This window comes from Segatella copri (genome assembly GCF_019249655.2).
In the GTDB taxonomy this organism is placed as follows: domain Bacteria; phylum Bacteroidota; class Bacteroidia; order Bacteroidales; family Bacteroidaceae; genus Prevotella.
The window spans coordinates 4,183,186-4,240,856 of the sequence record NZ_CP137557.1 but is presented as its reverse complement, the minus strand read 5'-3'; the positions used below and the strand labels follow the sequence as shown (position 1 = coordinate 4,240,856).

Annotated in this window: 54 protein-coding genes and 1 tRNA gene (2 of these 55 only partly in view); 26 read left to right on the top strand and 29 right to left on the bottom strand. The window is 48.6% G+C overall.

What is annotated here, in order from left to right; all coding sequences use genetic code 11:
- The 4 genes from KUA49_RS17155 to KUA49_RS17140 form a co-directional block, all read left to right on the top strand.
- Window positions 1-147 carry the 3' portion of a 5'-methylthioadenosine/adenosylhomocysteine nucleosidase gene (locus tag KUA49_RS17155; RefSeq protein WP_218411709.1) on the top strand. 552 nt of this gene lie to the left of the window's left edge, so only the last 147 of its 699 coding nucleotides appear in the window; its start codon lies off the left edge, out of view; its stop codon occupies window positions 145-147.
- A gap of 26 nt (window positions 148-173) precedes the next feature.
- The gene (locus KUA49_RS17150) at window positions 174-659 is read left to right on the top strand and encodes an S-ribosylhomocysteine lyase (RefSeq protein ID WP_217762633.1); all 486 of its coding nucleotides are present in this window, start codon (window positions 174-176) and stop codon (window positions 657-659) included.
- Window positions 660-915: 256 nt separating this feature from the next.
- On the top strand, window positions 916-2,433 hold the full coding sequence (locus KUA49_RS17145) for an alpha-L-fucosidase (RefSeq protein ID WP_218411708.1): 1,518 nt from the start codon (window positions 916-918) through the stop codon (window positions 2,431-2,433).
- Between the two features lie 22 nt (window positions 2,434-2,455).
- Window positions 2,456-3,364, top strand: coding sequence for a hypothetical protein (locus tag KUA49_RS17140; protein WP_147381962.1), 909 nt, complete (start codon window positions 2,456-2,458; stop codon window positions 3,362-3,364).
- Window positions 3,365-3,453: 89 nt separating this feature from the next.
- Here KUA49_RS17140 and KUA49_RS17135 read toward each other — a convergent pair whose 3' ends face one another.
- Together KUA49_RS17135 and typA are read right to left on the bottom strand one after the other, a co-directional pair.
- Window positions 3,454-4,416, bottom strand: a complete 963-nt coding sequence (locus KUA49_RS17135) for a bile acid:sodium symporter (protein WP_118313129.1) — start codon at window positions 4,414-4,416, stop codon at window positions 3,454-3,456.
- Window positions 4,417-4,514: 98 nt separating this feature from the next.
- On the bottom strand, window positions 4,515-6,317 hold the full coding sequence (gene typA, locus KUA49_RS17130; RefSeq protein WP_118313128.1) for a translational GTPase TypA: 1,803 nt from the start codon (window positions 6,315-6,317) through the stop codon (window positions 4,515-4,517).
- Between the two features lie 181 nt (window positions 6,318-6,498).
- Here typA and rpsO point away from each other — a divergent pair, with 181 nt between their 5' ends.
- On the top strand, window positions 6,499-6,768 hold the full coding sequence (gene rpsO / locus KUA49_RS17125; RefSeq protein WP_022122065.1) for a 30S ribosomal protein S15: 270 nt from the start codon (window positions 6,499-6,501) through the stop codon (window positions 6,766-6,768).
- Window positions 6,769-6,958: 190 nt separating this feature from the next.
- Here the strand turns inward: rpsO and KUA49_RS17120 are convergent, their stop codons facing one another.
- The 15 genes from KUA49_RS17120 to KUA49_RS17050 all read right to left on the bottom strand — a co-directional run bounded on the left by KUA49_RS17120 (window position 6,959) and on the right by KUA49_RS17050 (window position 24,178).
- Window positions 6,959-7,849 carry a hypothetical protein gene (locus KUA49_RS17120; RefSeq protein ID WP_218411707.1) on the bottom strand — a complete coding sequence of 297 codons (891 nt, stop codon included), beginning with the start codon at window positions 7,847-7,849 and terminating at the stop codon, window positions 6,959-6,961.
- A gap of 48 nt (window positions 7,850-7,897) precedes the next feature.
- Window positions 7,898-8,893, bottom strand: a complete 996-nt coding sequence (locus KUA49_RS17115; RefSeq protein ID WP_118313126.1) for a caspase family protein — start codon at window positions 8,891-8,893, stop codon at window positions 7,898-7,900.
- Window positions 8,894-8,907: 14 nt separating this feature from the next.
- The gene (locus KUA49_RS17110) at window positions 8,908-9,639 is read right to left on the bottom strand and encodes a DUF4468 domain-containing protein (protein ID WP_158577387.1); all 732 of its coding nucleotides are present in this window, start codon (window positions 9,637-9,639) and stop codon (window positions 8,908-8,910) included.
- A 305-nt stretch (window positions 9,640-9,944) separates the two neighbouring features.
- Complete coding sequence (locus tag KUA49_RS17105; RefSeq protein WP_158577363.1) at window positions 9,945-10,814, bottom strand: T9SS type A sorting domain-containing protein; 870 nt, start codon at window positions 10,812-10,814, stop codon at window positions 9,945-9,947.
- Window positions 10,815-10,899: 85 nt separating this feature from the next.
- Window positions 10,900-11,307, bottom strand: a complete 408-nt coding sequence (gene folK, locus KUA49_RS17100; RefSeq protein ID WP_118312659.1) for a 2-amino-4-hydroxy-6-hydroxymethyldihydropteridine diphosphokinase — start codon at window positions 11,305-11,307, stop codon at window positions 10,900-10,902.
- Window positions 11,308-11,326: 19 nt separating this feature from the next.
- Window positions 11,327-12,511 (bottom strand): tRNA preQ1(34) S-adenosylmethionine ribosyltransferase-isomerase QueA, encoded by a 1,185-nt coding sequence (gene queA, locus KUA49_RS17095; RefSeq protein WP_118312658.1) that lies wholly within the window; start codon window positions 12,509-12,511, stop codon window positions 11,327-11,329.
- A 27-nt stretch (window positions 12,512-12,538) separates the two neighbouring features.
- Entirely contained in the window at window positions 12,539-13,285 is a 747-nt protein-coding gene (gene truB / locus KUA49_RS17090) for a tRNA pseudouridine(55) synthase TruB (RefSeq protein WP_218411706.1), read from the bottom strand.
- A 3-nt stretch (window positions 13,286-13,288) separates the two neighbouring features.
- Entirely contained in the window at window positions 13,289-14,086 is a 798-nt protein-coding gene (locus tag KUA49_RS17085; protein ID WP_117661352.1) for an undecaprenyl-diphosphate phosphatase, read from the bottom strand.
- 83 nt (window positions 14,087-14,169) lie between these two features.
- Window positions 14,170-14,397 carry a DUF3098 domain-containing protein gene (locus KUA49_RS17080; RefSeq protein ID WP_117661353.1) on the bottom strand — a complete coding sequence of 76 codons (228 nt, stop codon included), beginning with the start codon at window positions 14,395-14,397 and terminating at the stop codon, window positions 14,170-14,172.
- Window positions 14,398-14,454: 57 nt separating this feature from the next.
- Window positions 14,455-15,333 carry a cell division protein FtsX gene (locus tag KUA49_RS17075; RefSeq protein WP_218411705.1) on the bottom strand — a complete coding sequence of 293 codons (879 nt, stop codon included), beginning with the start codon at window positions 15,331-15,333 and terminating at the stop codon, window positions 14,455-14,457.
- A 491-nt stretch (window positions 15,334-15,824) separates the two neighbouring features.
- Window positions 15,825-16,607 (bottom strand): acyl-ACP--UDP-N-acetylglucosamine O-acyltransferase, encoded by a 783-nt coding sequence (lpxA, locus tag KUA49_RS17070; protein ID WP_218411704.1) that lies wholly within the window; start codon window positions 16,605-16,607, stop codon window positions 15,825-15,827.
- A gap of 30 nt (window positions 16,608-16,637) precedes the next feature.
- Window positions 16,638-18,032: an efflux transporter outer membrane subunit gene (locus tag KUA49_RS17065; RefSeq protein WP_218411703.1), complete on the bottom strand. Its 1,395-nt coding sequence runs from the start codon at window positions 18,030-18,032 to the stop codon at window positions 16,638-16,640.
- A 27-nt stretch (window positions 18,033-18,059) separates the two neighbouring features.
- A complete protein-coding gene (locus tag KUA49_RS17060; protein ID WP_218411702.1) occupies window positions 18,060-21,326 on the bottom strand; it encodes an efflux RND transporter permease subunit in 3,267 nt (1,088 codons plus the stop codon).
- Between the two features lie 33 nt (window positions 21,327-21,359).
- Window positions 21,360-22,571 (bottom strand): efflux RND transporter periplasmic adaptor subunit, encoded by a 1,212-nt coding sequence (locus KUA49_RS17055; protein ID WP_218411701.1) that lies wholly within the window; start codon window positions 22,569-22,571, stop codon window positions 21,360-21,362.
- A 158-nt stretch (window positions 22,572-22,729) separates the two neighbouring features.
- The gene (locus KUA49_RS17050; RefSeq protein WP_203050084.1) at window positions 22,730-24,178 is read right to left on the bottom strand and encodes a CCA tRNA nucleotidyltransferase; all 1,449 of its coding nucleotides are present in this window, start codon (window positions 24,176-24,178) and stop codon (window positions 22,730-22,732) included.
- 111 nt (window positions 24,179-24,289) lie between these two features.
- Here KUA49_RS17050 and KUA49_RS17045 point away from each other — a divergent pair, with 111 nt between their 5' ends.
- From KUA49_RS17045 to KUA49_RS17025, 5 genes are all read left to right on the top strand, one after another.
- Complete coding sequence (locus KUA49_RS17045) at window positions 24,290-24,838, top strand: DUF1599 domain-containing protein (protein WP_238405277.1); 549 nt, start codon at window positions 24,290-24,292, stop codon at window positions 24,836-24,838.
- 39 nt (window positions 24,839-24,877) lie between these two features.
- Window positions 24,878-26,953, top strand: coding sequence for a BT_3928 family protein (locus KUA49_RS17040; protein WP_412178614.1), 2,076 nt, complete (start codon window positions 24,878-24,880; stop codon window positions 26,951-26,953).
- Between the two features lie 112 nt (window positions 26,954-27,065).
- Entirely contained in the window at window positions 27,066-27,776 is a 711-nt protein-coding gene (locus KUA49_RS17035; protein ID WP_203050088.1) for an SPOR domain-containing protein, read from the top strand.
- Window positions 27,777-27,889: 113 nt separating this feature from the next.
- The gene (gene folE / locus KUA49_RS17030) at window positions 27,890-28,483 is read left to right on the top strand and encodes a GTP cyclohydrolase I FolE (RefSeq protein WP_203040945.1); all 594 of its coding nucleotides are present in this window, start codon (window positions 27,890-27,892) and stop codon (window positions 28,481-28,483) included.
- Between the two features lie 90 nt (window positions 28,484-28,573).
- Window positions 28,574-29,326, top strand: coding sequence for an exodeoxyribonuclease III (locus KUA49_RS17025; RefSeq protein WP_203050090.1), 753 nt, complete (start codon window positions 28,574-28,576; stop codon window positions 29,324-29,326).
- 191 nt (window positions 29,327-29,517) lie between these two features.
- Here the strand turns inward: KUA49_RS17025 and KUA49_RS17020 are convergent, their stop codons facing one another.
- On the bottom strand, window positions 29,518-30,024 hold the full coding sequence (locus KUA49_RS17020; protein WP_218411699.1) for a hypothetical protein: 507 nt from the start codon (window positions 30,022-30,024) through the stop codon (window positions 29,518-29,520).
- A gap of 387 nt (window positions 30,025-30,411) precedes the next feature.
- Here KUA49_RS17020 and KUA49_RS17015 point away from each other — a divergent pair, with 387 nt between their 5' ends.
- Genes KUA49_RS17015 through KUA49_RS17000 form a run of 4 tightly spaced genes read left to right on the top strand, consistent with a single transcriptional unit; the run spans window position 30,412 to window position 36,087 of the window.
- Complete coding sequence (locus tag KUA49_RS17015; RefSeq protein WP_218411698.1) at window positions 30,412-31,656, top strand: 3-phosphoshikimate 1-carboxyvinyltransferase; 1,245 nt, start codon at window positions 30,412-30,414, stop codon at window positions 31,654-31,656.
- 20 nt (window positions 31,657-31,676) lie between these two features.
- A complete protein-coding gene (locus KUA49_RS17010; RefSeq protein WP_218411697.1) occupies window positions 31,677-32,063 on the top strand; it encodes a hypothetical protein in 387 nt (128 codons plus the stop codon).
- A gap of 9 nt (window positions 32,064-32,072) precedes the next feature.
- On the top strand, window positions 32,073-32,876 hold the full coding sequence (locus KUA49_RS17005; RefSeq protein WP_218411696.1) for a metal ABC transporter permease: 804 nt from the start codon (window positions 32,073-32,075) through the stop codon (window positions 32,874-32,876).
- 13 nt (window positions 32,877-32,889) lie between these two features.
- On the top strand, window positions 32,890-36,087 hold the full coding sequence (locus KUA49_RS17000; protein WP_218411695.1) for a tetratricopeptide repeat protein: 3,198 nt from the start codon (window positions 32,890-32,892) through the stop codon (window positions 36,085-36,087).
- Between the two features lie 105 nt (window positions 36,088-36,192).
- Here KUA49_RS17000 and KUA49_RS16995 read toward each other — a convergent pair whose 3' ends face one another.
- Window positions 36,193-36,795, bottom strand: coding sequence for a lysine exporter LysO family protein (locus KUA49_RS16995; protein ID WP_218411694.1), 603 nt, complete (start codon window positions 36,793-36,795; stop codon window positions 36,193-36,195).
- Window positions 36,792-37,103: a LysO family transporter gene (locus KUA49_RS16990; protein ID WP_218411693.1), complete on the bottom strand. Its 312-nt coding sequence runs from the start codon at window positions 37,101-37,103 to the stop codon at window positions 36,792-36,794. Before KUA49_RS16990 ends, KUA49_RS16995 begins: the two co-directional genes overlap by 4 nt.
- A gap of 272 nt (window positions 37,104-37,375) precedes the next feature.
- Between KUA49_RS16990 and KUA49_RS16985 the strand changes: the two genes are divergently transcribed.
- Window positions 37,376-38,944: a bifunctional response regulator/alkaline phosphatase family protein gene (locus KUA49_RS16985; protein ID WP_218411692.1), complete on the top strand. Its 1,569-nt coding sequence runs from the start codon at window positions 37,376-37,378 to the stop codon at window positions 38,942-38,944.
- A gap of 19 nt (window positions 38,945-38,963) precedes the next feature.
- On the top strand, window positions 38,964-39,374 hold the full coding sequence (tsaE, locus tag KUA49_RS16980) for a tRNA (adenosine(37)-N6)-threonylcarbamoyltransferase complex ATPase subunit type 1 TsaE (RefSeq protein WP_203040935.1): 411 nt from the start codon (window positions 38,964-38,966) through the stop codon (window positions 39,372-39,374).
- An 88-nt stretch (window positions 39,375-39,462) separates the two neighbouring features.
- On the opposite strand, the gene trxA is transcribed toward tsaE, so the two are convergent.
- Both trxA and dnaE read right to left on the bottom strand, forming a co-directional pair.
- Window positions 39,463-39,777 (bottom strand): thioredoxin, encoded by a 315-nt coding sequence (trxA, locus tag KUA49_RS16975; RefSeq protein ID WP_203040934.1) that lies wholly within the window; start codon window positions 39,775-39,777, stop codon window positions 39,463-39,465.
- A 27-nt stretch (window positions 39,778-39,804) separates the two neighbouring features.
- A complete protein-coding gene (gene dnaE / locus KUA49_RS16970) occupies window positions 39,805-43,515 on the bottom strand; it encodes a DNA polymerase III subunit alpha (protein WP_218411691.1) in 3,711 nt (1,236 codons plus the stop codon).
- Between the two features lie 135 nt (window positions 43,516-43,650).
- On the opposite strand from dnaE, the gene KUA49_RS16965 reads away from it, so the two are divergent.
- Both KUA49_RS16965 and pssA read left to right on the top strand, forming a co-directional pair.
- Entirely contained in the window at window positions 43,651-44,343 is a 693-nt protein-coding gene (locus tag KUA49_RS16965; protein ID WP_218411690.1) for a phosphatidylserine decarboxylase family protein, read from the top strand.
- 4 nt (window positions 44,344-44,347) lie between these two features.
- Window positions 44,348-45,076, top strand: a complete 729-nt coding sequence (gene pssA, locus KUA49_RS16960) for a CDP-diacylglycerol--serine O-phosphatidyltransferase (RefSeq protein ID WP_218411689.1) — start codon at window positions 44,348-44,350, stop codon at window positions 45,074-45,076.
- 89 nt (window positions 45,077-45,165) lie between these two features.
- Here pssA and pyrH read toward each other — a convergent pair whose 3' ends face one another.
- The 3 genes from pyrH to KUA49_RS16945 all read right to left on the bottom strand — a co-directional run bounded on the left by pyrH (window position 45,166) and on the right by KUA49_RS16945 (window position 47,176).
- Window positions 45,166-45,876, bottom strand: a complete 711-nt coding sequence (pyrH, locus tag KUA49_RS16955) for a UMP kinase (RefSeq protein ID WP_203040930.1) — start codon at window positions 45,874-45,876, stop codon at window positions 45,166-45,168.
- Between the two features lie 120 nt (window positions 45,877-45,996).
- The gene (locus tag KUA49_RS16950) at window positions 45,997-46,734 is read right to left on the bottom strand and encodes a biotin--[acetyl-CoA-carboxylase] ligase (RefSeq protein ID WP_218411688.1); all 738 of its coding nucleotides are present in this window, start codon (window positions 46,732-46,734) and stop codon (window positions 45,997-45,999) included.
- 64 nt (window positions 46,735-46,798) lie between these two features.
- Complete coding sequence (locus KUA49_RS16945) at window positions 46,799-47,176, bottom strand: YraN family protein (RefSeq protein WP_218411687.1); 378 nt, start codon at window positions 47,174-47,176, stop codon at window positions 46,799-46,801.
- Between the two features lie 152 nt (window positions 47,177-47,328).
- Here KUA49_RS16945 and KUA49_RS16940 point away from each other — a divergent pair, with 152 nt between their 5' ends.
- Window positions 47,329-47,775, top strand: coding sequence for a nucleoside deaminase (locus KUA49_RS16940; protein ID WP_218411686.1), 447 nt, complete (start codon window positions 47,329-47,331; stop codon window positions 47,773-47,775).
- A 44-nt stretch (window positions 47,776-47,819) separates the two neighbouring features.
- Here KUA49_RS16940 and KUA49_RS16935 read toward each other — a convergent pair whose 3' ends face one another.
- Window positions 47,820-48,668 carry a hypothetical protein gene (locus KUA49_RS16935; RefSeq protein ID WP_218411685.1) on the bottom strand — a complete coding sequence of 283 codons (849 nt, stop codon included), beginning with the start codon at window positions 48,666-48,668 and terminating at the stop codon, window positions 47,820-47,822.
- A gap of 62 nt (window positions 48,669-48,730) precedes the next feature.
- A complete protein-coding gene (rsmI, locus tag KUA49_RS16930) occupies window positions 48,731-49,474 on the bottom strand; it encodes a 16S rRNA (cytidine(1402)-2'-O)-methyltransferase (protein ID WP_203040925.1) in 744 nt (247 codons plus the stop codon).
- Between the two features lie 96 nt (window positions 49,475-49,570).
- Between rsmI and KUA49_RS16925 the strand changes: the two genes are divergently transcribed.
- The 3 genes from KUA49_RS16925 (at window position 49,571) to KUA49_RS16915 (ending at window position 51,444) form a co-directional block, all read left to right on the top strand.
- The gene (locus tag KUA49_RS16925; RefSeq protein ID WP_203050115.1) at window positions 49,571-50,152 is read left to right on the top strand and encodes a thymidine kinase; all 582 of its coding nucleotides are present in this window, start codon (window positions 49,571-49,573) and stop codon (window positions 50,150-50,152) included.
- Between the two features lie 13 nt (window positions 50,153-50,165).
- Window positions 50,166-51,305, top strand: coding sequence for an AI-2E family transporter (locus KUA49_RS16920; RefSeq protein WP_218411684.1), 1,140 nt, complete (start codon window positions 50,166-50,168; stop codon window positions 51,303-51,305).
- 66 nt (window positions 51,306-51,371) lie between these two features.
- Window positions 51,372-51,444, top strand: a tRNA-Lys gene (locus tag KUA49_RS16915).
- Between the two features lie 108 nt (window positions 51,445-51,552).
- On the opposite strand, the gene KUA49_RS16910 is transcribed toward KUA49_RS16915, so the two are convergent.
- The gene (locus KUA49_RS16910) at window positions 51,553-52,356 is read right to left on the bottom strand and encodes a DNA/RNA non-specific endonuclease (RefSeq protein WP_218411683.1); all 804 of its coding nucleotides are present in this window, start codon (window positions 52,354-52,356) and stop codon (window positions 51,553-51,555) included.
- Between the two features lie 299 nt (window positions 52,357-52,655).
- On the opposite strand from KUA49_RS16910, the gene KUA49_RS16905 reads away from it, so the two are divergent.
- On the top strand, window positions 52,656-53,321 hold the full coding sequence (locus KUA49_RS16905) for a DUF4840 domain-containing protein (protein WP_218411682.1): 666 nt from the start codon (window positions 52,656-52,658) through the stop codon (window positions 53,319-53,321).
- Between the two features lie 201 nt (window positions 53,322-53,522).
- On the opposite strand, the gene xylE is transcribed toward KUA49_RS16905, so the two are convergent.
- Entirely contained in the window at window positions 53,523-54,983 is a 1,461-nt protein-coding gene (gene xylE, locus KUA49_RS16900) for a D-xylose transporter XylE (protein ID WP_203040921.1), read from the bottom strand.
- Window positions 54,984-55,120: 137 nt separating this feature from the next.
- Here xylE and KUA49_RS16895 point away from each other — a divergent pair, with 137 nt between their 5' ends.
- The 3 genes in view from KUA49_RS16895 to ricT are tightly spaced (at most 56 nt apart) and all read left to right on the top strand, a layout consistent with a single transcriptional unit that may run on beyond the window.
- Window positions 55,121-56,077, top strand: coding sequence for a methylenetetrahydrofolate reductase (locus tag KUA49_RS16895; RefSeq protein WP_218411681.1), 957 nt, complete (start codon window positions 55,121-55,123; stop codon window positions 56,075-56,077).
- A gap of 15 nt (window positions 56,078-56,092) precedes the next feature.
- On the top strand, window positions 56,093-57,274 hold the full coding sequence (locus tag KUA49_RS16890; RefSeq protein ID WP_203040919.1) for an ATP-binding protein: 1,182 nt from the start codon (window positions 56,093-56,095) through the stop codon (window positions 57,272-57,274).
- Between the two features lie 56 nt (window positions 57,275-57,330).
- Window positions 57,331-57,671, top strand: partial view of a stage 0 sporulation family protein gene (ricT, locus tag KUA49_RS16885; protein WP_203040918.1) — the 5' end (the start) only. It continues 1,024 nt past the right edge of the window; 341 of the gene's 1,365 nt are visible here — the first part of the coding sequence; its start codon is at window positions 57,331-57,333; its stop codon lies beyond the right edge, outside the window.

Genomic DNA, 57,671 nt, shown 5'->3' with positions numbered 1-57,671 from the left:
CACATCTACAAGACGCCGTTCATCTCCTTCCGCATCATCAGCGATGTGCCGCTGAAGGACACCAAGGCGCAGATGTACTTCGATTTCTGGGCAAAAATGGCAGAAGGCTCGTTTAATGTCACCAAGGCTTTTCTCGAAAGTCTGTAAACTATAAATTATAAATTATAAACTATATGAATAAGATTCCAAGTTTCACAATCAATCATAACAAGTTGCTCCGCGGCATCTACGTAAGCCGCAAGGACGAAGTAGGCGGAGAAGTAGTCACCACCTTCGATATCCGCATGAAGGTGCCTAACCAGGAGCCTTGCCTCCACAACGGTGCCATCCATACCATCGAGCACCTGGCTGCCACCTACCTCAGAAACGACGAGGAGTGGAAAGACCGCATCATCTATTGGGGACCGATGGGATGCCTCACCGGCAACTACCTCCTCATCCGTGGCGACCTACAGAGCAAGGACATCGTGCCGCTGATGCAGCGCACCTTCCAGTTCATCGCCGACTTCGAAGGCGAAATTCCAGGACAGGCAGCCAAGGATTGCGGCAACTATCTGCTCCACGACCTGCCAATGGCCAAGTATGAATCCAAGAAGTATCTCGAAGAGGTACTCAACTGTATCACAGAACAGAATCTGATTTATCCTACACAGGATTAATCATCCATCGTCTTAGGATATCATCCATCGTCTTATGATATCACCCATATTATCACCAGCGCCCGCAAATGAGAATTTGCGGGCGTTTATATTTAATTAACCAGAAAAGTTTTGCAGCCATCCATAAAAACTATATCTTTGCAGCTGAAATTTATTATTAACAATCGCCAGTTTTGACAATATATAAAATAACTATAACAATATATCAACTTCTCTTATGATAAGAATAAAGTGTATCGATTTAAATACGACAACCATGAACATCAAAAAAGTTTTTGTCGGAGTGTCACTCATCATGTCTGCCATGGCGGGTCACTCCCAGAGTGCATTCCAAGTTAAGCAGCAGTCGTTGCCGAATCCCGACAACGAGCCTAACGCTGTTTTCCCTGTTCCAAGCGATCGCCAGATGAAGTGGCAGGAGACGGAGTTCTACGCCTTCTTCCATTACGGCATGAACACCTATACCAACCGCGAGTGGGGACTGGGAAGTGAAGACGTAACCCTCTTTGCGCCTACTGCAAAGCCTAATCCGGCTCAGTGGCTCAAGGCGGTGAAGGCAGCGGGCATGAAGGGCGGCATCGCCGTGGTGAAGCATCACGATGGCTTCTGCCTCTGGCCTACAGCCACCACCGACCACTCCATCGTCAATGCAGGAAACGAGAACGGAAAGAATACCAACATTCCGCGCGACTTCGCCCAGGCTGCACGCAAACTGAACATGAAATATGGTTTCTATGTCTCTCCATGGGATAGAAACAGCGTATACTATGGCACCGAGAAATATGTGAACGATGTCTTCCTCCGCCAGTGCGCAGAATTGGCTCAGTACGGAAAAGACCAGTTTGAAATGTGGTTCGATGGTGCCAACGGAGGCGACGGATACTACGGCGGACGCAACACCACTGTCAATGTAGACCGTTCCACCTATTATGATATCCCGAACCTCAGAGATTCCATCCACAAGGTTTGCCCCGATATTATCCTCTGGGGTGTGGGCGCCGAGTCAAGATGGATTGGCAACGAGGCAGGATGGGCTGGCGAAACCAACTGGCTCACCGACGAGAGAGGATATGCCCCTGAAAGCAACGGCATGTATGGCACTGAAGACGGATGGCAGTGGGACCCGGGAGAGAGCGATGCCAAGCTCACCGACAAGGGATGGTTCTGGCACGAAGGCGAGAAGCCTCTCTCTGTGGAGCGCCTCTTCCAGATGTATCTCGAAACCGTGGGTAGAAACGCCACCCTCATCCTGAACTGTCCTCCCGACAAGAGAGGTTTGCTGCCTGATATCGACGTGCGCGTGCTCAAGGATATGGGCAATATGATCCGCACCCGCCTGGGCAAGGACCTGGCTCAGAAGGCCAGGGTTTCCGTTAGCAACACCCGCCAGGCAGGAGCCAAGCGCAACTATGCCGCCAGGAACCTGACCGACAACAACAAGAATACCTATTGGGCCACCGACGACGGCGTAAAGCAGGCCACCATCACCTTCAGCTGGGATAAGCCACAAACCCTGCGCTATGTGGATATGATGGAGTACATCCGCAAGGGGCAGCGAGTAAGAAAGTTCCATATCGAAATCTCAGAAGATGGAAAGACATGGAAGCCTATCGCAGAAAAGTGCACCACTACCACCATCGGATACAAGCGCATCATCCCGCTGAACGGCAGCACATCAGACAGTTACGGCAAGGGCTATCAGGCGAAGGGTTTGAAGATTGTCATCGACGACAGCAAGGCTTGTCCGCTGCTGCATTCCATAAAAGTATTTTAAACTTTTTCTCTACACCAAGAACATGAAGAAATTACTCATAGCATTGTGCCTGTTGCCATTGGCAGTAATGGGACAGGAAATTAAGTTCGACACCCAGGATTACAAATCCGTGGGAGTTTACGATAGATGGGAGCATTCCCCATTCCGCACGGGAGAACTGGCTGGCAACTGCGCAGTAGTGGATAATCCCGACCTCACCAACAATCCCAACACGAAGGTGCTCGCCTTTCAGCGTTCACGCCTGGCATCCAACATCTTCGGTGCAAGAATAGATCTGAAGAAGCCGATAGCACTCGGCCCTGCAGGAAAAGTGGTTCACGTGCTCATCAACCGTCCGATGGAAGGCCGCGTGATGCTGGTTGGTCTCGGCAAGCGCAGAGACAGAGCCGGACAGTCGCAGGAAGTAGAGCAGTTCTGGATTAAATCCACCACTCCGGTTCCTGCCGGTCAGTGGGCTGATGCCGTTTTCCCTATCAAGAGTGCCGAGGGTGTGGATATCTACAGTCTGGTAGTGGTTCCTCACGCCGAGTCACCTCACGAGATGAAGCAGGATGCCGTGGTGTATATCGATGATATCAATATCCATCTGACCAACGCCCCTCGCATCACCCTGCTGAAGACAGAAGGTGCAGCGAAGAAGAAGTCTCACAGCGACTTCGTATCCGTTACCGAGGCCAACCGCAACGGTATGGTGACAGCCGCCGACGGAACCACCCTCAACAACCACAAGGTGGCATACGGCAAGGCATTCAAGGTAAAGATGGTACCTGCCCCAGGCTTCACCTACGGTGATTTCACCATCACCCACGGCGACAAGGTAGAATCGCTCAAGAAGACGGATATCGCCAAGGATGGCACCTTCACCATTCCAGCAAAATGGATGGATGGCAACGTAACCATCGAGTGCATCTTTATTTCTACGAGCAAATAAAATCCTTGATTTCTACAAGTAAATAAATAAAATCCTCTATATAAAAAGGGTGTGGTATCAGTTGATGCCACACCCTATTTTTTTTATTGCTACCATTTCAGTCTTCCGTATTTCTCTTTATACCATAGCTGCCAGCCATTCACCAGGTTCTGCCAAACCACATAGGCACCCGGTGCTACGGCGGCAAGAGGATTCAGAAAAGTAAGGGTGAGCCAGATGCCCACAATGGTATTCTTCTGTCCCAACGCCTGACCGGCACTGATGCTCGCATCATAATGTCTGCCCACCGCCTTGCCAATGGCAAACTGGATAAGACATACCAAAAGGGGTACCAGAAGCAGCAAGGCTAGAATCCATCCCGAAACCTCGGCATGGAGGATATTGCGAACCGTCTCGCCCATCAATATCGTCAGGTTGAAGCACCACATATAGAAACCCAAATCCTTCACGCTCTTCACCTTATCCACCCACTTGGGCAGGAACCTGCGGCTCAGCAAAGCCAGGAGCAAAGGTACCACCAGTACCGTGGTTACGTTTCTGAACACCATCGCACTCATAAAAAGAAAGGAAACATCCGCCCCCTTCTCCACCATCGGGAAGAGACTCGGAATAATCACCATCGTGAATACATTCGCTATCACCGTATAAGTAGTCAGCGAACCGATGCTTCCACCCAACTTCTCAGTCACCACCGCCACGGCAGCCGCCGTAGGACAAATAAAGCAGATAAAGGCTCCCTCCAGCACCAGCTTGGTTTCATAATCATCGCCGAATTCGAAAATCAGCACCACCATCGCCAATGCCAGACTGGTTCTAATCAGCTGCAATACAAAATGCCACGCCTTCGGCTTCATCTCCTTGATTTCTATCTTGCAGAAAGTAACATAGAGCAGGGCGAAGAGCACCACCGGCATCAGATCTACCAGTTTCGGTCCCACCGCATCGCCCAGAGGTTCCAGAAACGGAACATTGGCAAAAATCAGATAGCCCACAGCTCCCAATACCAGCGAGCAGGGCAACGAGAATTTCCTAAAGAATTTCCACAACAGCATACAAATACATTAAAATAAAGAATCCCCTGCAAGCAGACTGCCCAGGGCAATCGGCAAGAGGGGAATTCTTACGGATCCATTTATATATAAGCTATAACTTATTCCTTGTTACTGCGCTTGCGCTCCAAGTGATCGAGAATCACCTTGCGCATACGCATGCTCTTAGGGGTTACCTCTACGTACTCATCCTCGCGGATATACTCCAGGCACTCCTCAAGGCTCATCACGGTCTTTGGAATCACGCGAGCCTTATCATCAGAACCAGAAGCACGCACGTTGGTCAGCTGCTTTGCCTTGGTTACGTTAACCACCAGGTCGTTGTCGTGAACATGCTCACCAACTACCTCGCCACCGTAAACCTCCTCACCTGGGTCGATGAAGAACTTACCGCGATCCTGCAACTTATCGATGGCGTAAGCATAGGCAGTACCTGTTTCCAGCGCAATCATGCTACCGTTAGAACGGCGGGTAATCTCGCCCTTGTATGGCTGATACTCCTTGAAGCGGTGGGCCATGATAGCCTCGCCCTGAGAAGCAGTGAGCACATTGGTACGCAAACCGATGATACCACGTGAAGGAATATCAAACTCGATATCCACACGCTCGCCCATGTTCAGCATAGAAGTCATGTCACCCTTGCGGCGGGTAACCATATCAATCATCTTAGAAGCAAACTCCTCTGGCACGTTGATGGTCAACTCCTCGATAGGCTCGCACTTCACGCCGTCAATCTCCTTGTAGATTACCTGAGGCTGACCCACCTGCAGCTCGTAGCCCTCGCGGCGCATGGTCTCGATGAGCACAGAGAGATGGAGCACACCACGACCAGAAACAATCCACTTATCGGTGGTATCCTCGTAAGGCTGAACACGAAGAGCCAGGTTCTTCTCCAGCTCCTTGTTCAGGCGGTCCTGAATGTGGCGTGATGTACAGAACTTACCCTCCTTGCCGAAGAAAGGAGAATCGTTGATGGTGAAGAGCATACTCATGGTAGGCTCGTCTACAGCGATAGGAGGCAGTGGCTCCGGGTTCTCGTAGTCGCAGATGGTATCACCAATCTCGAACTTCTCAAGGCCGACAACGGCACAGATATCGCCAGAATCCACATGGTCTGTCTTCTTATGACCCATACCCTCGAAGGTATGCAGTTCCTTGATCTTGGTCTTCTCCTGGGTTCCGTCACGGTGGCAGATGGTAACGTTCATACCATCCTTCAGAGTACCACGGTGTACACGACCCACAGCGATACGACCGGTGTAAGAACTATAGTCAAGAGATGTGATCAAGAGCTGAGGAGTACCCTCCAGCTGCTTAGGAGCAGGGATAATCTCCACAATCTTGTCGAGCAGATAGTCAATGTTATCAGTTGGCTTGTTGTAGTCATCGCTCATCCAGCCGTTCTTAGCCGAACCGTAAACCACAGTAAAGTCAAGCTGTTCCTCTGTAGCATCGAGGTCGCACATCAAGTCGAACACCATTTCGTACACCTCTTCAGGGCGACAGTTAGGCTTATCCACCTTATTAACCACCACGATAGGCTTCAATCCGAGCTGCAAAGCCTTCTGCAGCACGAATCGGGTCTGAGGCATCGGACCCTCGAAAGCGTCGACGAGGAGGAGGCAACCGTCTGCCATGTTGAGCACGCGCTCCACCTCACCACCGAAGTCAGAGTGTCCAGGAGTATCGAGAATATTAATCTTAGTACCTTTCCAATTGATAGACACATTCTTTGAAAGAATGGTTATACCACGCTCTCGCTCCAAATCATTGGAATCGAGCACTTCGCCGCTGTTATCCTGGCCGTCACGGAACAGCTTACCGGCGAGCATCATCTTGTCAACCAGGGTAGTTTTACCATGGTCAACGTGTGCAATAACTGCAATGTTTCTAATGTCTTGCATTTCGTTTACCTTAAATACTTAATGAATTTGGGTGCAAAATTACAAAAAAATCCCGAAAAATTTGCATAATTCATGGAAAAGTTGTACCTTTGCACCGCATTTTTAAGGAAACCGCCGTGAGGAAGGTCCGAAATTGCATCATATTACATTTATAACAATTAAATTTTTAAGTATCACAGCTATGTATTTAGACAAAGCAAAAAAAGAAGAGATCTTTAGCAAGTACGGAAAGTCTAACTCTGATACTGGTTCAGCAGAGAGCCAGATAGCATTGTTCTCATACCGTATTGCTCATTTGACGGAGCACGTTAAGAAGAACCGTAAAGATTATACTACAACACGTGCGTTGACACAGCTTGTAGGAAAGCGTCGTGCATTGCTCGATTACTTGTATGATCGCGACATCAATCGCTATCGTGCTATCATCAAGGCCCTCGGTCTTCGTAAGTAATCAGCGAAAGCAGACACATTGCTTAACAGAATTAAAAATCCCATCACTCGCAAGAGCGATGGGATTTTTCTTTTTTGCCGAATCTACTTCACACTACACCACACTACACTCGGTGAGAGAAGAGAAAGCCGGAGTGATTGGAAGATGGCGAAAAAAGATGCCACACCCTCATATCACTCCAGGCGGAAGATTACTGAGCTGAAATCGCCTGATTGCGAATCTCGATGTAATAGCTGCCTGCCATATCACTGAACTCAAACTTCAGTATGCTGAACTGGGTGGCTGCATCGGATACGCCCGTAACCACAAACTTTGCCTTTACAGGAATGCCCTTCACCAGACGGATGTTGGAATACTGACCCCATGTGCCGTTGGCTACAGGCGACATGTCACAGTTCAGACGGCATGCCTCACCCTCGTTGTCATAAATGGTAACCGTGCCGGAAGTATCAAACTCCAAATCCTTGCCGCCCGTGTTCTTCAGCATCGCCGTGATAATCACATTGTCGCCCAAGCGCTTGCACTCCTTCAGGGTGAATGCCAACTGAGGCATGGTGCACACAATGTTGTCGGCACTGGTGTTTACCACTGCGGCAGGAGTCTTTGCGCCGATGTTCCAGGTAAACTGCTCGGACGAGTTATTGAACTTACCCTTGATGACGCACGATCTGATGCTTGCCACCGAGCGCTCCACATCCTTCACTACCACCGTGAGCTTCACAGGAACCTTTGAAGGGATGTTCTTGTTGCTGTAAGTGCCCATACGCTCGCCACCCACGATAAACTCGATGGTGTGCTTGGCACTCTTGCTGTCCACCGCATAGGTGTTGTTGCTGCCGGCATCAAACCACAACGGGGCATCCTTGCCCAACTGGCTTGTGAGCACATAGTTGATGTGCACATCATTGCCGTTGCGCTTGCAGTCGGTGTACTTCAGCGTACAGTCAGGAATGGTTCCGCTGACATCATCATCCAACAGCGTGCTTGCCACCTTGCCCAAAGTCTTGAGCCATTTCTGTGCCTGAATCTGCTGAACGCCTACGCAGGCAAACAGCAGGATAAATACGATCAGTTTTTTCATACGTATCTTGTTTTAAAAATGAATAATCTTGTATCTAAAATGAATCATCTAAAATAGCTTGGATTGCTTCCAGGTGGAGGTCAACTCGCCCGATGCATTCACCGATGGTGTCTGACTCTTCTCGTTGACGACGATGGATTTCTGTGCCACCTGCGTCCTTACGTAGTCGAAGAGTTCGCCGAAGGTGGTATTGCCCTTGGTTTCCTGCAACTTCTTGAGCAGGAAATAGGTGAAGAGTCCGTGGCGCTTCTCCCGATAAGGATAGGCCGTCTCGTTGCCCTGTGCCGCACTTATCACCAGCATGTTTCCCTTGGGAGCCTCAGCCTTCGACTTGATGGCCACGCCCCGGGCAGAAGCCAGCATGCCTTCGCCTCGCTTGGATCCGCTGAAGCAGGCATCCATCACCACCGTCACATTCTGGGAGCCCAGGGCATGGAGCTGGTCATAGAGCTTGCCGATGCTGTAGCCCGTGGCCAAGATGCTGCTCTTGCCGTCTACGGGCAGCAGATAGGCAGTGCCGTTGCTTTCGTCAGGCACGCCATGTCCGGCATAATAGAAGATAAACCTAGCCTCGTCGCCATAGGCCTTGGCGATGTTCTGCATCCAGCTGATTTCTGCCAGAATATTGTTGAGCGTGGCATCCTGGCGCACGTGCACATTCTCCTGAGGGATGCCCAGCGTCTTGGTGCAATACTGGCTGAAAGCCACTCCGTCGTTGAGGGCGAACTCCACGTTCACCTCCTCCTCGTAGTTCTCGTTGGCGATGATTACGGCAAAGGTCTTCTCCTGCTTCGCCTTGGAAACGGGGATGTCGATATCCACATCCGACCTCAGATTGCCTGCCAGTGCCTGGAGATGATTGGTTTTCCTGGCTCTGTTCATGCGGCTTCCGTCCTGGTTCACTATTTCCTGCGCACTGGTAGAATCGGTTCGCATCACCACCACGCGCCCCTTCTTGCCCACCGAGATTCTCTGAGCCTCGGCAGGCTGCGCCGCCATGCACAGCAGGGCGACAAGACTTGCGAGATATAGATAGATTTTCATAAGCTTCCTGTTATTTACCAATTATCATCAAAGCCTTCAGAAGAATCGGCGAGCAGAGCTTCCTTCATCACGTCGATGATGGAGTTCTGGAAGGCAGAAGCCATCACGAAAGCCTTGCTGGATGCCTTCTTGTGCTTGTCTTTCTGCACATAAGGATAGCACATGTTGATGTCCCATTCCTCGTCGGTGCCCTTGGTTTGCTCGGAGCTTTCCTCGGCTTCTTCGCCTGTGGCTACAGATGCCAGGGTGCTGGCTATGGCACTGGTCCATCCTCCGCCGGCGGTAACGGTAACCAGATAGGAACCCATATATACGCTGATGCGTGCCTTTTCTTCCTTTACGTCTACTCGGATGTAAGGGGCGATGTCTACCTGATAATGGTTCATTCCGGCATTCTGAATGGCCACTTTCTCGATGTAGGCACGTGCCACGATGAGTCCTTCTTCCTTGTTTTCCTCCTGTATCACGCCGTGGGTATCCTTGCTCTTGAAGGCTTTCTTAAACCAGGCCATCGCCTTACCGTAGATCTGGTCTTTCGTCTGTCCGGCGCAATCAATCACTTCCTGGTAGTTGAGTCGGTTCTTGTTGTCGAGAGCCACCTCCTGATGCAGGTTGTCAGCCGCCTTGGTCCAGTTGTCGCCATATTTATCCTTGGCGTATTTCTCAAGTTGGTCGGCGCTGAATGTCTGTGCGCTGGCAGTGAGTGCGAGTGCAAAGAGGATGATTGCTGTGAATATTTTCTTCATTTTCTTTATTATTTATAAGATGATTATTTTTTGTTCATGTTAAGTTCTCTATGAGTTCTTATGAAGTTCTCTACTGCAAAATTAAGAAATAATCTCGATTTTTCAAAGCTCTTAGCATTCATTTTTACCATTTGGTGCTTTTTTACGCTATTTTTTTACCATTTGACGCATGGCCGTAACAGAAATGAAGTTTTTTCAGCGGATTTATCAGCCATTTCAATTTCAGTTATTTCAGTTTTCAGGGAGCCATCATGGGGTACTTATAAAATGAGAAATATGGTATGGGTAAACAAAAAAGCTTCCTCTCAACGGAGAGAAGGCTTTCTTGTTATTGTAGCATGCGTATCCATCACGGATACTTTGATGATATATATACCTTGTGAAGAGGAAGAGGAAGAAGAAGACAAAGAGGAAACCGGGATGCTGACAGATGCTGCACCTTCAGCCTTTCTCGATGCCACCAGTCTTCCATCAAGGGTATAAACCTCCACCTTATTTAATAGAGGAGCCCCAATCTTGGATACGACAATCAATCCCCGGGCTGGAGAATAGATTTTCACGCTCTTCTCTCCCACCTCAGCATCTTCGATGCCCGTGGCATTGCGCGTCTGGGTAAGGAAGTATCTGCCGTGCTCGTTTGCCTGCACCTTCACTTCCTCGCCATCCTTTATCTCCTGATACTTCCGGGTGGCAGCATCATAGAGATAGAGAGGAGAAGAGAGGGAACCTGCTCCTTGAACATTTAAGCTCATCAGCTCAGACTTCTTAGCCACAACACCCAGCGGAACATAGTAGATTTCCGGCAGCGAGTTTACCATGACAGCCCGCGATGAAGCCACCGTATAAACAGCAGGTACATCCGACAACAAGTCATCTCCGAGCAATTCGGTATCCTCCCTACCATCGAACTCTTGCGACGCATCAGCATTCAATATCAGATACGAAGAGCTCGCAGTCCCCTTACCTACCTGCAATCTGATTCTGCTATTCTGCTCCTCACCCGCAATATCAACACCCTTGGTCACATCCTTATCCACCGTCATGTTTGTATCAAAGTGGATGGTAGGCTGAGCGGTTTCCGACTTGATGAAGAAAGCCTGCATAGGCGGTATTCTTCCATCCGTCTCACCATCCAATATAATTGTATTGAATCCATTGGCCTCATTGTCATTCACAACCCAATAAGACACATTGTCTTCTCCAAGAGCCGGATTGCCCATGAAAGTATATGATAACTGCTAAACAATTGCATAAACTTTTTTAATCTAATATCTCCTTCAGCGGTTTCATCACGAAATCACGTTCTTCCATCAAAGGATGGGGAACATGCAGATCGGGCTCATTGATTACCAAGTCATCAATCATCAGGATATCAATGTCGATAATGCGGTCGTGATATTCACCATCCACCGACTTCAGGGTTCTGCCCATCTCTCGCTCTATGCGCTGAGTTGCCTCCAGCACCTGGCGGGGTGCCATGGTGGTGAGAACCAGCACGCAGGAGTTGATGAAGTCGTTGGGCGAAGAATAGCCCCATGGCTTGGTTTCATAAAGAGCAGACTGGCGATCTACCACGCCAATCTGCTCTCCTATCTTTTCTATCGCCTCGCGAATGTTGCGCTTACGGTTGCCCAAATTCGTGCCGAGGCTTAAATATACATGATACATAAGGATGATTCAAAATGGTTTAGTCTGGAAGTATCAACAAAGAATCGCCGTAGCAACCAAACATATAACCATTCTTCACTGCCTTCTTGTATGCCTCATATACAAGGTCGTAACCGCCGAACGCTGCTGTACACATCATCAGGGTTGACTCCGGATGATAGAAATTGGCAACGGCACAGTCGGCAAGTCCGAATTCGTATGGAGGGAAGATGAACTTGTTGGTCCAGCCATCGAATGCCTTCATCATACCATCGGTGCCTACGGCTGTCTCTGTGGCCTTCATCACGCTGGTACCGACGGCACATACACGATGTCCCTCAGCCTTGGTTCTGTTCACCAGGTCGCAAGCCTCCTGAGAGATAATCATCTGCTCTGAATCCATCTTGTGCTTGGTCAAATCCTCCACCTCAATCTCGTGGAAGTTGCCCAATCCGCAGTGCAGGGTGATGTATGCTTCGTTGATTCCGTTGATTTCCATGCGCTTCATCAGCTCACGAGAGAAGTGAAGACCTGTGGCAGGAGCCGTTACGGCACCTTCCTTCTCGGCGAAAACGCACTGGAAGTCTTCCATATCCTCTTCTGTGGCATGGTGACTCTCGCGGGCATCAATCACATAGCGTGGCAATGGTGCCTCGCCCAGGGCGAAGAGCGAACGCTTGAACTCATCGTGCTTGCCATCCTCATCATAGAGGAAGCGGAGCGTACGGCCACGGCTGGTGGTGTTGTCGATTACCTCGGCAACCATCTCGTTTACATCGTCGAAGAAAAGCTTGTTGCCGATACGGATCTTGCGGGCTGGCTCTACCAGTACATCCCAGAGGCGCATCTCAGGATTGAGCTCACGGAGCAGGAATACCTCAATCTTGGCATCTGTCTTCTCCTTGGTTCCGTAGAGACGGGCTGGGAACACCTTGGTATCGTTGAAGATGAAGGTATCTCCCTCCTCGAAATAGTTCACAATGTCCTTGAACTGCAGGAATACCGGATTGCCATCGGCATCCTTCATTTCCTTGCCGTTCTCATCGGTCTTATACATCTCGATGGTTTCCGACTTCTTGTGGATGACCATCAGTCGAGCCTCGTCGCGGCGAGTAATCTCGAATACACGTTCACCACTAGCTGTCTTAACCACACGTTTTGCCTTATGTGGGTAAAGTGCCACCTGAGAAGCTGGCAACTTGAAGTTGAATTGCGATAATTTCATGTTATATCTTTTATCTCCTTTCTATGATTATTTACTAAGATTCTTTTTCTGGGATGCCTGCTGGCTTTCAGCAATGCTATCCTCCAACGGCTGGGCATCGAGCCATTCCTGGAAATGGTCAAAATCGATGCAGGTTTCAACGTTGAAACTGCCTGCCTTGGTACGACGCAGGGCGGTGAGGAAGGCTCCACTATCCAGGGCACGGCCGATGTCACGGGCGAGGGAACGGATGTAAGTACCCTTACCGCAAACCACACGGATGCTTGCCGTCTTCTCCTCATCGTTGTAATCGGTGAGTTCGATTTCATCCACACGCACGGTCTTAGGCTTCAGCTGCACCTCCTCGCCTGCTCTGCGCAGGGCATAAGAACGGTCACCATTCACCTTCACGGCACTATAGGTAGGTGGGACCTGCTGAATCTCGCCAACAAACTGCTTCAGCACCTCCTCTACCAGCTCACGGGTGATGTGCTTGGTAGGGTAAGTATGGTTCACACTGTGCTCCTTATCGTAGCTTGCCGTGGTAGCACCCAACTGAAGCGTTGCCGTATATTCCTTGGTATGTGTCTGTAATTGCTCTATCTGCTTGGTACATTTACCCGTGCAGAGCACCAACACACCCGTAGCAAGGGGATCGAGCGTACCGGCATGTCCTATCTTCACCTTGAAGCCGAGTTTCTTGCTGAGCAGATAGCGAACGTGCGCCAATGCTCCAAAGCTCGACATGCGATAAGGCTTGTCGATAGCTATAATTTCTCCTTTTCTGAAATCCATATATTAAATGATTGAACAGATGATGGTAACAGCACCTGCAATAGCACAATAGATACCGAAATATACCAACTTACCCTTCTTCACGATATTGATCATCCACTTACAAGCCAGGCAGCCAGACACAAATGCAGCCACGAAGCCCACAATCATAGGGAATGCATCGATGCCGCCAAGAGCCTCTTCTCCCTTCAGACCCTTCAAGAGGTCGAGCAATGCCTCACCCAAGATAGGCGGAATCACCATAAGGAATGAGAACTGAGCCATCTTCTCCTTCTTGTCACCCAGCAAAAGACCGGTAGCAATGGTAGTACCAGAGCGTGAAAGACCTGGCAATACAGCAAGTGCCTGACCGAGACCGATGATGAATGCATGTAGAGGAGAGATATTCTCCTTCTGGCGTGGCTTGGCGAAGTAAGAGAAGGTAAGAAGACATGCAGTTACGAGAAGCATGATGCCCACGATGAGCAAGCCAGAACCGAACACTTCCTCTACCTGGTCCTTGAAAAACAGACCTACTACTCCCACAGGAATCATAGAGATAACGATATTGAGGGCATACTTGGTTTCCTCATTCATCTGGAACTTGAAGAGACCCTTCAGAATCCAGTCGATTTCCTTCCAAAGAATTACCAATGTACTCAGCACGGTAGCTACATGTACCATGATGGTAAAAGTCAAGTTATCCTCACCATTGATGCCGAAAAGATGGGCACCGATAGCCAAGTGACCACTACTACTTACAGGCAAATACTCTGTGAGACCCTGGATGAGTCCCAACACTAAAGCTTCAAACCAATTCATTGATTACTGATTATTTTTTATACCTTTTATATATAGGGAATTGAAAAGCCTACTCCCTTGTTTATTTACTTGATTGTCTTACCCTATTCATCCTTAGGCTTACGTATAACCGCATAGATGATCGAGAGGAAACCAATCAGGGTAACGGTTGGTGCCACTACAATACGGCGAGTACTGAAAATATCAGCATCGAAAGAGTGCTCGTTAGAGCCAGCGCCGCTCATCAGGAGGAAACCGATGATGACAATTGCCATACCAATTGCCAACAAGATGAAGTTCATCTTGTCAAATGCTAAATTCTTCTTATCCATTATATATAATGTTTAATGTGTAATGTTAATGTTTATTTTACAGAAGTTTACTCCTGATCAAATCTTGTACAGGTCTCCCGCCTTCATCTTGAGGAACTTGTTCACCGAGATATTGGCACAGAGAGCCGTAATGATGATACCGAAGAGGAATACCGAACCGCCTGTGATGGCAAGTTCCTGCCAGCCGAGCACATTGACCAGTTCCGGCTCGTGAAGCGACCAGGCATAGAGGCATCCACCGAGGAAACCATCGGCAAGCAAAGCCGCAACTACACCCACCGATACAGCCCTCTTGATGAAAGGCTTGCGGATGAAGCCCCAGGATGCACCCACCAGCTTCATGGTATGGATGGAGAATCGGCGGGCATAGATGCCCAGTCTCACCGTATTGTTGATAAGCGAGAACGAGATAAAGGTAAGCAGGGCGGCTACGATAAGAAGGCCGATGCTTATCTTGGTGAGCGAATTGTTCACCTGTTCTATCAGGTCGTGCTGATAACTTACTTCCGTCACGCGCGAGTAGCTTTTCAGCTCCTTGGCTATCCACTTCAGGGAATCATTGTTGGCATAATCCGCCTGTGTCGTGATTTCGATAGATGGCTGGAAAGGGTTCACACCGGCAAATTCGCTAGGATTGGTACCCAGATCGCGGGTAGCCTCCTTCAAAGCCTGTTCCTTGGTGATATAGGTCAGACCTTTCACGTAAGGACGAGCCTTCAAGCGCTTACACATCTGCAAGCCCTCAGGATTGGTAACATCCTGCTCGAGCATCACCTGTACCACCAGGTTCTCCTTGACATAGGAAGAGAGGTTTCTTCCCATCAATACGGAAAAGATGACCAATCCCAACAAAACAAGCACCATGGCGGTGCTGATGCATAAAGTAACAACCTGCAATCCACGATGATTGCGAGGCTTATATTGTTTCTTTCTCATTTCTAAATCTATTTATTTCTGACAGAAAAGGGCGTAATTACCCAAATTGTTTGCAAAGGTACACATAAACGAAGAGATAACAAAATAAAATTGCATTTATTTGCATTTATTCAATTAATTATTAAGGGAAGAGAGATTCGCTGCATGAGGAATTTATTGCTACCATTAACTGAAATTGTTGCAAAGTTTAATAGAAATCTCCGTTCAGCGTCGTTGAATGTACGTTCAGCGACGTTGAATGTATGTTCAGCAACGTTGAATGTACGTTCAACGACGCTGAACGGAGATTTATATTAGGGATAGAATCTTTTTCTATTAGGGATAGTATCTTTTTCCATAAGGGATAGTTGTATCACCCAAGCTATCAAACATGAAAAAGGGCCAACCTCACGGCCAGCCCTTTCTTAAATATCGAAAAATTCAAATAGGTATGACTTGAATTTTTACAACTAACAACAAATCGAGGTGAGAACCTCAATCTTAAAAACCAATTACATTTTAGTGATGACACCCTTCTGGGAACTCTCCAGGAACTGGATGATGTTCTGAATCTCCGGACCATCTGGCACCTGATCCTTGATCTGGTTGATGGCATCGAAGAGGGATGTCTGACCATGGAATACCAGTCGGTAGGCATTAGCAATATGCTTGCGAACCTTCTCGGTAACCTCGGCTGCCTCCATGATGATGGTGTTAGGACCTGCATACTTCACAGGCTTTCCACCGGCAATGATATAAGGAGGAATATCCTTGGAGAAGGTGGTACCTGCCTGAATCATCGCCAGGTCGCCTACTCGGGTCTTGGCGTTCTCTACTACAGATGTTGAGTAGATGACACCGTTACCAATCACGCAGTCGCCTGCAATCTTGGTACCATAACCGAATACGCTACCGTTGCCGATTACGGTATCGTGAGAGATATGGGCACCTTCCATCAGGAAGTTGTTGTTGCCCAGAACGGTCTTGCCGCCCTTATGGGTACCACGGTTGATAACCACGTTCTCACGGATGGTATTGTTATCGCCGATTACTACCTCACTCTCCTCACCTGTAAAGTGGAAGTCCTGTGGGAGGGCAGCGATAACGGCTGCCTGGAACACCTTATTATTATTACCCATGCGAGTACCGTTCATAATGCTCACGAATGGATAGATGGTACAGTTGTCGCCGATGACCACATCGTCCTCGATATAGACGAATGGATATATCTTGCAGTTGTCTCCAATCTTAGCCTTTGGAGAAACCTCTGCCTTTGGACTTATTATACTAGCCATAACTATAAACTATTAATTATTAACTATAAACTACTTAGCTCCTCCACCCAATGCATAGTAGAGATTTACTACTGCCTGCATCTTGTTGAAGTCATCAGCTACCTTAGAAAGCTGTACGTTGAGGAGTGAAGACTGTGCCTGGATGATTTCAAGGTAAGAGCTGCCTGCAATACCCATCAATTCCTTGGTAGATTCTACATTCTTTTCTAGTACTTCTATTCGCTTCTGCTCTATCTTGCTCTTCTCATCAGAGTAGTTGTAGAGAACAAGCGCATTGCTCACCTCGCTACCAGCCTTCAGCACGGTATTCTGCCAGGTGTTGTAAGCCTGCTCATACTGCATTTTAGCCACCTTCAAACCGGCAATGATACGGCCGTTCTGGAAAATTGGCTGGGTAAGAGAACCTACAGCTGAGAGCAACCACTTACCAGGGTTCACGATGCCCATACCAGCTGAATTGGTGAAGGCACCTGTACCGGAAATAGTGATAGATGGATAGAACTTGCTGCGGGCTGTCTCTACACCATAGAAGCACTGGGCAAGATTCATCTCGGCTGCGTGGACATCAGCACGGTTGTTGAGCAACTGGATGCCTACACCGGTTGAGAAATTAGATGGAAGACTCTGGTTATCCAACTTGCCACGGGCGATGCTATGTGCCTGATCGCCGATGAGCAGACTCAGAGAGTTCTCTGTCTCACGAATCTGGCGCAACAGATCGGTCTTCTGGGTCAACACAGAATAGTAGTTAGACTCAGCTGACTGGATGGCTGGTGTACGGTAACCCAATCTAAGATCGTGCATCTTCTGCATAGTCTCCCACGTATCCTTGGTCAATCCTTCCATATTGTTAACCAACTCCACCTGCTTGTCGAGCATCAACAGAGTATAATACATATTGGCGATGTTGGCGATGAGGTTGGTCTTGACAGATACCTGATAATCCTGCAACTGGAGCAGCGCCATCTGGGCACTGCGCTTCTGAGATAGCAGATTGCCGAAGAGGTCTACCATCCAGCTGGCTGTAACAGGCATCGTGTAAGTCTTGGTGGCAGCCTGACCATCCCAGGAAGCGATGGTTCCCTGAGGAGTGAAAGCCAGAGAAGGCACGAATGCCAACTTGGCACACTTTAGCTGCTCTTCTGCTATCTTCACGTTCAAAGCCGCATTGAGGAGGTTGACATTGTTGTTCAATCCCTTCTCGATGAGCGACTGAAGCTGAGGGTCGGTAAAGACACTGCGCCAAGGGATATTGGCGAAGGTAGTAGTATCCTTTACAGCCAAAGTATCTGTATCAGAAGCTACATCGCGAACGATACCGCTGGTCTTCACATCCGGACGCTCATATTTTCCGTAGAGAGTCTTGCAGCTGCTCAGGGAGAGCGCTGCGAGACCCAATATGATGATATTTAAATTCTTTTTCATTGTTTCCTTTGAAGTTACATTGCGTTATTACTTCTTCTCGATACCCTTCTTCTGATGAGCTGCGTTGGCATACTGCTCCAACTCGGCAGCTACCTCCTCGTTCAACTCATCCTCGAACTTCATTGGGGTCAACTTCTCCTGCAACCACTGGAAGACTGCGAAGAGAGCAGGAACCACGAAGATCTGGCAGATTGTACCGAGCAACATACCACCTACGGCGGCAGCACCCAGGGTCTGGTTACCATTCTTACCTACACCTGATGCGAACATCAGAGGCAACAGACCGATAACCATCGCCAGTGAGGTCATCAGGATAGGACGGAGACGGGCACCGGCACCCAGGATAGCTGAGTACTTGATAGCCATACCCGTACGACGACGCTCGAGGGCGAACTGTACGATAAGGATGGCGTTCTTAGCCAACAGACCGATCAACATAATCAACGAAATCTGCATGTAGATATCGTTAGAGTGACCGAAGAGGTTGGTGAAGATGAACGCACCTGCCAAACCGAATGGGATAGACAATACTACTGACAGAGGCAAGATGTAACTCTCGTACTGGGCACTCAAGATGAGGTAAACGAATACGATACAGAGTGCGAAAATCAAACCTGTAGAGTTGCTGGACTCAGCCTCAGAACGGGTCAAACCAGAGTACTCATAGCCGTAACCCTCTGGCAATGTCTCCTTGGCAACCTCAGCAATCGCCTTCATACCGTCACCGGTAGAGTAACCGCTGTTAGGAGTTACAGATACATCCATAGAGGTAAACAGGTTGAATCGGGTGATGTTTGCTGGACCATAAACCTTCTTCAAGTTCACGAACTCGCTTACAGGAGACATGGTGCCATCAGCACAACGTACATAAATCTTGCTCAGATCGTCTGGACGCATACGACTCTCAGGTCCAGCCTGAATCATGACACGGTAGAGCTTACCGTAGGCATTGAAGTTAGATGCGTAGAGACCACCGAGATAACCCTGCATTACAGACAATACTGTTGATGGAGAGATGCCAGCCTGCTTGGTCTTGGCAACATCTACATCTACCATATACTGAGGATAGTTAGGGTTGTACTGAGTCTGGGCGGTCTGAATCTCAGGACGCTTGTTCAACTCAGCCAGGAACTTCTTCACATTATCAAAGAACTTATTCAAGTCACCACCGGTCTTATCCTGCATAGTCATGGTAATACCATTCTGCATAGAGAAACCGGAAATCATAGGTGGAGCAAAGGCAAGCACCTGTGCATCCTTGATCGTAGCAGTCTGCTTGTAAATCATACCCAATACAGAGGTATACTCCATAGGGTTGACAAACAGCGCCTCGATACCGCCACCTGTACAAGCCTCCTTGATACGGTGGAAGAATCCACCCGGACGCTCCTCGAATGGCTTCAGCTTCACGATGATGGTACCCTGGTTAGAACCGGCACCACCGATAAAGCTATAACCCATGATGGCGTTACGGGTTGCGATGGCTGGGTTGCTAGCCAGCATCTTATCTACCTGCTTAACGACCTCTGCTGTACGTTCCTGAGAAGTACCAGGAGCTGTAGAGATACAAGCGAAGATAGTACCGGTATCCTCATCAGGCACCAGACCCGTCTTGGTAGTACCCATCAGGGCAACCAGACCTACGATACTGACAGCCACGAGGCTACCAGCGATGATGCCGTGGTTGATAACCCACTTGACACCACCCTTATACTTATTGGTAATCTTATCAAACTGATAGTTGAATCCTGCGTGGAATCGGTCGATGAAAGACATCTTCTTCTCGTGACCCTCCTCGTGTGGCTTCAGCAACACGGCACAGAGTGCAGGAGACAAAGTCAACGCGTTGATAGCCGAAATAACGATAGATACAGCCATGGTTACACCGAACTCACGGTAGAAGTAACCGGAAGTACCACCGATGAATGATACAGGAACGAACACGGCAGACATCACCAATGTAATAGAGATGATGGCGCTGGAAATTTCGTTCATCGCATCGATAGCTGCAGTAAGGGCACTCTTGTAACCCTGGTCGAGCTTGGCGTGAACCGCCTCGACCACCACAATGGCATCATCGACCACAATCGCAATAGCCAGCAGCAGGGCTGACAGCGTAAGCAGGTTGATGGAGAATCCGAAGATCCAGAGGAAGAGGAAGGTACCGACCAAAGCCACAGGCACGGCAATCATAGGAATCAGCGTAGAACGGAAGTCCTGCAAGAAGATATACACTACGATAAACACCAGTACCAGGGTGATGATCAAGGTGAAGATAACTTCCTCGATAGATGCGAACAAGAACTCAGTAACATCCATCAGGATAACATTCTTCAACCCAGGAGGATAACTCTTCTCCAGTTCATCAAGCGATTTCTTTACGTCGCTGGCAATCTGGGTAGCGTTGGAACCGGCAATCTGCTGAACCATACCCAGCACGGCAGGCTGACCATCATTGAGCAGGTTTACATTATACTGCAAACCACCCAACTCAACCTTGGCAATTTCGCCCAAACGGAGCGTCTGACCGGAAGTATTGCTCTTGATAAGGATGTTTTCATACTCCATTGGAGTCTTCAAACGACCCTTGTAGCGCAAGGTATATTCATACTGCATATCAGAGCTTTCACCAAAGCTACCAGGGGCAGCCTCGATATTCTGCTCTGCCAAAGCCTGAGAAACATCAGAAGGAACCAGTCCGAACTCCTTCATCTTCTCTGGCTTCAACCAGATACGCATAGAGTAGTTACGGGTAGAAGGGCTCTGCACATCACCCACACCACTGATACGTTTCAACTGAGGAATAACGTTGATCAGGGCGTAGTTGGTAACAAACTGGTCGTCGTAACGGCCATCGTCTGTAGTCAGAGCGAACATGATAACGTTAGAACTCTGACGCTTGGTTACAGTGACACCCACCTTGGTAACCTCGGCAGGCAGCAGAGACTGCGCCTGAGATACACGGTTCTGTACGTTGACCGCAGCCATATCTGGGTCGGAACCCTGCTTGAAGTAAACGGTGATCTGAGCAAAACCAGAGTTAGACGCAGAAGAGGTCATATAAGTCATGTTCTCCACACCGTTGATACTCTCCTCCAGCGGAGCAACGACAGAGTTCAACACCGTCTGGGCATCTGCACCCGTATAGGTAGCAGTTACCGTGATGGTAGGCGGCGCGATATTCGGATACTGCTCGATAGGCAGCGATACCAAGCCGATAATACCCAGCAAGACGAAGAAGATGGAAACCACCGTCGAAAGTACCGGGCGCTTTATAAAGTTTGTAAATGACATAATTTACTATTTTTCTTTATACCTTATTATATATTACTTCTTTCCGCCCATAGCAGTAGCGAAGGCATGAGCGTTATCCTGAGACTCAGCCAACTTGGCAGCCTCAGCAATCTTCTGATTGTAACGCTCCAGAGTGATAGGCTTGATCTGCTGGCCATCGGTCAACTTGGTAATACCCTTCAAAACAATACGATCGCCTACATGAAGACCTGCAGTTACGATATAGTTCTTGCCATCATCCTGTGGATTGACCTTGATCTCAGAATACTTCACCTTGTTATCCTTGGTTACGATGTAAACGAAGATCTTATCCTGAACCTGAGAGCAAGCCTCCTGAGGGATAACGATAGCGCTGTTATGATCGTTAGGAACCACGATAGAACCTGCACCACCACTCTTCAGCAACTTCTCTGGGTTAGCGAAGTGAGCGATGAGAGAGATAGAACCGGAAGTAGCATCGATGACACCACTCATCTTGACTACCTTACCCGGGTGATTATAGATAGAACCGTCTGCCAACTGCAACTTAACAGCTGGGAACGCTGCGATGGCTGCCTGAATGCTACCATTGGTCTTAGACATGCTCAAGATCTGAGACTCAGAGAGTGAGAAGAACACCTCCATAGTGCTGATATTGGAAACGGTAGTAAGAGCCTGACCAGAAGCACTTACCAGAGCACCTACCTTGAAAGGAAGACTACCTACTACACCAGCAGAAGGACTGGTAACGGTACACCAAGCCAACTGCTCGCGGGCTGAAGCCAAAGCTGCCTCTGCCTGAGCTACCTGAGCCTTAGCTGTTGCATAGCTGTTAGCTGCTGTAGAAAGTTCAAATTCACCGATAATCTTGCTATCATACAATTTCTTATTGTTCTGATAAGTCAACTTAGCTGTATTAGCCTGTGCCTTAGCTGTGTTTACAGCGGCAGCTGCAGAACGGACAGCAGCCTGATAGGTCTCGCTATCAATAGAGAACAAAGCCTGACCTGCTGATACAGTCTGTCCCTCGTGTACAAAAACCTTAGTGATAAAACCAGAAACCTTAGGACGTACCTCTACATCCTGGATACCCTTGATGGTAGCAGGATAGGTAGTCTGCAATGCGGCGCTGGAAGTACCGATAGTAGCCACAGCGAACTCATCATCGCTGAAGTCAGGCAGACCGCCCTTCTTACTTCCACCACATGATGTCAAAGTTGCGAGTACACAGACTGCTGCAACGAACAAAACGTTTTTAATTTTCATACCTATTTTTATATTATAATTTATTATTTTTGTCATACCTTAATATATACATACCGCCCTCTGGCGGAAACTCTAAACTGATTTTGAGTTTTAAAACGCTGCAAAATTACTAATAATATATGAATAACGGCTCGCAAGGAGCCGTTATTTAACAAAAATTATTCTCTATTTAAGTTTTCTACCATAGCCAAGCCCATATCCTGGGCCTTCTTCATCAGAAGTTCCATCAAAGGTTCCCGCTCGTTTGCCACCCTGTTATCCAGTACAGCATCCTTCAGATACTGCTTCAAGGTTCCCACTTCGCGGCATGGCTTGAGCTGGAACATCTCCATGATTTCGTTGCCGTCAATACAAGGCTGAAGCAATCGCTTGTAGTCGCGCTCCTGCAAGTCTGCCAACTTCTCGCGCACCATCTTGAAGTTATCCAGGAACTTCTGCTTGCGCACCTGGTTCTTGCTGGTGATATCAGCCTCGCAAAGCGTCATCAGGTCGTTGATGTCATCACCCGCATCGTTCAGCAGTCGGCGAACCGCGCTATCCGTCACCTCCTCATCGGCTATCACGATAGGACGCATGTGGAGCTCCACCAGTTTCTGCACATACTTCATCTTCGCATCCATCGGAAGCTTCATACGGCGGAAGATGCCTGGAATCATCTTGGCACCTATTATATTATGACTGTGGAACGTCCAACCGATATTGTTGTCCCAGCGCTTGCTCTTCGGTTTGCCGACGTCGTGGAAGAGTGCCGCCCAGCGGAGCCAGAGGTTATCGCTGTGCTTGCACACATTCTCCAAAACCTCCATCGTATGGTCGTAATTGTTCTTATGGGCTCTGCCATTGCGGGTTTCCACCTTATCCATCGCCACCAGTTCGGGCAGGATGAGGTCGAGCAGACCGGTATCCTTCAGATAATAAAATCCGATGCTTGGGTGCTTGGAGAGCATAATCTTGTTCATCTCGTCGCAGATGCGCTCGCCGCTGATAATCTTCAGTCGGTCGGCATTGCGGGAGAGTGCCTCGTAGGTTTCATCCTCTATCTGGAAGTTGAGCTGGGTGGCAAAGCGCACACAGCGCATCATGCGGAGCGGGTCGTCAGAGAAGGTGACATCCGGGTCGAGCGGAGTAGCAATGATGCCGTCTTCCAAGTCATAGACGCCATCAAAAGGGTCGACGAGTTCTCCAAAACGGTCCTTGTTCAGGCACACCGCCATGGCATTGATGGTGAAGTCACGACGGTTCTGGTCATCCTCCAGGGTTCCATCTTCAACAATCGGTTTGCGGGAATCGCGGTTATAGCTCTCCTTTCGGGCTCCCACGAACTCCACTTCTGTATCCTTATACTTTACCTGTGCTGTTCCGAAATTGCGGAACACTGAGAGATGCGCCTTTTTTCCGAGCATCTTCTTCAAGGTGGAAGCCACCTCAATGCCGCTGCCCACGACAACGACATCAATATCATTGGAAGGTCGTTCCAGGAAGAGGTCACGCACATATCCACCTACCACATAACATTCCACAGACAGCTCGTCTGCCGCCTCTGAAATCTTATGAAAAATATCCTTATCCAGTATCTGTGCCAGTTCGGCATTGGTCAAATTTCTCATACTCTTTTTTCTTTCGGGGTGCAAAGTTACTGCAATTTAAGCGAAAAACAAAATAAATATTTGGCTATTTCATAATAAATGCGTAAATTTGCACCGAATTTCGAAATTATTATGGCAGATTTATTGAAAACAGAACAGCAGTTTAAGGATGTCATGAGTGAATGCAGGACATTATTTGAGAAGAAGCTCCACGATTACGGAGCCTCTTGGAGAATCTTGCGCCCTTCTTCCCTGACAGACCAACTCTATATCAAGGCGAAGCGAATCCGCTCGCTCGAAATCAAGAAAGAATCTTTGGTAGGTGAGGGCATCCGCCCCGAGTTCATTGCCCTTATTAATTATGGTATCGTAGGACTCATCCAGCTGGAAAAGCCTTTCGCGGATGAAGTGGATATGACACCGGAAGAGGCGATGAAACTCTACGACCGCCATGCGCAGGAAGCACTGCAGCTGATGCTCAAGAAGAACCATGACTACGACGAGGCATGGCGCTCGATGAGAGTAAGCAGCTATACCGATTTCATCCTCACCAAGATTCAGCGTGTAAAGGAAATAGAGGACATCGCAGGCGCTACCCTCGTTTCGGAAGGCATCGACGCCAACTACATGGACATCATCAACTATGCCGTGTTCGGAGCCATTAAGATGAATGAGAAATAATCAAGAGGAGTGAGAATTAATCAAGAGGAGTGAAAAATGATGAAGATAGCGATGAAGATAGCGGTAAACATCGGGCGACTGCTCATGGCAGCAACGTTCATCTTCTCGGGATTCGTGAAGGGAATAGACCCGCTAGGCACGCAATATAAGATAACCGACTATCTGGAGGCACTGCATATCGACTGGATGTTCCCGTCGTGGAGCACACTGGTGATGTCGGTTCTGCTTGCCATGTGCGAGTTTGCCATCGGCATTTTCCTGCTCTTTGCCATCCGCAGAAGACTGGTGAGCAAGCTTACCCTGCTCGTGATGGCTGTGATGACGCTGATAACACTCTGGATCGTCATCGCCGACCCGGTGAAGGATTGCGGCTGCTTCGGTGATGCCATCGTGCTCAGCAACATGGAGACGTTCGTCAAGAACATCATCCTCCTTGCCATCGCCATCCTCATCTGGAGAAGACCGATGGACATGCCGCTGCTGGTATCCAGGTCAACCCGATGGATTGTCATCAACTATACGTTCCTCTTCTCCATCGTGATGAGCGCCTGGAGCCTGTGGTATCTTCCGCAGTTCGACTTCCGCCCTTATCACATCGGCGCCAACATCGCCAAGGGAATGGAGATTCCGAAGGGAGCCAAGCAACCTAAGTTTGACACCACCTTCATCCTGGAGAAGAACGGAGAGCGGAAGGAGTTTACGATAGACAACTATCCCGACTCTACCTGGACCTTCATCGACAGCAAGACGGTGCAGACGGAAGAAGGCTACGTGCCCCCTATCCACGACTTCAGCATTGAAGATGCAAAGACGGGAGAAGACATCACCCAGCAAGTGATCCACCGCAAGGGCTACACCTTCCTGCTGGTATCACCCCACCTGGAGTTTGCCGACGACAGCAACTTCGGCAGCATCGACGAGATATACGAATACGCTAACGACCATGGCTATCCCTTCCTCTGCCTCACGGCAAGTACGGAGAAAGCCATCAGGCACTGGCAAGACATCACGGGAGCAGAATATCCCTTCTATATCACAGACGAGACAACGCTGAAGACCGTGATACGCAGCAACCCGGGACTCCTGCTGCTGAAAGACGGAACCATCATCCGGAAATGGAGCCACAACGACCTGCCTGGCATGGAAGAGATAGCAGGCAAGCCGCTGGAACAGACCGAGATAGGCAAGATGCCGGAAGTAAGTGCCGCCAAGAAGATAGCCGGCATCATCTCCTGGTTCATCATTCCACTGGTACTCCTCACCATTGCCGACCGGCTCTGGGCTTGGGGCGCCTGGATCAGAAAGAAAGAGAATTCGAACAGAATATTATCAACTTTTAAAAAGAAAAGAAAAATGAGAAAGAAAATTGTAGCAGGTAACTGGAAAATGAACATGAACCTGCAGGACGGTGTTGCTCTCGCCAAGGAGATCAACGAGGCATTGGTAGCAGACAAACCAAACTGCGACGTAGTAATCTGTACTCCATTCATCCACTTGGCTTCAGTAGCTCAGGTTTTGGATTCAGAGATTGTTGGTCTTGGTGCAGAGAACTGCGCAGACAAGGCTAAGGGTGCTTTCACTGGTGAGGTTTCAGCAGAGATGGTAAAGAGCACAGGTGCTCAGTATGTTATCCTCGGCCACTCAGAGCGTCGTCAGTACTATGGCGAGACAGCAGAGATCTTGAAGGAGAAGGTAGAGTTGGCTTTGGCTAACGGTTTGAAGGTTATCTTCTGCTGCGGTGAGACACTCGAGGAGCGTGAGGCTGAGAAGCAGAACGAGGTAGTAAAGGCAGAGTTGGAAGGTTCAGTATTCCACTTGAGCGCTGACGCTTGGAAGAACATCATCCTCGCTTACGAGCCAATCTGGGCTATCGGTACAGGTAAGACTGCTACTTCTGACCAGGCTGAGGAGATGTTGGCATACATCCGCTCTATCGTAGCTGAGAAGTATGGCAACGAGGCTGCTGAGGAGACATCTATCCTCTATGGTGGTAGCTGCAAGGCTAGCAACGCACCTGAGCTCTTCGCTAAACCAAACATCGACGGTGGCTTGATCGGTGGTGCTTCTTTGAAGGCTGCTGATTTCAAGGGTATCATCGACGCTTGGAAGAAGTAATCTCAACAAGAAATATTTTGCGGGGATGCCCTTTCTTCGTGGGGGGGCATCCCTTTTTAATCAAAAAAAAGACTGCTTTCATATCAAAAAAGCGCAATTTAAGGAAATAGTCATGAAACAATTCCTCACATTATTAATATTCATCCTCTGCTCTACATTCACAGCGAATGCGCAGAACTACCTGGACCATCTGAAGAAGAAGGAACCGGGAAAGGGTGTTGTGACCGTGAACCAAAGCAAGGCTATCGACGAATTGGTAAACGGAAAACCTGTGCAGGCTGCAGAAAAGAAGCCTACTGCACAGGATGACAAGACCAAGACTAAAACTACCCCACAACCACAAAAGACCCCAACAGACACTCAGCACAAGAACACTGAGCACCCACAAAGGGAGAATACTCCTACCCCTCATCCGCAGCATGAAAACACAAAGGAGGGCACCCATGCCAACAACGCAAAGGAGGACACCCACGCCAACAACGCTGCCAAGGCTGAGAACAGAAAAGAAGAAACTGAAATGCCGATAGTGGATATGCGCAAGAAAGTGATGCGCAAAAGCTACAAGGTTACAGGATATAGAGTACAGGTATATGCCGGCGGTAACTCCCGCAACGACCGACTGAAGGCGGAACAGACAGGCAACAACATCAAGATGAAGTTCCCAGACCAGCCGGTTTACGTGCACTTCTACTCCCCAAGATGGATTTGCCGCATGGGCAACTTCCGCAATTTGGGCGAAGCCCAGAAGGTTCTTGCCAAGGTGAAAGCCCTGGGTTACAGACAGGCATGCCTGGTAAAGGGACAGATTACGGTACAGTACTAGTTAATAGTTTATAGTTGATAGTTAACAGTTTACAGCATTGATGCCGTAGGCCTAACTATAAACTATTAATTGTAAATTATTAACTATTAATTAAGAATTATAAATAAAATAAGATGAATCCAGAAACAGAATTTCGCGAGGGATTGGACGAACTCGCAGGACACTATAAAGAAGTATTGAAACTCCTGGGCGAAGACCCTGAACGCGAAGGTTTGGTAAAAACCCCGATGCGCGTGGCTAAGGCGATGCAGATCCTGACCCGTGGCTATACACAGGATGCCCACAAGGTATTGACAGATGCCCTCTTTGAGGAGAAATACGACCAGATGGTTATCGTGAAGGACATCGATTTCTTCTCTATGTGCGAACACCACATGCTGCCTTTCTATGGCAAGGTTCACGTGGCTTACATTCCTAACGGCAAGATCACCGGTCTGAGCAAGATAGCCCGTGTGGTAGACATCTTCAGCCACCGTCTCCAGGTGCAGGAGCGCCTCACCCAGCAGATTAAGGACTGCATCCAGGAAACCCTGAACCCTCAGGGAGTCATGGTGGTGATTGAGGCTAAACACATGTGCATGCAGATGCGTGGCGTGGAGAAGCAGAATTCCATCACTACAACCAGTGATTATAGCGGCGTATTCAACTCTTTGAACACCCGCCAGGAGTTCATGAGCCTGCTGAGAGGAGAAAGTAAAAGAATCTAATATATAGTTAATAGTTTACAGTTGATAGTTTATAGAGCATTCTTGCCATCAACTGTAAACTATTAACTTTTAACTATAAACTATAAAAAAATGAAGTTTATATCCTGGAACGTAAACGGCCTGCGTGCTTGCGTGGGCAAAGACTTCGAGAACCAATTCAAGGCACTCGATGCAGACTTCTTCTGCCTGCAGGAAACCAAGATGCAGGAAGGACAACTCGACCTGAAGTTTGAAGGTTACGAAAGTTATTGGAACTACGCTGAGAAAAAAGGATATTCCGGCACTGCCATCTATACCAAGCACAAGCCTTTGAGCGTAAGCTATGGCATGGGCGTGGAGGAACACGACCACGAAGGCAGAATCATCACACTGGAATACGATCAGTTCTACCTCGTCACCTGCTATACACCAAACTCGCAGACAGAACTCAAGCGACTGGATTATCGCATGACTTGGGAAGACGACTTCCGCAAGTTCCTGAAAAATCTGGATGCCCAAAAACCGGTAGTAATCTGTGGCGACTTAAACGTGGCACACGAAGAGATAGATATCAAGAATCCGAAAACCAACCGCCGCAACGCCGGTTTTACAGACGAAGAGCGAGAGAAAATGACAATTCTCCTGAACGATGGCTTCACCGATAGCTTCCGCTATCTCCATCCAGAGGAAGTAACCTATTCGTGGTGGTCTTATCGCTTCAAGGCACGCGAGAAGAACGCCGGCTGGCGCATCGACTATTTCCTGATATCAGACAGCATCAAGGACAAGATTACAGAAGCAAAGATCCATACCGACATCATGGGTAGCGACCACTGCCCGGTGGAAGTAGACTTAAACATCTAACAAGAAATCAGACTTTCTTATATAAATTAGATTGTTGATAAAAAAAAGATGGGGATCACCTTCCTCACGGAAGCCATCCCCATATTGGTCATATCAACATAAAATTTTAATTTATATAAGAGAGATTTTTCAATTCTAATGAAGAAATCAACAGCCTCATCTAACGGGGCATTGATTTACTGGTCAACGGATTACATAAGACCCTTAATCTCAGAGAGATTCTTCTTTACAGAAGTACCGTCCTTGTAAGTAACCATGAAGTAATCGTGAACAGACTTGCCGTTTCTGTACTGCACAACTGCCACGCCACCTTCGCGGAGCTGGAGAGTGAAGTAACCCTCACGCTTGCCATTGACATATTTGCCATGCCACTTCTCCTTGCCATTCTTATAATAAGTGGTCACTTCGCCGTTGAAAACTGTATTGCGGTCGTTACCGAGGTCAATGAAGCTATAGCCTCCCTCAGCACGGAGATTACCATTCATATAGAAATCCTGGAAAACGTCCTTCTTATTGAGGCCAGCGCCGGTAGTCATCAGCAATCTGTAATAACTAGCCTGATCGGCACTAGCTACATTGCTCATATTTTCTGCATAGAAAATAGTGTCAGCTACTACTGTTGCATTCTCTACGTGCTTGCGACCGAAAGCTGCTACGGTCATTAAAGCCATCAATGAGAATAATATAACTCGTTTCATATTTTTAATTTTAGGATATTATTAATTGTTTATTATTATTTCTTTTTTCTGGTGCAAAGATAATACAATTTTCGATAGGTTGTATCAATCCTTAACGCTATTTTATCTATTTTTTCGGGTCGGTTTTACTTTTTGCCAGAAAGAGTTTTCCAAATTACAAATTGTTATTTAAGGGGTCTTTTTTATACACTTTGACAGAAGGTATTTCCTGATAACCCTTATAAATCCCCATCTCAGTTTACACATTGTAAGCAGTCTATCTCATTACCCCTCAGGAGCACCACCACTTTTTTGAACCCATTTACAAACTTTTTCGCCCTTTTTCTAGCGTATGTACTTTTTATTTTGTACTTTTGCAGAGAAATATATATAATATAAGGTACGCGAATGAAAAAATATACAATAAAGGCACCTAGCCAAATGAATGCAAGTATCAACTTGCCAGCATCTAAGAGTATCAGCAACCGAGCCCTCGTCATCAGTGCGATGGCTGGAAGCAGCATACAACCTAGCAACTTGAGCGACTGCGATGACACCGAGGTTATCATCGCCGCCCTCAAGGATATGCCTGATGTCATCAACATCAAGGCAGCAGGCACCGCCATGCGATTCATGACAGCTTATCTTGCCTCTACACCGGGCGAACATACCATCACGGGTACTGAGCGCATGCAGAATCGCCCTATCCGCATCCTCGTAGACGCCCTGCGCTATCTGGGTGCCGACATCTCCTACGAGAAGAACGAGGGATATCCGCCTCTCCACATCAAAGGCAAGTCTTTGGAAGGCGGCCACCTGGAGGTAGTAGGCAACATCAGCTCGCAATACATCTCGGCACTCCTGATGATAGGTCCTATGCTGAAGAATGGACTGGAACTGAAGCTCACTGGCGAGATTGCCTCACGCCCTTACATCGACCTCACCCTCTGGACCATGAAGGAATATGGAGCAGATGCAGAATGGACGGATATGGACACCATCACCGTGAAGCCTCAGCCATACAAGACAACTCCTTACATGATTGAGAACGACTGGAGTGCCTCTTCCTATTGGTACGAGATGATGGCCCTGAATGCCAACATCGACTCTTCTATCCAACTGGAAGGCTTGATGGACTGTTCAAAACAGGGTGATTCTGTGGTGAAATACATCTTCAGTCTGCTGGGTGTGAAGAGCGAATTTGAGAATCGCGACACCATCACGAATGTAATGCTGAAGACAAACCGCTGTCTTCTCCCTAAGTTTGAATACGATTTCACGGGTTCCCCAGACCTGGCTCAAACCATCGTAGTAGCATGCTGTGCGCTCGGCGTGAAGTTCAAGTTCACGGGTCTTGCCAGTCTGAAAATCAAGGAAACCGACCGTATCGAGGCTCTCAAGACCGAGTTGAAGAAGGTGGGCTATGTCATCCACGATGAGAACGACAATACCCTCTATTGGGATGGCGAGACCTGCGAAGCAAGCTTTGCCCCAATCGACACCTACGAGGATCATCGCATGGCTATGGCTTTCGCCCCACTCGCCTTCAAGTTCCCTCAGATAGAGATCAACAACCCGGAAGTAGTGAGCAAATCGTACCCACATTATTGGGAAGACCTCAGGAAAGTAGGATTTGAGATAGTTGAAAGTTAATAGTTGATAGTTAATTGTTTATGTTATATTTAGTTTTAGCCTTGGTGGTTCTAGGCCTGATAAGCGCCATATTCGGTATCGTCTCTCACCGCAAGGGAGAGGACGAGGAACCATTGCAGGAAGGCGTATCGTGCAACACTTGCAATGGAGAAAACTCCAAGTGCGAGCAAGACTGCATGATGGAGGCTGCCACCAAGGAAATAGAATATTACGATGACGAAGACCTCGACCGGTTTGCAGGACGAGAGGCTGACGACTATACCGACGAGGAAGTGGAAGAATTCTCGGAGGTGCTCTACACCATGCAACCCGAAGAGGTGGCAGGCTGGAACAGAAGTCTGATTCTGCGAGGCATCAACCTGCCAAACCAGCTGAAGGATGAAGTCATCAACTTTTTAAATAGCTAGGAGTCATATATGGACATATTGCAATATACATTTTTCCAGAACGCACTGATAGGCGCCTTCTTGGCAAGCATCCTGTGCGGATTCATCGGAACCTACATCGTTACCCGCCGTCTGGTCTTCATCAGCGGTGGCATCACCCATGCCTCTTTCGGAGGCATCGGCATCGGTGTGTTCTCGGGCATCAACCCCATTCTCTCCGCCATGGTATTCGCCATCCTCAGTGCCTTTGGCGTACAATGGATTTCGCGTAAGAAAGATGTGCGCAAAGACTCCGCCATTGCCATGTTCTGGACCCTGGGCATGAGCGTGGGCATCATCTGCTGCTTCCTCACGCCGGGATTCATGCCCGACCTTCCCTCCTTCCTCTTTGGCAGCATCCTCGCCATCGACAGCGCAGACCTCTGGTTGCTGGGCATCCTTACCCTGGTGGTGGCACTGCTCTTCATCTTCCTCCTGCGCCCCATCCAGAACATCGCATTCGACAGTACCTTTGCCCGGTCACAGCATCTGCCGGTCACCCTCATCGAATATCTGATGATGACGCTCATCGCCATGACCATCGTAGCCACCCTCAAGATGGTGGGCATCGTACTCGCCATCAGTCTGCTCACCATCCCGCAGATGACCGCCAACCTCTTCACCTACAACTACAGGCAGATGATCTGGGCAAGCATCATCCTGGGATGGATAGACTGCATCGTGGGCCTCTACGCCAGCTACATGCTCAATGTGCCGTCGGGAGCCACCATCATCTTCGTAAGCATCATCATCTTTGCCATCGCAAAATTGTGGAAAGGAATCCAGAAAAAATGAGAATCCAGAAAAAATGAAACAGCATCATCACCATACAAGGAACCTGGCATACGCCTTCGTGCTCATCATCATCTCGATGAGTACCATCGGTTGCTCTACGCAGAAGAATACGGCGCAGAGCAGATGGTGGCATGCCTTCAACGCCCGATACAATACCTATTATAATGGTACCCTCGCCTATATTGATGCCTCACTGGAGAAAGAAGCTGGCAACAAGGACAACTATACCGAGCAGATTCCACTCTACACCGTTACCAACAAGAGTAGCCGCGAAATAGGTAAAAGTAACTACGACCGTGCCATCGAAAAATGCGAGAAAGCCATTCACCAGCACAGTATCAAAAGCCGACCTGAATGGACCAAAAGCAGAAAGAAAACCGAAAAGGATATTGAATGGCTCAGCCGCCGCGAGTACAATCCCTTCCTGTGGAAAGCCTGGATGCTGATGGGCAGATCCCAGTTCTTCAAGGGCGACTTCAATTCGGCAGCCACCACCTTCGCCTACATGAGCCGCCTCTACGCCACCCAGCCTGCCATCTACGGAAAGGCTCGTGCCTGGCTGGCTAAATGCTATATCGAACAGGATTGGATGTATGATGCAGAAGATGTAATCCGCAACATCAGGCGCGATTCCATCCACTGGAGTGCCCAGAAGGAATGGGATTATACCTTTGCCGACTACCATATCCGCAAGGGCGAAGCGGCACAGGCGATTCCTTATCTCAGGAAAGTAATCAAGCACGAGATGCGCCGCAAGCAGAAGGCACGCGAATGGTACCTGATGGGACAGCTGCAGGCTTCCATCGGCAACAAGCAGGAAGCCTACAAGGCGTTCAAGCACGTGGTGCGCCTCAATCCTCCTTACGAACTGGAGTTCAATGCCCGCATCTCGATGACCGAGGTGATGGCGGCAAACAACAGCAGGAAGATGATAGGCAAGCTGAAGCGCATGGCTGCATCCGACAACAACAAGGAATATCTCGACCAGGTATATTATGCCATCGGTAATATCTACCTGGCTCAGAAAGACACCCTGCAGGCCATCGGAGCCTACGAGAAAGGCGTTGCCAAGGCCACCAGAAACGGCATAGAGAAAGGTGTGCTCCTCCTGCATCTGGGCGACATCTACTGGATTAGAGAGAAATTCTCCGATGCCCAGCGCTGCTACGGCGAAGCCATCGGCTTGCTCGACAAGGAGCGCAAGGACTACGAACAGCTCTCCAACCGCTCCAAGGTGCTCGACGAACTGGTACCCTTCACCGATGCCGTAGCCCTGCAGGACTCCCTCCAGGCATTGGCAAAGATGGATGAGAAAGACCGCAACGCTGCCATCGACCGCGTGATTACCGCCCTGAAGAAGAAAGAAAAGGAAGAACGCAAAAAACAGGCTGAGCAGGAAGCCGCCAATAACCAACAGGGAGGAAACGGAGGCAACTTTGCCAACAATGCCAACAAGAAGAACAACGCCGCCAACAATGCCATGAACGGTATGAACGGCATGGATAAAGGAAAGTGGTATTTCTATTCTCCTATGGCGGTTAACCAGGGTAAGGCGCAGTTCCAGAAACTCTGGGGCAAGCGAGAGAATGTAGACAACTGGCAACGAATCAACAAGACGGTGGTTGCTTCAGCACAGGGTGCCGAGGAGATGACCGACGAGATGAGAGATTCACTCGCCAACGTAGCCGCCCAGGAAGATTCGCTCAAGCAGATTACCGATAGTGCCGTGAACGACCCGCACAAGAGGGAGTACTACATGGCACAGATTCCATTCACCCCGGAACAGCTGGCAGAAAGCAACCAGCTGCTGGAAGACGGACTCTACCATTCGGGCGTCATCTTCAAGGATAAGCTCGACAACCTGCCACTCAGCGAGAAGGCACTGCGCCGACTGACTGACCACTATCCGGAATATGAGCACATGGATGATGTCTACTATCATCTCTACCTGCTCTATTCCAGAAAGAAACAGACGGATGTGGCAAACACCTACGTGGAGAAACTGAAGAAGGACTACCCTGAAAGTCAATGGACCATCCTTCTTTCCGATCCATATTATGTAGAGAATGCCAAGATAGGCGTTCATCTGGAAGACTCTCTCTATACCCTCACCTACCAGGCATTCAAGGAGGGTAAATACGAGGTAGTGAAGGAGAATGCCGCCGTATCGGAGAAGCGGTTCCCTACGGGCGAAAACCGCGATAAGTTTCTCTTCATCAGCGGTATGACCCAACTCAACGAAGGCAACGTGGATTCATGCATGACCATCATGAACACCGTGGTGGAGAAATATCCCAACAGCCGACTCAGCGAGATGGCGGGTATGATAGTGAATGGTGTCAACGCCGGCAAGCGACTCTACGGAGGCAAGTTCGACCTGAGCAATGTATGGTCGATGAGAAGCGACGTTATCAACAACAACGATTCTACCCAGCACAAGGGCTTTAGCGACGAACGCAACGACAAGTTCGTGTTCCTCCTGGCCTATGTTCCTGATTCCGTAAACGAGAACCAGCTGCTCTTCGAAGTGGCGAAATACAACTTCACCTCGTATATGGCACGTAACTTCGATCTCAATATCGAGGATATCCAAGGTCTGCATCGCCTGAAGGTAAGCGGTTTCCGCAACTACGACGAGGCTCGCCAATACGCCAACGAGGTGTATAAGCAGGCAGGCATCACCCGTCTGCTGAACAAGGCAAGAGCCTTTGTCATCAGCGAGCCAAATCTGGAGCTTCTGGGCACCAAACTGTCATACGACGATTACGACAAGTTCTACGCCAAGCACTTCGCCCCATTGAAGATCAGCCAGCTCCGCCTGCTCATCGAGCCAGCAGAAATAGCTGTGGATAAAGATCAGAAAGAGGAAATTTCCGGCAAGGATGCAGAAACAGGCGATCATCCGCTTGATGAATTGGAACCAAAAGAAGATCTGATTCTCGGTCCTGTAAATCAGAACACAGAGCAGCAGAAGACTCAGGAAGAGGAAATCACGCTGCCGGTTAACAAGGAAGAGCAGAATACCCAGGAAGAAGAATTCACTCTTCCTGTAACCAAGGAAGAGCAGAAGACTCAGGAAGATGAAGATACCTTCGAGATTCAGCCTCAGCAGAAAGAGGAGAAGACCGAAGATACCGGTATCGACTTCGAGGAGAAGAAGACTGAAGATTCCGGACTGGAAGACGAATACTTCGAACTCGACGGATTCTAGAGGAAAACTAAAAAAGAGAGAGGATGTGTCTTTAAACCATGACGCACCCTCTCTCTTTTTCTACTTATTATAGTACTGACGTATTGTAAGTATATAATTCAAATTTCACAACGAACAGAAGAACGTTACCAGGAACGGCACGGAGAAATCTACGCAGAAACCATGGAAGATGGAAACGATGATGAAACGCTCGCCCGAACAGCGGGTGATAATCGGCAACGTGGTATCCATCGTCGTGGCTCCTCCCACACTGATTGGTGCCAACTTGCCGAAATACTTTACCAGCAGAGGCGCACAGAGCAGGGTGAGAATCTCTCGGCAGATATTTGCCAGCAAGGCTATCGTACCCAACTCCGGTCCACGATATTGCGTGATGAAGATACTCGACAACGAGTAATATCCGAATCCCGAACCTATCGCCAGACAGTCCGTCAGCTGGCGATGACCCAACAGCAGAGAAGCTGCAGCGCATCCGGCAAGGGTGCCCAGGATTGTCATCACCGGCAACATCATCAATCGGGGATTCACCTTCCTGAAACTCTTCAACACCGAAGTATCACATCCGATGCTGATTCCCACACAGAACATCAGGCAGCAAAGCGCATCATAGCTCACGTCGCCATCCAGCAACCCGGCTGGAACCACATCGCAAGCCCCCACGATGATGCCCAGCACAAAGAAGCCCACGATAATCAAGCTACCCTTCATCCCTCGCCTCCTTTCTGCGAAACAACCTGCGAGTCTGCCTTCGCCTGCTTGGCACTCACGTATCTCCACAAAGCCCAGGCAAAGAGCACACTTCCGGCACTGCCGCCCAGCGTCAGGATGACAGCCTCCAGTCCCAAGGTCTGAAGTCCGTTGATGATACGGGGATTCGCTCCCACCTCGATACCGAGCAGAAACAGGAGCACCCAGATAAGCGCCGTGATGATACGGCCTATGAAACTCATTTTCTTGTTGCGAAGCAGATACCCCGTACCTATTCCGCACAGCATAATCATTACAATCTTGAGCATTGCTATCTTATAATCTTCTTATTCTTCTTTAATTAATCATACAGGATTTATCAATCATACAGGGTATCGTTTCGAATCACCCACTGAATCATAATAACGGATTCCGAGCCTTTATAGTATATCCGAAGGCAAAGATTCCTTAAAAATACTTACGTTATCAAGCCCTGAACCTAAAAACAAAAAACACTTAACATTCTTTACGACAAGATTCTTCCTGCATTCAGGAATTCTTTGTAATTTAGCACCCCGAAAAAATATAAGGAGAAAAAAGTATGAGCAACGGATTATTATTATGGGTGGATGATGAGATTGAACTTCTCAAGGCTCACATCATTTTCCTGGAGAAAAAGGGGTACGAGGTGGTTACCGTGAGCAACGGTGCAGATGCCATCGACCAATGCAGACAGCAGACCTTCGACCTCATCCTACTCGACGAGATGATGCCCGGATTGAGCGGACTGGAGACCTTGCAGCAGATCAAGGACATTCAGCCTGCCACTCCCGTAGTGATGTGCACCAAAAGCGAGGAGGAGAACATCATGGACCAAGCCATCGGGTCCAAGATAGCCGACTATCTGATCAAGCCCGTCAACCCCAGCCAGATATTACTGTCGCTCAAGAAGAATATCCACCGCAAGGACATCGTGACCGAGGTAACGCAGAGCGGATACCAGCAGGTCTATCAGCAGATAGCCATGCAGATGATGGATTGCCGCAACTGCCAGGACTGGATGGAGGTATACAAGAGACTGGTGAAATGGGAACTGGAACTGAGCGATACCGACAGCAGCATGACCGAGATGCTCTCTATGCAGAAGGAGGAGGCCAACATAGGCTTTGCCAAATACATAGCCAAGAACTATCTGAACTGGGTAGACCCGAAGAATATGAGCAAGCCCGTGGATGACAGACCGGTGATGAGTCCTGACATCTTCAAGACCAAGATCTTCCCGATGCTCGACAAGGGAGAAAAGGTGTTCCTCATCGTCATCGACAACTTCCGCTACGACCAGTGGAAGATGCTCGCCAAGGACATCGGCGACAGTTTCGAGATTGAGGAGGATATGTATATGAGCATCCTGCCTACCGCTACGCAATATGCCCGAAACGCCATCTTCAGTGGACTGATGCCGAACAAGATAGCGGAAATGTTTCCGGAGCTCTGGGTGGATGAGGACGAGGAGGAAGGCAAGAACCTAAACGAGAAGCCGCTGATTCAAACCCAGATAGACAGGTTCAGAAAGAAATACAGTTTCAGCTATCACAAGGTGAACGACTCAGTGGGTGCCGACAAGTTTATGGAGCGTTACAACGAATGCAAGGACAACGACCTGAACGTGCTCGTAATCAACTTCATCGACATGCTCTCGCATGCCCGAACAGAATCGAAGATGGTGCGTGAACTTGCCAACAACGAGAGTGCCTACCGCAGTATTACGCAGAGCTGGCTGCGCCACTCGGTGCTAGCCGAGCTGTTCAAGCGACTGGCGCAGAGCGACTTCAAGGTGGTTATCACCACCGACCACGGCAGTATCCGTGCCTCGAAGCCTATCAAGATTATCGGCGACCGCAACACGAATACCAACCTGCGCTATAAACTGGGCAAGAACCTGGCTTACAATGCCAAGGAGGTGTTTACCATCAAGGAGCCGCACAAGGCACAGTTGCCTGCGCCAAATTTGAGCACTGCGTATGTATTCGCCTACAGTGATGCCTTCTTCGCCTATCCGAACAATTACAACTATTACGTATCCTACTACAAGGATACCTTCCAGCATGGTGGCATCTCGATGGAGGAAATGCTCATTCCGCTCATCACATTAACAGCAAGAAAAAGATAAAAATATAAATTAATATACAATGAAGATTAAGATTGATTCATTAGACAACATCCATGTAGCAGCCAAGGAATTCCTTGAGAACATGGGCGACGGCAAGGTCTTTGCCTTCTATGGCAAGATGGGTGCCGGAAAGACAACATTTGTAAAAGCAATTTGCGAGGAACTGGGCGTGGAAGACGTGATTACATCGCCTACCTTCGCGCTTGTCAACGAATATACTGCTGGCAATGGCGACCCTATCTACCACTTCGATTTCTACCGCATCAAGAAGATTGACGAGGTGTATGACATGGGGTACGAGGATTACTTCTATGGCGGCAACCTCTGTTTTCTGGAGTGGCCGGAACTCATAGAAGACCTGCTGCCTGAAGATTGTACCAAGGTTACAATCACCGTGGAGGAAGATGGTTCCAGAAGCGTGGAATTCTAAAAAGAGAAATAATAAAGAGAAATGAAAATGGATTGATTCCCATTCTTCATTTCTCTTTTTTCTTATTTTATCAAAAGAGACGCATGTCTTACAAAAGAGACTCAAACTTCTCCTTGAGAGTTGACTTGTTAGCTGCACCAACAAACTTGTCAACCAACTGACCACCCTTGAAGAACAGGATGGTAGGGATGTTGCGAACGCCAAACTCCATAGCGATGTCGTCGTTCTCCTCTACATCACACTTACCTACTACCAACTTGCCATCAAACTCCTCTGCCAACTCAGACACGATAGGAGCAATCTGGCGACATGGACCACACCAGGTAGCCCACAAATCTACTACCAATGGCAATTCGCCATTCTTGTAACTCTCGAAATTCTCGGTTGTAATTGTTACTTCCATTTTTTACACCTTATTTATATATTAATATTAATTGATTTGATAACTCATTTTCGGATGGTCGTTGACAAACTGAATAAGTTCTCTGCTCACACCCACGGTCCGCTCCTGGGCACGCATCAGGATATTGGTATTGCTTTCGGGGTCATGAATCTGCAGGAAGAGCTGCGCCTTGCCTTCATCATTCTCTATCACCGACTTCAAGTCGTTCACAAAGGCATCGTTCACCTCGGTGCTATCCACAACAATGGTAAAACGCTCCAGGCGATTCTCCTTCACGGTCTGCAGATACTCCACGGTGCTCAGCTTGAAGTCCAGATAGTTGCTGTTGCCATAGCGTGCCACGCATTTTGCCGTGCAGTAGATGGTACTTCCTTCCATCATGATGCCTCGCCATGCACCCCAGTCCTCACCGAAGAGCGCCAGTTCGCCCGAACCCTCGAAATCCTCGATGGTAACGAAACCGCATGGCTTGCCCGTCTTGGTGAACTTCGACTTCACCTCGGTGATGATGCCGCCGAATACCACATCTTCCTTCTTGGAGAGTGCTACCTTATCCCTCAACTCACTGCAATGGGTGTTGCACATGTTATGAAGGATAATCTCATATTCGTCGAGAGGATGCGCCGAGAGATAGATGCCCACCAGCTCACGCTCCTTGTTCAATCTTTCGATGGTGCTCCAGGATTCAGCCTCAGGAATAGGCGGAGTAGCAATCTCCACGGCTTCCGTACCTCCAAAGAGTGAGGTGGCTGCCTCGCGCTGCTCCTGCTGATAAAGCTGACCATAGCGCACCAGCGTATCGAGGAAGGTATCGCCCTTGCTGTTCTTGCCGAAGAACTGCTCGCGTCGGATGCCGAAACTGTCGAAGCCGCCACTCAATGCCAAGGTCTCGAATGCCTTGCGGTTGACACAGGAGAAATCCACTCGCTCGGCAAAATCGAAGATTGTCTTATAAGGTCCGTTCTTCAGGCGCTCAGCAACGATGGCATCGGCAGCAGGTGCTCCCATACCCTTGATGGCAGAAAGACCGAAACGGATTTCGCCATGCTCGTTCACACCGAAGGCACGGTAACTCTCGTTCACATCAGGACCCAAGGTCTTGATGCCCATCGACTGGCACTCCTCCATCAGCTTGGTGATTTCCACAATCTGTGCAAAGCGTCGGGTCATCAACGCCGCCATATACTCGGCAGGATAGTGTGCCTTGAGATAGGCTGTCTGATAGGCTACCCACGAATAGCAGGTGGCGTGGGACTTGTTGAAGGCGTAGGAAGCAAACTTCTCCCAGTCGCCCCAAATCTTCTCCAGCACGGCTGGGTCGTGCCCGTTCTCCGTTCCCTGCTTGATGAACTTAGGCTTCATCGCATCTACAATGGCCTTCTTCTTCTTACCCATCGCCTTACGCAGGGCATCCGACTCACCTCGGGTGAAGTTAGCCAACTGTCGGGAAAGGAGCATCACCTGCTCCTGATATACCGTGATGCCGTAGGTATCCTTCAGATACTTCTCCATGCACGGGATATCATACTGGATAGGTTCCTGACCGTTCTTGCGGGCGATGAAGGAAGGGATGTAATCCATAGGTCCCGGACGATAGAGGGCATTCATGGCGATGAGGTCTTCGAACACGGTAGGCTTCAGTTCGCGGAGATACTTCTGCATACCTGGCGACTCAAACTGGAAGGTACCGATGGTCTGTCCCTTCTGATAGAGCTGATAGGTGAGTTCATCGTCGATAGGAATGGTATCCAGGTCAACGATGTCGCCCGTGGTCTGCTTGATAACCTTGCATGCCTCCTTCATCTCCGAGAGGGTCTTCAAGCCCAGGAAGTCCATCTTGATGAGTCCCGTGGATTCAATCACGTGACCATCGTATTGCGTCACCGCCGTCTTCAATCCAGGGAAATCAGGGTCATCGGCAGTGGATACAGGTACCCAGCTGCTGATAGGGTCTCTACAGATGATGAATCCGCAGGCATGGATACCCGTGCCTCGGATGGTTCCTTCCAGCATCTTGGCATATTTGATGGTATTGCTCTCACGAGGGTCGCTGGAGTACTCAGCCTCCTTCAACTCTGGCGTATACTTGATGGCATTGGGAAGATTCATCTTCGCACCATCAGGCAATCTGTCGGGTATCGCCTTGCACAGTGCATTCGCCTTGTCCAATGGCAACTTCTCCACGCGGGCTACGTCCTTGATGGAGTTCTTAGTGGCCATCGAACCGTATGTAATGATATGGGCACAGTTCTCGTGACCATACTTATCCATCACCCATCTCAACACCTTACCTCGACCATCATCATCGAAGTCGGTATCAATATCCGGAAGGTTCACACGGTCTGGGTTCAGGAAACGCTCAAACAGCAGGTCATACTTCAGCGGGTCTATCTTGGTAATACCCAGACAGTATGCCACTACAGAACCTGCCGCAGAACCACGTCCCGGTCCTACCATCACGCCCAGTTCTTCGCGAGCCGCCTTGATGAAGTCTGACACGATGAGGAAGTAGCCTGGGAAACCCATGGTCTTCATGACATGGAGCTCGAAGTTGACGTGCTCATCCACGTTTGCCGGCAGCGGGTCGCCATAGAGTTTTTTGGCTCCCTCGTAGGCAAGATGGCGCAGATATTCTGCCTCAAACTTGATTCGGTATATCTTGTCGTAACCGCCCAATCGGTCGATTACCTTCTGTCCTTCCTCGGGTGACAGCTGATTCTCTCCGTTCTCATCACTGGTAAACTCCTTGTAGAGGTCCTGCTCCGACACCCGCTGGCGCAACTGTTCCTCCGTGCCGAAGCTTTCAGGAATGGGGAAGAACGGCATGATAGGTCCATGGTCGATGCTATAGATTTCTACCTTATCTAATACTTCGAGGGTATTAGACAATGCCTCGGGGATATCAGAGAACACATCGTTCATTTCCTGACGGGTCTTGAACCACTCCTGCTTGGAATAGCGCATACGGTTAGGATCGTCCAGGTCCTTGCCGGTGGCAATGCAGAGCAGGTGGTCGTGCGCCTCGGCAGTCTCCTTATCCTCAAAGTGGCAGTCGTTGGTGCAGACGAGCTTGATGCCATATTCCTTAGAGAGTTCGATGAGCACCTTGTTCGCCTTCTGCTGCAATTCGTAAGCCTCACGGTTGGCAAGCAGACTTGGGTCATCAGGCACCTTATGGCGCTGCAGCTCCAGGTAATAGTCATCTCCAAAGAGATTGTGATACCATTCGCAGGCTTCACGTGCCCCGGCGATGTCACCCTTCAGAATCTTGGCTGGCACCTCGCCGGCAATACAAGCCGAGCAGATAATCAGGTCCTCATGATACTTTTCCAGGTCGGCACGGTCGGTTCGAGGGCGCATGTAGTAACCATCCACCCACGAATTACTCACCAGCTTGATGAGGTTCTTGTATCCGTTATAGTTTTTGGCTAGCACGATGAGGTGGTAACCACTCATATCACCCTTGTCCTTCTCGCGGTCGCCCTTGGTTCTTCTAGCCACATACATCTCACAACCGATGATAGGCTTGAAGGGTTCCAGCCCTTCCTTCTTTCGGTCTTTGTTGACTTTTCCACAATAGTCAACGAGTTCCTTGATGCCGAACATCACACCATGATCGGTTACAGCCATACCCTTCATTCCATCCTTGATAGCCTTGTCTACAAGATGCGGAATCTTGGATTGACCATCGAGGATGGAATACTGTGTATGGACGTGTAAATGTATAAAATCTTCCATTTTCTGCCTTAAAATTCCTATTTTGACAACAAAGTTACTGCTAAAAGTTGATATTGCCAAAAGAAATGAGAGAAAAATTTGCAAAAGTGATAAAAATGCCGTACCTTTGCACCGATATAAACATAAACCTATCTCATGGGACAGAAAATTAAGAAATTTAAAAAGATAAGATTGCACCGCGAGGGCACCGGTCAGCTGGTGTACGGCGGTATAGCATTAGTAGCCATCGCAGCCATTTTATGGTATGCCTTCGACAGCAAGATTCCCTTCTGGGCATTCCTTGTTGTCTTCGGCGTGGTATATGGCATCGTGCTCAATTTCTACCGCTGCCCTATTCGCTACCTGAACGTAGAGGATACCGAGAAGCTCGTTGTGGCTCCTGCAGACGGTAAGATTGTGGTAATAGAAGAAGTAGACAATGCGCCTTACTTCAACGACAGGCGCCTGATGATTTCCATCTTCATGAGCCTCTGGAATGTTCATGCCAACTGGTTCCCGGTGGATGGAAAGGTGAAGTTCGTGAAGCACGAGAACGGTAAGTACATGAAGGCTTGGCTGCCAAAGGCCAGCGAGGAGAATGAGCATGCCGACATCATGATCACGACCCCTGAAGGTGTGGATGTATTGTGCCGTCAGATTGCTGGTGCAGTAGCCCGACGCATCGTTACCTACGCCAAGGAGGGCGAGGAGTGCTACATCGACGAGCATCTGGGCTTCATCAAGCTGGGTTCTCGTGTAGACGTGTATCTGCCTATCGGCACGGAAGTATGCGTCAAGATGGGACAGGCTACCACAGGTGACCAGACAATTATAGCAAAATTGAAATAAAAAAATGAGTATTAAGAAGCATATTCCAAACACGATTACATGCTGCAACCTCATCTCTGGCTGCATCGCTACATCGTTCGCCTTCGGCGGTAATCCCGAAATGGCTTTGTTGTGGATTATCATCGGAGCAGTTTTCGACTTTTTCGATGGCATGAGCGCTCGCTTGCTGCATGTTTCATCGCCTATAGGCAAGGAGCTCGACTCGCTTGCCGACGATGTTACCTTTGGTGTAGCTCCAGCCACCATCGTATTCTCTCAGCTCTTCGTCATGGAGTATCCTGAGTTTCTGGAGCCATTGCGCCCATGGTTGCCTTACGCAGCCTTCATCATCGCCGCTTTCTCGGCACTGAGATTGGCAAAGTTCAACCTGGATGAGCGTCAGACCACCTCTTTCATCGGTGTGCCTACGCCTGCCAACGCCCTGTTCTGGGGTTCGCTGGTAGTGAGCAGTCCTAGCTGGATTACCAGCCAGAGCTGGTCGGTATTCTTCATCCTGGCAATGATTCTCGCCACCAGTTTCCTGCTGGTATGCGAATTGCCGCTGTTTGCGCTGAAGTTCAAGCAGTGGTCGTTTAAGGGCAACGAGGTGAAGTATGGTTTCGTAGGTTTTGCTGTGGCAGTTCTTGCCTTGTCGGTAGCGACCGAAGGCATCAGAGGCTTCCTGGAAGGCTGGTGGATTATCATCCTGATGTATGTCCTCCTCTCTTGGTTATTGTATAAGAGAAATAAATAAGGCTTATGGCAATAAGCCAAAAAAGGCTTGCTCCCGTTGGGTAGCAAGCCTTTCTTTTTTATATTCTATCAGTTGAACTGATTAATTGTTTAATTGTGAACAAGGGTTCCAATCTCCTCACCTTCCATCACCTTCTTCAGGTTGCCCACGATATCCATGTTGAATACGTAAATAGGAAGATTGTTCTCCTTACACATGGTAGTAGCAGTAAGGTCCATCACCTTCAAGCCCTTGGTGTAAATCTCATCGTAAGTGATGTCGCTGAACTTGGTAGCAGTAGGATCCTTCTCTGGGTCGGCTGTATAGATACCATCCACACGAGTACCCTTGAGCATCACGTCTGCCTCGATTTCGATGCCACGGAGCGAAGAACCAGTATCTGTGGTGAAGTATGGACTGCCTGTACCGGCAGAGAAGATGCAGATATAGCCATCCTCCATAGCCTCGATAGCCTTCCACTTGGTGTAGAACTCACCGATAGGTTCCATGCGGATAGCTGTGAGCACCTTGTTCTTAACGCCCAATGCACCGAGTGCGCTGCTCAAGGCGAGGGAGTTGATAACGGTGGCACACATACCCATCTGGTCGCCCTTCACACGGTCGAAACCCTTCTGGCTTCCGCTCAGACCACGGAAGATGTTGCCACCGCCGATAACGATACCAATCTGTACGCCCATCTCGTGAACTTCCTTAATCTGCTTTGCATAATCACTCAAGCGCTCAGGATCGATACCGAAACTCTGCTTGCCCATCAGGCTCTCACCGCTCAACTTCAAAAGAATTCTTTTAAACTTTGCCATAACGTATTATAATTTACAATTTACAGTTAATAGTTAACAGGAGGCTACGCCCTATAAACTATTAACTTTTAACTATTAACTCTTAACTATAGGAGGCTACGCCCTATAAACTATTAACTTTTAACTATTAACTAAAAATCTAATTTCGCCAACTGCATACGAACGAATCATTCCCTTCTTGTCGTGAAGTATCAGATGGCCATCATCTTCCACCTCTACGAAGGCACCCTCGAACTCTCCATCGGCATCTTCATAGCGATGAAAGCCCTTGCGGCGATAGAGTGAGAGATGGTAGATGCCCGATACATCCATGTAGTCGGCACGACGAAGCAGTTCATAATACTTCTTGAATGCCTCGATAATCTTCTGGAGCACTTCATCCCTATCCACCTCATGACCCAGGATCTGAGCCAAGGATACCGGATTAGGCGCATCGCTATGGAACTCCATCTGGTTGATGTTGACTCCGATGCCGAAGATGCAGCGCTTGACGCCCTTGGAGTCGATGGAGGTCTCTATCAGCGTACCACTGATTTTCCTGTCGTTCCAATACACATCGTTAGGCCATTTCAGCGTGATGCCGTCAGTATAGGTATCCAGCGCATCCTTCACGGCTAGGGCTCCCGCCTCTGAAAGCAGGAACTGCTGGCGCACGGGTACCCACGTTGGACATGTCAGCAAACTGAACAGGAGGTTCTTGCCCGGTTCACTCTCCCAGGTATGAGTTCCCTGTCCCCTACCAGCCGTCTGATAATCGGCCACTGCAACGACAATCGTATCATCCTCGCAGCTTTTCATTCCCTTCAGGAAGGTATTCGTGGAATCCGCTTCCTGCATTCGTATCATCTTTGTTTCCATTTTCACATTAATAAATAATAATAGGTACTTGCCGGCAGAACGGAGTAAAGTATCAGCATCGGAGTTAAAGTATCAGCATGGGATTGAAGGCATCCTTCAGATGCTGGAGACTCTTCACCTGATGAGCGCATCCCACGATGGAGATGACATCAAAGCGCAGCTCTTTGTCCACCTGGCATTCCTTGACATAAGCATTGGCAGCTATGGCAAGATTCCTCATCTTGCCCCGGGTAACTGCCTCTTCGGGCTGCTGGTATTCCTCACCGGTGCGGGTCTTCACCTCTACAACCACCAGCGTGTTGCCATCGGGAGTATAGGCAAGAATGTCGAGGTCACGCCGCCCTATCTTCCAGTCACGGGCGATAATCACATAGCCCTGGTCTTCCAGATAAAGCGCCGCTTCATCTTCTCCCCATTTTCCCAATTCATTATGCTCTGCCATCGGTTATTATCTTAAGTTTAGCCCCTGTCGGAATCATTTTCCGCCCAAAAGGCACTATTACCATGCAAAAATAACACTTTTCTTTCACCCATCAAAGTTTTTTATGTATTTTTGCACAAAAAAGGAAAAGAGAAATCATAAAGAATAGAAATATGGTAGACAATCAGAAGAAAGACGAAGAATTTATGCGCCGTGCCCTGATGGAGGCACAGGCCGCATTCGATGAAGACGAGATTCCCGTGGGAGCCGTCATCGTATGTAAGGACAGGATTATCTCGCGTGCCCACAACCTCACGGAGATGCTCACCGACGTAACCGCCCACGCCGAAATGCAGGCCATTACCTCGGGTGCCAATATGCTGGGCGGAAAGTACCTGAAGGATTGCACGCTCTATGTCACCGTGGAACCTTGCGTGATGTGTGCCGGAGCCTTGGGATGGGCACAGATAAGCCGGGTAGTTTATGGTGCCAGCGACGAGAAGCGGGGGTATACAAAATATGCGCCCGATGCACTGCATCCTAAGACAACAGTTACATCGGGCGTATTGGAAGATGAGTGCCGCGCACTCATGCAGGATTTCTTTCAGAGAAAGAGATAATTCATTTCTTTAAAAGAGTTCATTCATCTCTTCAAAAGAGTTCACTACTTCACGAGTACAACAAGATACTTGCTGGTGCTCCAGAAGATCTGAGGGTTGGTGATGCGAAGAGTATACTGCTTGTTAGCATCACGAACCAATGTATAGGTGCTTGATGGATGAGTGGTGAGCACCTTGACATTCTTAGAGTAGAGCTTGATCTCAGAGAGGTCGCGTATATCTATCTTGGTGAAGTAATTCTTGTTGAAATTACCGGTCATCACCTTGTTATCCTCCAGGATATGCTGGTTTTTCAACTCCTTCTTGGTGCCGAATACATACCATGCAGTGTTGATCTGCTTGTCCTGAGCATTGATCACCTCGCTCTTCTTGCTGCTTTCGCTAGCCAGGCGATTTGACTTGGTGTTCAGGTTATTGATAGTCTCATCGAGCGCAGCGATGTGGATATCCTTGCTGTCCAATTCCTCACGGAGAGCCTGAAGCTGCTTCTCCTTCTCCTCCAACTGCTTAGTGAGGTTGGCGATAGTCTTCTGGAGCTGCTCCGACTTGATAGAGCTGTTAGCCATCTGCTTCTGCAACTTGGCAATCAGCTCCTTGTTCTGCTTCATGCGTGTAGCGATGAACTGTACATCCTCCGTGAGCTTCTGCTTTTTGCTAGCGCCCTCACCATTCTTCAGAAGGGTAACGCGATTCTCGGCCTCATTAATCTGATTGAGACCATCCTCAATCTCGTTGATAGTACCCATCAAGTCGTTCAACTCGCTGTCTTTCTGAGCAATGATACTGTTGAGAGAATCATTCTGAGCAGCACCAATACCTGCGGTAGTCTTACCATCCTTACAACCAGTTAATACCAAGGCTGCGAGGCATGCCATCATTAATAGCTTTTTCATAATCTTTACCTTTTATTAATTTATGATTAATAATAACATAACGAAGAAAAGAGCAGAAAATTTTATTCTTCTCTGTTTTTTCTGTTTTTTCTTTCTTCGCGTCGCTTTTCTTTCAATTCTTCTTTCAGTTGCTTCGGGTCCTTGCCAGCCAGGACGATAACGAACTCGCCCCTAGGCTCAGTCTCCTCGAAATGCGCAATCACTTCGGCAAGCGTTCCGCGAACGCTCTCCTCGTGCAGCTTCGAGATTTCCCTACAGCAGCTCACCTGACGGTCTTCGCCGAACACTTCGGCAAACTGCTGCAGCGTTTTCACCACCCGATAAGGTGACTCATAGAAAATCATGGTGCGCACCTCATCTTTCAGAGACTCCAGATAGGTCTGTCGCCCCTTCTTCTGCGGAATGAATCCCTCGAAGCAGAATCTGTCACAAGGCAATCCCGACGACACGATGGCAGGGATGCATGCCGTAGGCCCCGGAAGGGTCTGCACGGTGATGCCCGCCTTAGCCGCCTCGCGAGCCAGGTAGAAACCCGGATCGCTGATGCCTGGGGTTCCCGCATCACTGATCAATGCGATGGTTTCGCCAGCCTTCAATCGCTCTACGATGCCCGACGACGTGCCATGCTCATTAAACTTATGATGCGCCACTAAGCGATTTCGGATATCGAAATGCTTGAGCAGGACGCTCGATGTGCGAGTGTCCTCCGCGAGCACCAAATCAGCCTCTTTCAGAACCCTGATGGCTCGCATTGTCATGTCCTCCATGTTGCCCACTGGAGTCGGTACGATATATAATATGCCCATAAGTGGGTACAAATGTAGTTAATTAATCTTTCATAGCAAAAAAAAACTGCGTATCTTTGCATTTTTTAAAACCTTATTAGTAATTTTGCCCCCGAAATGACAGAATTACTATATGGGGAGGCACACCGTCCCGGCAGAATTGAAGTGGTGTGCGGATCGATGTTCTCCGGAAAAACCGAAGAATTAATCCGAAGAATGAAGCGAGCTAGCTTCGCCAAACAGAAGGTGGAAATCTTCAAGCCGGCGATAGACACTCGTTACTCCGAAGACAATGTAGTGAGCCACGACCAGAACTCCATCCGGTCGACTCCGATTGAATCTTCTGGATCGATACTCTTGTTGGCTTCCGACATCGACGTGGTCGGTATCGACGAAGCCCAGTTCCTGGACAATGGCTTGGTGGAGGTCTGCAACGAACTCGCCAACCGTGGCGTACGCGTCATCGTGGCGGGTCTCGACATGGATTTCAAGGGAGTTCCCTTCGGTCCGATTCCGGCTCTCTGTGCCATCGCTGACGAGGTGACCAAGGTGCATGCCATCTGCGTGAAGTGCGGTGCCCTGGCATACGTAAGCCATCGACTGGTAAAGAACGACAAGCGTGTGCTTCTCGGCGAGAAGGACGAATATGAGCCACTCTGCCGCGACTGCTACCAGAAGGCTATCCATAATGAATTATAAGAAGTGAGAAGATATGAGCAAGGAGATTACATTCGATAAGTTCATACGTTGGGCGGGTATCGTCGTCCTCGTATTAGCGGTACTATACATTATTAATTATCTGAGTGATGTACTGCTTCCTTTCTTTATAGCATGGTTTTTCGCTTACCTGCTCTACCCCGTCGTGAAGTTCATCGAGAATAAACTCCATGTCAAGGTGCGTGCCCTTTCCATTCTTCTAGCAATGGGTGCTGCAATAGCCATCGTGGGCGGAGTTATCTGGCTCATTATCCCACCAATGATTGACCAGTTTGACAAGCTGGGAATCGTCCTGACCAAATGGGTACACCAGACTACCCACACCAACAACCTGACGGCTCTCATCAAGGAGTGGCTGCAGGCCAACCAGTCCACCATAGAGCATTTTCTGAAGAGCAAGGACTTCAGCGATGCCCTTAAGTCCACGATGCCGAAGGTTTTCTCGGTGGTGAGTCAGACGGCTACCATTATCATGAGTATCGTTGCCTCGATGATTACCTTATTATATATGTTCTTCATCCTGCTCGATTACGAGACGCTGACAGCCAACTGGGTGCGCATCTTCCCGAAGAAGAACCGCCCGTTCTGGCATGCACTGATGAAAGATGTGGAAAGGGAGCTGAACAACTATATCCGAGGTCAGGGCATGGTGTCGCTCTGCATGGGCATCATGTTCTGCATCGGTTTCACCATCATCGGTTTCCCGATGGCGATAGGTTTGGGCATTCTGATAGGCATCATGAATCTGGTACCTTATCTTCATACCTTCGCCCTCATCCCTACGGCGTTCCTCGCCATGCTGAAGGCGGCGGATACAGGACAGAACTTCTGGGTAGTCTTCGGATTGGCATTCCTGGTATTCTGTGTGGTTCAGGTAATCACAGATATGGTGGTAACGCCTAAGATTATGGGCAAGGCGATGGGGTTGAACCCAGCCATCCTGCTCTTGAGTCTTTCCGTTTGGGGTGCCTTATTGGGCTTCATCGGTCTGATTGTAGCACTTCCACTCACCACGCTTCTCATTGCCTACTGGCAGCGATACGTAACGCGAGAAAAGCCGCAATATGAGGAAGAAGTGGCTGAAAAACCGCTGATTCCAGATAAAATTGAAGAAAATAAGCAAAAAAACGGCTAAATATTTGGTTATTCCAAAAAATAGTCGTACCTTTGCACTCGCTTTTGAAATCAAAGGTTGGAGATTGACTCGCTAGCTCAGCTGGTAGAGCACAACACTTTTAATGTTGGGGTCATGGGTTCGAGCCCCATGCGAGTCACAGTCTCAGAAAAAGGACTTTCCGTTAAGGAGAGTCCTTTTTTCGTTTCTATCCCTTTCAACATATCGATTTAAGTTCTATCCGCCATCGGCGGATAAAACCTTTTATTTACCAATTGGATAAATCAGCTTTCGCCTCTATCTTCTTTTCTACGTTATCCGGAAGTTTCGAGAAGAAATCGTAGCCGGTGATACGCTCTACCTCATCTATAGAGTTCACGAAGTCCTTCTTCTGGAGTCCCTTGGCTGATTGATTTCTGCAGATAAAGCCGATGGCCTGAGGATTCTTGCCTGTGCGGAGAATCACCTTGAAGAAGGCATCGGGAACCACCACCTTGTTTTTGCCCAACTTGCGATGCTGCTTGTTCAGAAAGATAGGTCCGCAAACGATATATACCTTGCCATACTTCTTAGCCCAAGTGCGGCACTGCTGCTCGATACTGTTCCATACGCCCGCATTCAGGGCATGAGTCTGCGGACACATGTTGGTCATCAGGAAACATTCATCCATCGCCTTCTGGCTCCACTTGTTATCGCCTGCCGGACACAGGTGTCCCCTGTCGAAACCCGTATTGAAATAATCAGCCTTCGTACCCTTAGGTGATGGCATATCCATATCATCCTCAAAATCGCCACGCTTCAGTTTTCCCGATGCATGGGCACGGGTCAAAGTCCATGCCACCCAGTTAGGCTGTCGGGTACCATGGTTATAAGATACGGTATAGGCGAATCGGCGCTTGATGGTTCCAGAAACCTTGCCATTCGCAGCCTTCTTCTGAACCACCGGAATCTCTAGTCCCGGAGCATCAGCCTGAGCAACCGGCAATTCATATGAAGACAACATAAAGGATGAGAGCAAGGCGATAAATCCCGCCATCATCCACATCTTGATTTTTCTACTTTTTCTTTCCATAATTCCTAATCCTGTATTTTTATTCTTTCATTCTTGAGTCTTTGATGTTTCAAAAGAGCATCACAAAAGTAGTGCTTTCTATCATTTCTGCCAAGATTATCCGACAAAAAAGCAGTATCTTACAGATATTCTTCTACTTTTTAACTGCTTTTAACAAAAATGGATGCAAGTTTTCGGCAATTCGGGAGTTTATTAATAGAAATAGTGCGGGAAAACCTGCTTGAAAAAGCAGGGTTTAGAAATCCTTGCAAATACTGTTCGACAAATAAATAAAAGAAATAAACATCAGCAGAAAAAAAATGAAGAAGATTACATTATTCTCTATTCTGGCAGCCTTCGTGGCAGCCTTGTCTTTCACATCATGTAACACTGATAGCGACAACAGCTTCACTCCTCTAGCTCCTGAAACACAGAAGAGTTTCCAGGCAGCTATGTCTATTGGTTCATACAACGACATGGTCATCCTCTTTGAAAAGAAGAACAAAGCCAATGTCAACAACCAGATCGACTCAGTGGCTTCATCTGTACGCATTAGCATGTACAACGATAGCACCATGAGCATATCAAACTTCCCTGTTGCAGCGCTTGCAGAGCACATCTCTGACAAGGAGTTGTCGGCAGCTATCGCAAAGGAGGCACCAAGAACTATCACCTGCAAGTATAATGTAATGCCAAACAGTACTTCAGAGGTAGCATATTACATTGCATGCCCTAGCGTACTTGAGTTGAACCTGACTTATGGTGAAAATAACAAGAGTCACAAGGTGCAGTTGGCTTTCATGCCTAACCAGATGTATTATGGCTATTGTACACTCAAGGAGCCAAGACAGCTGGGATTCCAGTTCTATCTTTACCAGCTTTGGGTAGATGGTAATCAGACAGGTTACATCAGTAACTCCATCAACAAATCCAACTCCACTGTAGCTTTTGCAATTCGCAATGCATGGAAGAAGACAGGTAAGTAAGAAAACAGAAAAAACTTATCAGAGAGAATTTATCTCTCATAAGACACTGAAATACTCTTAATAGAATATATAGTTAATACTCTCTTAAATAAAACAACTTACAAATATATGCTCTGAATTTATCACTCAGTGAGAAAACTAAAATAAAGGCGCGACAGTCGAGATAGACTATCGCGCCCCTTTTTTTCTTCTGAAATTCAATTAATCTTTCTTCCAAAGCTTGCTCATATCCTCCAAGCTCTTGCCCTTGGTCTCAGGAACCAGCTTCCATACGAAGATAGCGGCTACGATACAGATGGCTCCATACAAGCCATAAGTAAACCAATGACCGAAGTCATCACCCGGCGTCAAGTGCATATTGAACATCGGAACGAAGGTTGAGCTGACGATGAAGTTGAAGATCCACTGGAAGGCTACGGCGATTGCCACAGCTGCACCACGGATGGTGTTCGGGAAAAGCTCGGCGATGAGCACCCACGCAATCGGACCCCAAGAGAACATGAAGCTGGCACTATATACCATGATGCTCAGCATCGTAACCGTACTCAAAGATTCATTACCGAAGGTGAGGGCTACGCCCAGTGCTCCCACTGCCATACCGATGGAACCGAAGATAAGCAATGGCTTGCGACCCAACTTCTCTACGGTAAACACGGCAACCAGCGTGAACGAGATATTCACAATACCCATAATCACAGTCTGAACCATCGGGTTACCCATGCCCATATCCTGGAAAATACGAGGCGCATAATAGAGCACGGCATTGATTCCCACAGCCTGCTGGAATACAGAAAGCATTACACCCACAAAGATACACATGAATCCGTAAGAGAACAGTTTCTCAGTCTTCACGGTCACCGTGTTCTTGATGTCGTGGATAATCTCGCGCGCCTTCTCTGCACCATTAATCTTAGCAAGAATGCCGTATGCCTTCTCATCCTGTCCCACCATCACGAGATAACGTGGAGTCTCTGGTACAAAGCAGATGAGGAAGGTGAACAAGCCGGCTGGCACACACTCACTTCCAAACATGTATCTCCAGCCCGTCTCAATGGTCCACTGCGCATCCACCATGTTGGCGATGGCACCCGCAGCATCATAGATAGGATTGGCATGCGAGCCCATGATGATGAAGTTGACGAAGTAAACCACCAGCTGACCGAAGATGATGGCAAACTGGTTCCAGCTTACCAGCATACCGCGGATGTTGCTAGGAGCCACCTCGCCGATATACATCGGACAGATGGCAGAAGCCATACCCACACCGATACCACCGAGCACGCGATAGAAGTTAAACACCACCAGGAGCGTCCAGTCTGGATGTCCCTGAGGCAGGATGTACGTTTCCGGTTCCATAGATCCCCACGCCGAGAGGAAGAAGCAGATACCCGCAAAGATGAGCGATCGCTTTCTACCAAAACGACTGGCAAAGAGACCAGAAAGTGAACTACCTATGATACATCCAATCAAAGCACTGGAAGAAGTGAATCCGTGCATCACATCGGTGTATTCAAAATCCCCGGCACCCTTGAAGAATGCCTGCAAACCCTTCTCGGCACCCGATATCACTGCGGTATCGTAACCGAAAAGCAAGCCGCCCAATACGGCGACCATCACGATTGAAATTAAATAGGCCTTGGAGCCTTTTTCTTGCTGTTCCATTTTACTTTAGGTTATAATTTATCTTTTAATTTCTGATTTTTATCTTTTTCTCTATAAATATTACGGATAACGTGCGGTTTTCCCCCATTTTTTTTGTAAATTTGCAACCAAATAAGGGAAAATAGATATTACGTAATATGAACATTGCAGATTTTTTACATCAACAGGGCGATAAACGAGGCTTCTCGTTCGAGGTTCTGCCACCACTCAAGGGTAATGGCACAGCAGCGCTGTTCCGCACCATCGACAGCCTCAAGGAATTCGACCCGAGGTTTATCAACATAACCACACACCACAGCGAGTATGTATATAAGGAACTGGAAAACGGTCTCCTCACTCGCCAGCGTGTGCGTCGCCGCCCTGGCACTGTAGCCATCGCCGGTGCCATCCAGAACAAATACGATATCCCTGTCATCCCTCACATCATCTGTAGCGGTGCGTCGAAGGAAGACATCGAATATGAGTTGCTCGATCTCCAGTTCCTGGGCATCAGCAACATCCTTGTGCTCCGAGGCGACAAGGCGAAGGAAGACCGCCAATTCACTCCTACCCCTAACGGTCATTCTCATGCCACCGACCTTTTGGAGCAGGTGAACCAGTTTAACGAAGGTTTCTTCTTCGACGGCACTTCTATCAAGCACCCGGGAGAAAAATTCTGCTGCGGTGTGGCTTGCTACCCGGAGAAGCACGAAGAGGCTCCAAACCTGGAAATGGACATGCAGCAGTTGCTCCTCAAGCAGCAGCTAGGTGCCTCTTACGCCGTAACCCAGCTCTTCTACGACAACGAGAAGTTCTATGCGTTCGTGGAGAAGGCACGCCAGATGGGCATCACCATCCCTATCGTACCAGCGCTGAAGCCTTTTGCCAAACTGAGCCAGCTCACCATGGTGCCAAAGACATTCCACTGCGATATTCCTGAGGCATTGGCACAGGAGGTATTGAAGTGCAAGACGGATGAAGATGCCAAAGCTCTCGGCATCGAGTGGACCACCAGCCAGGTGAAAGATCTCTTTGACCATGGTTACAAGCATATCCACTTCTTCACCGTATCGGCAGTGGACAGCGTGAAGCAGATTGCAAAAATCCTATTTTAAAATTCAAGAAATAAAATGTTAAAGAAGGAAGTCATAGGTCAGCAAGATATATGGAACCGTCTGATGGAGATGGTTCGGGAGAATCGTGTGCCCCATGCACTGATGTTTTGCGGACCGCAAGGTTGTGGAAAACTAGCCATGGCATTGGCATTCGCCAGTTTTCTGCTGGGCGAAAGAGAAGAAGCCGATGCTGCAGCTGCCCAGGCATTGCCCCCAATGAGCGATGACCAGAAGCGCCGCGCCTGCTCCATGCTCGGCAAATGGGAGCATCCCGACCTGCACTTCACCTTCCCTACCATCAAGACATCGGATATGCCATCAGAGCATAAGCCAGTTAGTCTTGACTTCATTAGAGAATGGAGAGAGATGCTCCTGTCGCAAGGTCCTTATATTGTAATCAGCGAATGGATGAAGCGGATGGGAAAGGTGGATGCCGACTTCAATAAGCAAGCCATTATCACAGCAGAAGAAAGCAATAACATTGCTCGTGAACTGATGATGATGTCCAATCAGGGCGGCTATAAGATAAGTTTAATGTGGCTCCCTGAAAGAATGAATGATGAGAGCGCCAACAAGATACTGAAACTCCTGGAGGAACCGCCACGCCAGACACTCTTCCTCCTCGTAAGCGAGAACCCGGAGCTGCTGCTCGAAACCATCAGAAGCCGTGCACAGCGCATCGACTTCAAGAAAATCGACAACGAGGAAGTGAAGAAGGCACTCATCGAGCGAAGACTGCTGGACGAAAACACCGCCCACCGCATCGCCCGAATAGCAGGAGGCAACTGGAACCTGGCACTGGAAGAGCTTGACTCCGGAAACGAAAATCGCCAGCACCTGGATATGTTCATCATGCTGATGCGACTGGCATACATGCGCAACATTCACGACCTGAAGAAATGGAGCGAGGTGGTAGCCACCTTTGGCAGAGAGAAGCAGAAGCGAATGCTGGATTACTTCATGCACATGCTTCGCGAGAGTTTCATGTACAACTTCCGCCAGCCGGAACTGAGCTACATGACGCAGGATGAGGAGGACTTCGCCAAGAACTTCGCCCGATTCATCAACGAGGCGAACATCATCGACATCTCCGACCTCTTCGAGGAAAGCAAGAAGTTCATCGCCCAGAATGCCAATCCCAAGATTGTCTTCTTCGACATGGCGCTGAAGGTCATCGTCCTCCTCATCAGAAAATAATAATGAAAGCATCATATATACATAATATAAATAAAATACAATAAATAGATTACATCGTGGACTACAAGAATATGAAATTCCGAATGTGGAATGGCTGCGACAGAGGTCTATGTTGCAAGGCTGTAGGACGACAGGACAAACAGCTCAACACATACGACTGGCTTGCCGATGTGCCAGGAAACGCAGAAAGCACCGACCTCGTGGAAGTGCAATTCAAGAATACCCGAAAAGGATATTATCACAATGTGAACAACCTAGACCTGAGAAAGGGCGACCTCGTGGCTGTGGAGGCTAACCCGGGCCACGACATCGGTGTGGTTACACTCACCGGACGACTCGTGAAACTGCAGATCAAGAAAGCCAACCTCAAGTCGCAGGATGACATCAAGCGCATCTA

Coding starts and splice junctions, on each gene's coding strand:
- KUA49_RS17150 (WP_217762633.1), top strand. CDS start 174: ATGAATAAGATTCCAAGTTTCACAATCAATCATAACAAGTTGCTCCGC.
- KUA49_RS17145 (WP_218411708.1), top strand. CDS start 916: ATGAACATCAAAAAAGTTTTTGTCGGAGTGTCACTCATCATGTCTGCC.
- KUA49_RS17140 (WP_147381962.1), top strand. CDS start 2,456: ATGAAGAAATTACTCATAGCATTGTGCCTGTTGCCATTGGCAGTAATG.
- KUA49_RS17135 (WP_118313129.1), bottom strand. CDS start 4,416: ATGCTGTTGTGGAAATTCTTTAGGAAATTCTCGTTGCCCTGCTCGCTG.
- typA (WP_118313128.1), bottom strand. CDS start 6,317: ATGCAAGACATTAGAAACATTGCAGTTATTGCACACGTTGACCATGGT.
- rpsO (WP_022122065.1), top strand. CDS start 6,499: ATGTATTTAGACAAAGCAAAAAAAGAAGAGATCTTTAGCAAGTACGGA.
- KUA49_RS17120 (WP_218411707.1), bottom strand. CDS start 7,849: ATGAAAAAACTGATCGTATTTATCCTGCTGTTTGCCTGCGTAGGCGTT.
- KUA49_RS17115 (WP_118313126.1), bottom strand. CDS start 8,893: ATGAAAATCTATCTATATCTCGCAAGTCTTGTCGCCCTGCTGTGCATG.
- KUA49_RS17110 (WP_158577387.1), bottom strand. CDS start 9,639: ATGAAGAAAATATTCACAGCAATCATCCTCTTTGCACTCGCACTCACT.
- folK (WP_118312659.1), bottom strand. CDS start 11,307: ATGTATCATGTATATTTAAGCCTCGGCACGAATTTGGGCAACCGTAAG.
- queA (WP_118312658.1), bottom strand. CDS start 12,511: ATGAAATTATCGCAATTCAACTTCAAGTTGCCAGCTTCTCAGGTGGCA.
- truB (WP_218411706.1), bottom strand. CDS start 13,285: ATGGATTTCAGAAAAGGAGAAATTATAGCTATCGACAAGCCTTATCGC.
- KUA49_RS17085 (WP_117661352.1), bottom strand. CDS start 14,086: ATGAATTGGTTTGAAGCTTTAGTGTTGGGACTCATCCAGGGTCTCACA.
- KUA49_RS17080 (WP_117661353.1), bottom strand. CDS start 14,397: ATGGATAAGAAGAATTTAGCATTTGACAAGATGAACTTCATCTTGTTG.
- KUA49_RS17075 (WP_218411705.1), bottom strand. CDS start 15,333: ATGAGAAAGAAACAATATAAGCCTCGCAATCATCGTGGATTGCAGGTT.
- lpxA (WP_218411704.1), bottom strand. CDS start 16,607: ATGGCTAGTATAATAAGTCCAAAGGCAGAGGTTTCTCCAAAGGCTAAG.
- KUA49_RS17065 (WP_218411703.1), bottom strand. CDS start 18,032: ATGAAAAAGAATTTAAATATCATCATATTGGGTCTCGCAGCGCTCTCC.
- KUA49_RS17060 (WP_218411702.1), bottom strand. CDS start 21,326: ATGTCATTTACAAACTTTATAAAGCGCCCGGTACTTTCGACGGTGGTT.
- KUA49_RS17055 (WP_218411701.1), bottom strand. CDS start 22,571: ATGAAAATTAAAAACGTTTTGTTCGTTGCAGCAGTCTGTGTACTCGCA.
- KUA49_RS17050 (WP_203050084.1), bottom strand. CDS start 24,178: ATGAGAAATTTGACCAATGCCGAACTGGCACAGATACTGGATAAGGAT.
- KUA49_RS17045 (WP_238405277.1), top strand. CDS start 24,290: ATGGCAGATTTATTGAAAACAGAACAGCAGTTTAAGGATGTCATGAGT.
- KUA49_RS17040 (WP_412178614.1), top strand. CDS start 24,878: ATGAAGATAGCGATGAAGATAGCGGTAAACATCGGGCGACTGCTCATG.
- KUA49_RS17035 (WP_203050088.1), top strand. CDS start 27,066: ATGAAACAATTCCTCACATTATTAATATTCATCCTCTGCTCTACATTC.
- folE (WP_203040945.1), top strand. CDS start 27,890: ATGAATCCAGAAACAGAATTTCGCGAGGGATTGGACGAACTCGCAGGA.
- KUA49_RS17025 (WP_203050090.1), top strand. CDS start 28,574: ATGAAGTTTATATCCTGGAACGTAAACGGCCTGCGTGCTTGCGTGGGC.
- KUA49_RS17020 (WP_218411699.1), bottom strand. CDS start 30,024: ATGAAACGAGTTATATTATTCTCATTGATGGCTTTAATGACCGTAGCA.
- KUA49_RS17015 (WP_218411698.1), top strand. CDS start 30,412: ATGAAAAAATATACAATAAAGGCACCTAGCCAAATGAATGCAAGTATC.
- KUA49_RS17010 (WP_218411697.1), top strand. CDS start 31,677: ATGTTATATTTAGTTTTAGCCTTGGTGGTTCTAGGCCTGATAAGCGCC.
- KUA49_RS17005 (WP_218411696.1), top strand. CDS start 32,073: ATGGACATATTGCAATATACATTTTTCCAGAACGCACTGATAGGCGCC.
- KUA49_RS17000 (WP_218411695.1), top strand. CDS start 32,890: ATGAAACAGCATCATCACCATACAAGGAACCTGGCATACGCCTTCGTG.
- KUA49_RS16995 (WP_218411694.1), bottom strand. CDS start 36,795: ATGAAGGGTAGCTTGATTATCGTGGGCTTCTTTGTGCTGGGCATCATC.
- KUA49_RS16990 (WP_218411693.1), bottom strand. CDS start 37,103: ATGCTCAAGATTGTAATGATTATGCTGTGCGGAATAGGTACGGGGTAT.
- KUA49_RS16985 (WP_218411692.1), top strand. CDS start 37,376: ATGAGCAACGGATTATTATTATGGGTGGATGATGAGATTGAACTTCTC.
- tsaE (WP_203040935.1), top strand. CDS start 38,964: ATGAAGATTAAGATTGATTCATTAGACAACATCCATGTAGCAGCCAAG.
- trxA (WP_203040934.1), bottom strand. CDS start 39,777: ATGGAAGTAACAATTACAACCGAGAATTTCGAGAGTTACAAGAATGGC.
- dnaE (WP_218411691.1), bottom strand. CDS start 43,515: ATGGAAGATTTTATACATTTACACGTCCATACACAGTATTCCATCCTC.
- KUA49_RS16965 (WP_218411690.1), top strand. CDS start 43,651: ATGGGACAGAAAATTAAGAAATTTAAAAAGATAAGATTGCACCGCGAG.
- pssA (WP_218411689.1), top strand. CDS start 44,348: ATGAGTATTAAGAAGCATATTCCAAACACGATTACATGCTGCAACCTC.
- pyrH (WP_203040930.1), bottom strand. CDS start 45,876: ATGGCAAAGTTTAAAAGAATTCTTTTGAAGTTGAGCGGTGAGAGCCTG.
- KUA49_RS16950 (WP_218411688.1), bottom strand. CDS start 46,734: ATGGAAACAAAGATGATACGAATGCAGGAAGCGGATTCCACGAATACC.
- KUA49_RS16945 (WP_218411687.1), bottom strand. CDS start 47,176: ATGGCAGAGCATAATGAATTGGGAAAATGGGGAGAAGATGAAGCGGCG.
- KUA49_RS16940 (WP_218411686.1), top strand. CDS start 47,329: ATGGTAGACAATCAGAAGAAAGACGAAGAATTTATGCGCCGTGCCCTG.
- KUA49_RS16935 (WP_218411685.1), bottom strand. CDS start 48,668: ATGAAAAAGCTATTAATGATGGCATGCCTCGCAGCCTTGGTATTAACT.
- rsmI (WP_203040925.1), bottom strand. CDS start 49,474: ATGGGCATATTATATATCGTACCGACTCCAGTGGGCAACATGGAGGAC.
- KUA49_RS16925 (WP_203050115.1), top strand. CDS start 49,571: ATGACAGAATTACTATATGGGGAGGCACACCGTCCCGGCAGAATTGAA.
- KUA49_RS16920 (WP_218411684.1), top strand. CDS start 50,166: ATGAGCAAGGAGATTACATTCGATAAGTTCATACGTTGGGCGGGTATC.
- KUA49_RS16910 (WP_218411683.1), bottom strand. CDS start 52,356: ATGGAAAGAAAAAGTAGAAAAATCAAGATGTGGATGATGGCGGGATTT.
- KUA49_RS16905 (WP_218411682.1), top strand. CDS start 52,656: ATGAAGAAGATTACATTATTCTCTATTCTGGCAGCCTTCGTGGCAGCC.
- xylE (WP_203040921.1), bottom strand. CDS start 54,983: ATGGAACAGCAAGAAAAAGGCTCCAAGGCCTATTTAATTTCAATCGTG.
- KUA49_RS16895 (WP_218411681.1), top strand. CDS start 55,121: ATGAACATTGCAGATTTTTTACATCAACAGGGCGATAAACGAGGCTTC.
- KUA49_RS16890 (WP_203040919.1), top strand. CDS start 56,093: ATGTTAAAGAAGGAAGTCATAGGTCAGCAAGATATATGGAACCGTCTG.